Source organism: Janthinobacterium sp. JC611, from assembly GCF_018682595.1.
GTDB lineage: Bacteria > Pseudomonadota > Gammaproteobacteria > Burkholderiales > Burkholderiaceae_D > Janthinobacterium.
In genome coordinates this window covers 1-41,662 of sequence record NZ_JAFLJN010000012.1, presented here as the reverse complement: position 1 = coordinate 41,662, position 41,662 = coordinate 1, and the positions used below count along the sequence as shown (strand labels likewise).

Below are 41,662 nucleotides of genomic sequence, written 5' to 3'. Positions count from 1 at the left end.
GCAAAACCAAAGCGCTATGCCACGCGCATTCTACGAAAACCTGCTTAACTGAACGGCATTACCCGCGCGCGGCGGGTTTTCATGCAGACGCATTCAACTTCTCAAATGCGTCATGGCGTACGTCAGATGCTGCCACCAGTGCTCGCGCGACTGCACGGACGCCAGGCATTTCGCGTCGACCTCGTTCTTGAACGCGGGGTCCGCGCAAGCCTTGCTGGCCAGCGCATTGCGCTGGTTTTCCACGTTGACGAGGGCAAGCGCCAGCCACGCCACGAGAGCGAGGGCCAGTACGCACAAGGTCCAGGGCAGCTGTTTCATGATGATCTCCGCTTACTTCTTCGCTGGCGCGGGAGCGCGCTCTTTCAGGACGCGCGCCACCAGTTCATCCATCACGCGCAGGGTCGCCGCCTGGGTTTGCGGCTCGGACTGGCCGGGGCGCGACAACTGCGCCGGCGACGTGACGAAGCGGCCATCGATGACGATGGTCGGCGCGCTGTCGATCTTGCTGGCGGCGATCAGCTGCTCGTTGCGTTTCAGCTTGGTCTGCACGCCGAAGGAATTGAACATGTCCAGGTATTTCGCCTTGTCGATGCCGTTCTTCACCAGCAGCTCGAGGATGGCGTCATCGCGGTTCAGGCGGTTGCGTTCGACGTGGATGGCGCGGAAGATCTTGTCGTGGAACTGGTCCAGCTGGCCCATCGCTTCCAGTGTGGCATAGGCGTGCGCCTGCGGATCTTTCGGGCCGGAGAAGGCCAGGTGGATGCGGCGGAAGGCGATCTTGTCGCCCTGCTTCTTGACCCAGTCGTGCATCAGCGGATCGAGCGCGTAACAATGCGGGCACGAATACATGAAGTACTCCACCACTTCGACCTTCTTGCCCGTGTCCGTGCGCACTGGCGTCGGGAGCGTGGTAAAGCCGGTATCGGCCGCCATGGCGCCGCCGGTGGCGGCCACCAGGGTGACGGCGGCGAGCAGGGGACGCAAGAAACGCAGAAAACGCATAATAATCCTTCATCATAAAGTGGTCGTGAACGGGGCGAGATTACCACTTTTTGCGCTGTCCATTGAAGCCCGGGCGGAAAAAAGGCACTTTTACCCGCTCCGTTTGCGCCTGATTAAGCCGCTCTTAAGCGCCGCCGCGCCTCTGCCTCAGAAATGGTAGCGCGCCGACACGCGCAGCTGGCGCGCATCATTGAGGTAAATGCTGGAGCGGCAGCCGGGCGCATCGCCGTAATGGCGGCGGTTGGCCAGGTTGCTGCCGGCCAGCTCCAGCTCCCAGGCGCCCAGCTTGCGCGCATAGCGCCCGTCCACGGTGGCGAAGGCGGGCACCTGCGCCAGACAGCTGCCGGCGAAATCGGGGCCATAGCGCAGGGCGCGCAGCCACTGCACGCCCACGTCGGCACTGGCGCCGCCCTGCCCCGTCCAGTACAGGCGCAGGCTGGCCAGGGTTTTCGGCACGAGGGCGATGTCCGGGCCGTCATAGGCGTAATCGTCGTAGCGCGCATGCACCTGGCGCAGCTGAGCGTCGAGGCGCCAGTCGCGCGCCAGCGCCAGGCTGGCCTCGATGGCGATGCCGTCGCGGCGCGAGGGGTCGAGGTTGCCCGCAAAGCCCAGCTGGCCCAGGCTCTGGTCGAAGACGATCTGGTTGCTCAGGCGCTCGCTGAACACGCGCACGGAAGCGCTGCGCGCCGCGTCGCCAACGGTGGCGCCCACCTCCATGTCGCGCCGCAGCTGGCCCGCCAGGGGACGGTAGCCGGCGCGGGTATAGCCATCGTCGTCGATGCGGTAACTGCGCGCGGCCCTGGCGTACACGCTCAGTTGCGGGCGCAGTTGCAGGCTGCCCTGCACGTCCCAGGCATTCTGGTTTTCCCAGTCGCTGCCGCCGGCGGGCATGTCGGCCGGATCGAGCTGGAACTGTTCATGCCGCAGCCCCAGCAGCAGGCGCGGCGCATACGCGCCGCCGAAGGCCAGCTCCTCGCGCAGCAGCAGCGCGCGCGAGTACTGGCGGCGCTGCGCATCGCCATCGCGGCCCGTCATGGCGCGGCCCGAGCTGCGCTGCCACTGCATCAGGTCCAGGCCCACTTCCGTATCCGTGCCCACGCCGCCCACCTTGCCGTAGTGGCGCAGGCGGGGCGCCAGCTGCCGGCGGCGGCTGCTGTACGTCGATTCGCTGCTGCCGTCCTCGCCCGCATAGCGGGCCGTGGCGCGCTTTTCCCGCTGCGACAGTTCCACGCCCAGCTCGAACTTGCCGACGTAGCGCTGCACGAAGGCGCTGGCGCGCCGCACCTCATAGCGGTACAGGTCTTCCGGGCGGGCCGCCAGCAAGGCCAGGAACGGCGCCTCGGGCGCGGGATAGCGGGTGTCCTGGTTCAGCTGGTCGGCGCTGAAGCCGAAGCGGCCCTGGCGCATCGTCCATTCCGCGCCGCCGTTGAAGCCGCGCTGGTGAAACACGCTGCCGTCGCGGTAATTGCCATTGCGCAGCCCGTCCATGGCCACATCGAGCGTCATGCCGTCCTGCTCGCGCGACAGGGCGCCGCGCACGCTGTGCTGGCCGCCCTGCGCCAGCTCGGCGGACAGGTCGCCATGCGTGACGCCGGCCGCGCCATCCGCGCCTTGCTGCTGCGCGCACGCCGGCATGGCCAGGGCGCACAGCAGCAAGGCGCGCGTGGCAATGGTCAGGGCGGGAGGGGCAGGCATCATGGCGGCAGGCTTGAGGCGTCACCGCGGCGCGGAGGCGCGCTGGTGGAACGGCGGCATGGCAAAAGCGAATCATTATACGCAGGGCGCACGGCGCCGCAAGCGCCAGCCCGGCGGTACTTTCCTAATGCCAATATTTTATTGGTGATTTGGCATTTTTGTAGGTATATTAAGTCAGGTGCGAGGTGCGCCCGGCGATCCTGGGCGCAGCCGGCCGCATTTAAAAAAGAAGTCACTGTGGGAGTCGCGCATGGAAAGTCGTAGCACAACGCGCCGGGGGGCGCCTGGTCCCCGCGGCACGCGCCGCAGCATAGGTTTTTTCCCCATCTCGGGCAGGCTCAAAGCCCTTTCCATCGCCGCCCTGCTGCTGGCCGGCCTTGCCCTGCAAGCCGACCTGTTCGCCCAGCCGGGCCAAGGCAAGCCGGCCGGCGCGCCCATGCCGCTGGCGCCACCGGCCGACGGCATCGCCCTGGCGTCGCCGCACGCGGCCGCCGTCAGCACGCCCAGCGCCAGCAACGCCTGGGGCGGCGCGCGCACGAGCGCGCACGCGACCCTGTCGGACCGCGTGGTCGACTACCAGATCGAGGCGACGCTCGATCCCGTCAAGCACACGCTAGACGGCCAGCAGAAACTGCGCTGGCGCAACCGCAGCGCGCAAGCCGTCAGCAGCGTCTACCTGCACCTGTACCTGAATGCATTCGAAGGCGAACATTCGACCTTCTTCACCGAAAAGCGCAAGCTCGATACGGGCTTCCGCTCGGGCGTCGAGACGCGCGACGGCGAGTGGGGCTACATCGAACTGCGCAGCATGACGCAGAACGGCGCCAAGGCGCCCTGGCATTTCGTCCAGCCCGACAACGGCCCGGCCACCGATCGCACGGTCGTGCGCGTCGACCTGCCGCAGGCCGTCGCGCCGGGCGCCGAGACGACGCTCGACATCCGCTTCTTCGATCAGCTGCCGCGCGTCATCGCGCGCACCGGCTATTTCGGCAGCTTCCACCTGGTGGGCCAGTGGTTCCCCAAGATCGCCGTGCTGGAACTGCCCGGTGAACGAGGCGCCACCGCGCCGCGCTGGAACGCGCATGAATTCCACCTCAATTCGGAGTTCTACGCCGACTTCGGCAACTATGACGTGAAGCTGACCGTGCCCAAGGAGTACACGGTGGGCGCCACGGGCGAACTGCAGGGCGCGCCGCAGGAAAAGAACGGCATGCTCACGCACCACTATGTGCAGGGCGACGTGCACGATTTCGCCTGGACGGCCGACAAGCGCAGCGCGACGCCGTTGACGGGCCACTGGAGCGGCCCTGGCAGCCCGCCCGTGAGCATCAAGGTGCTGTACCCGCCCGAGTACGCATCGAACGCGGCGCCCGCGCTGCAGGCGGCCAAGGATGCGCTCACGTATTTCTCGCGCACCCTGGGGCCGTATCCGTACAAGACGCTGACGGTGGTGATTCCGCCGTTTAACGCGGCCGAAGCGGGCGGCATGGAATATCCGACCTTCATCACCGCCTCGAGCTACGCCAACCTGCAGCCGAAGACGATTCCCGAATTCGGCCTCGATTTCGTCACCATCCATGAATTCGGCCATGGTTATTTCTATGGCATCCTGGCCTCGAACGAGTTCGAGGAACCCATCCTCGACGAAGGCTTGAACGAGTACTGGGACCAGCGCATGCTGCGCGCGCGCGGCCAGCATATCCACGCCACCACGCCCCTGCTCAAGCGCCTGGGCTTCGACCCCGTCTTCAAGGTCTTCGAATTCGAGCGCATGGCCGCGCCGCGCCAGGACGCGGCCGACCCGCTGGGGCAGAATGCGTGGAATCGCCTGCAGGGCGTGGGGCCCGTCTACAGCCGCACGGCCACCACCATGCGCGACCTGGAGGCGCGCATCGGCAGCGACGCCATGGAACGGGGCTTCAAGGCCTATTACGAACAGTGGAAATTCCGCCACCCGAGCGTGGCCGACCTGCGCGAAACGCTGGCCGAGGCGACGGGCCAGCGGCGCATCGTGGAACAGGTCTTCGCGCAGCAAGTCTATGCCAGCGCGAATATCGACGACCGCATCGGCACCTTCACCAGCGAAGAGCAGACGCCGCTGGCCGGCATGGCGCTGGTGAACGGCAAGCGCGTGGAGCACACGGCCGAAGCGCTGGAAAAAGAGGAGGAAAAAGTACGCGCGGCGTGGGACAAGGCGCATCTTGACGCCAAGCCCGGCACGGGCCCGTATCCTTATCTCACCAGCGTGGTCTTGCGCCGCCGCGGCGCGCCCGTGCCGCAGGTGCTGCTGGTGAAGTTCGCCGACGGCAGCTCCGAACGCGTGGTGTGGGATAACGAGCAGCTGTGGCAGCGCTACACGTGGAGCAAGCCCGTGAAAGCCGTCTCGGCCGAACTGGACCCCGACCGCGTGCACTACCTCGACGTCAACAAGCTCGATGACAGCCGCACCCTGAAGGCCGATACCTCGGCCGCGCGGCGCTGGAGCGTCGACCTTGCCGCCGCCTTCCAATGCCTCCTTTCCCTGATTGCCATCGTATGAGCGCCACTTCCACGACACGGGCCAGCGGCCTGACCCTGACCACGCGCGCCAGCCGCGCCGCCCTGCAATGGCGCTTGCTGCTGCTGTGGGCGGGCCTGCCGCTGATCCCCACCATCCTCGCCGTCATTCCCCTCTGGCGCACCTTGAGCGCCGGCCTCGATCAAGCCGTGCATGCGGCGGCACTGGCGCACCAGCTCGACCTGATGACCGTGGCCGACCTGGTGGCCAATGCGGGACGCAACGGCGCCGCCGTCAGCCAGGCCGCCGTCATCGGCATCGTCCTGGCCCTGCTGCTGTCGCCGCTGCTGAGCGGCCTGGTGGTGACGGCCGCGCGCGCGCCTGCGCCGCTGGGCTTCGCCCCCCTGCTGACGGGCGCCTTCAGCGAATACGGCCGCATGCTGCGCATGCTGCTGTGGAGCATCGTGCCGCTGGGCCTGGCGCTGGCGATCGGCGCCGGCGCGCTGAAACTGGCCGACAAGCACGCGGCGAAAGCCATCCTGGAAGCCGATGCCGACCTGGCCCGCCACCTGGCCTTGCTGCTTGCGGGCTTGCTGTTCCTGCTGGCCTGCGCCACGCTCGACGCCGGCCGCGCGGCGCTGGCCGTCGACCGTCGCCGCACCTCGGCCGTCAAGGCCTGGTGGCGGGGCCTGGACATGCTGCGCCGGCGTCCGCTGGCCTGCCTGGCCATCTACCTCGTCATCACCTTGCCAGGACTGGCGCTGTATGCCTTGCTGGGCGTGGCGCGCCTGAACCTGGCCGCACCCGGCCCGCTGGCCATCGTGGCCGGCTTGCTGGTGACGCAGCTGGCGGCGCTGGTGCTGGCGTGGATGCGCAGCGCGCGCCTGTTCGCGCTGATCGACGTCAAGCGCTCGCTCGCGTAATCAGGCCCCCAGGCGCCCTTCATCGGCGAGGAAGTCGATGAAGGTGCGCACTTTCGAGGACAGGTAGCGGCGGCTCGTGTAGACGGCGTACACCTTGCCGCCCGCCAGCTTGAAATCGTCGAAGAGGCGCACCAGCCGCCCCGCCGCCAGGTCGGCATCCGTCTGCCACGACGGCAGCAGGGCGATGCCCATGCCGTCGAGCGCGGCCGCGTGCAGCAGGCTTTCGTTATTGCATTGCAGCACGGGCGAGAACTTCACCGTCTCGCGCCCCTGCGCCCCGTCGAAGGCCAGCTCATTACCGTTCGCCAACAAGGAATAGCTGATCATGGCGTGTTGCGCCAGGTCCTGCGGCAGGTGCAGCTGGCCCGCGCGCGCCAGGTAGGCAGGCGACGCCACCAGGTGGAATTCGATGCTGCCGATGGGCCGCGCGATCAGGGCCGGCGATGGCGCCTGGCTCACGCGCAAGGCCAGGTCGAAGCCCTCTTCCACCAGGTTCACCACGCGGCCGCTCAGGTCGATGTCGAAGGTGACTTCGGGAAAGCGTTCACGGTAGGCGGCCAGGGTGCGCGTAAAGATGGCGTTGGCGAACCAGACGGGCGCGCTCAGCCGCAGCATGCCGCGCGGCACCACCGTCGTGCGGCCGACCGTCGCTTCCACCTCGTCGAGATTGTCGAGCATGTCGCGGCACTGTTCAAAATACACCTTGCCGATTTCCGTCAGGCTCAGGTGGCGGCTGCTGCGGTTCAGCAACCGCGCGTCCAGGTGCCGCTCCAGGTGCATCACGTGCTTGCTGACCATGGCAGGCGACAGGTCCAGGCGCTCGCTGGCGCGCACGAAGCTGTCCAGTTCCACCACGGCGCGAAACACGCGCATGCTGCGCAAGGTATCCATGACTGCCCGATCATCAACAAAATGGAAATGATATATCAATAATAGCGATCTTGATCAACTGACCGCGCATAACTATCATTGTTCCATCGTTAGCCATTCCCCCCAGGAGCCGCCATGCAAGAGCACACCTTCCCCACCTACTTCCTGTCGCACGGCGGCGGCCCGTGGCCGTTCATGAAAGACCAGTTCGGCGGCCGCTACGACGTGCTGGAAGCGTCGCTGCAGGATATCCCGCGCCAGATCGGCGCGCGGCCGAACGCCGTGCTGGTCGTCACGGCGCACTGGGAAGGGCCGCAATTTCTCGTCTCGGCCAGCCCCCGGCCTGGCATGATCTACGACTATTCGGGCTTTCCGCCGCACACGTATCAGATCCAGTACCCGGCGCCGGGCGCGCCGGAACTGGCGGCGCAGGTGAAACAGTTGCTCGACGGGGCCGGCCATCCGGCGCGCCTCGACCACGAACGGGGTTTCGACCATGGCACCTTCAGCGCCCTGTTTCCCATCTACCCGCAGGCCGACATGCCGCTGGTGCAATTGTCGCTGAAACACGGCTACGATCCGCTCACGCACGTCGAGGTGGGCCGCGCGCTGGCCAGCCTGCGCCGGCAAGGCGTGCTGATACTGGGCAGCGGCCTCAGTTATCACAACCTGCGCCAGTTCGGCCAGGCCGGTGCCGCCGCGTCGCACCAGTTCGACGCGTGGCTGCGCCATGCCATGGCATTGCCGCCGGCGCAAAGACTGGAACAGTTGCTGGCCTGGGACCAGGCGCCGGGCGCGCGCCAGGCCCATCCGCAGGAAGACCATCTGCTGCCGCTGATGGTGGCGCTCGGCGCGGCCGAGCAGGAAGCGGCGCAGGTCGTGTACCACGAGGAGGATTTTTTTGGGGCGCTGGCGGTGACCAGCTTCAAATTCGGCTAATCGGCTAGCGCATGAAAAAAGCGCCGAGACATTGCTGTCGCGGCGCTTTTTGCATGGTGAAGCCGTAACTTACGTGCCGCGCTTGCCGCGCGCCGCATTCTTCGCCTTTTCGGCGGCGATCTCCGCTGCCTTGGCCGCTTTTTCCGCCATCTCGGCCGCGTGCTGGGCCAGCAGGGCCGCGCGCGTGTCCGGCGTTTCCAGCGAAATGCGTCCCAGGATGCCGCTGCGGTAGTCGAGCAGCAAGGTGTGCGACGCCTTCTCGAAATCGTAGTCGCCGCCCTTGATGCGGAAGCCGCGCTTGGCGGCGATGCCCTCGACCACGCCGATCGCATCGACTTCGCCGACCTTGGTGCCGTAGCGGGCCGCCAGCAAGTCCGGGTAGCGCTTGAGCAATTCCTCGGCCAGGAACACGGCCACTTCCTCTTCGATCAGCGCGTTCGAGCCGATGGCGTGGCTGGCCGCCAGCATCAGGCCGTCGCTGGGGATGGCGATCTTCGGCCACAGCATGCCGGGCGTGTCGACCAGAATCGTATTCTTGTCCAGGTACAGCTTTTGCTGCATTTTGGTGACGGCCGGCTCGTCGCCCACCTTGGCCACGCGCTTTTTCAGCAGCGCGTTCATCAGGGTCGACTTGCCCACGTTGGGGATGCCCATGATCATGATGCGCAGCGGCTTCGTCGGCACGCCGCGGTGCGGCGCCAGCGATTTGGCCAGGTCCGGAATGCGCGCCACGTCGCCCGGCTTCTTGGTCGTCATCGCATACGCGGTCACGCCTTCCTGGGCATTGAAATAGGCGACCCAGGCGGCCGTGGCTGCAGGATCGGCCAGGTCGGTCTTGTTGAGGATTTTCAGGCAAGGACGCTGGCGGAACAGGCGCAGCTCGTCCACCATGGGATTGCAGCTGGCTGCCGGCAGGCGCGCGTCCACCACTTCAATCACCAGATCGGTGTTTTCCATGGTCTCGGCCGCTTTCTTGCGGGCCGCGTTCATGTGTCCTGGGTACCATTGTATCGCCATGCTCTTGCTTTCAAAATCGTTCGGTCAATCCGCTATTTTACGTGGTTGCCGCCACGACGTCGCATTTTCCGCCGCCAGCGCCAGCCGTGCGACACGAACGAGACAATTGGTGATAATTTGACAGTTACTTGAATGATAATATCCGCAATGCGTCCGGCCTGGACGGTTTCCCTATCGCAAGCTCAACCTGGCGCGCATTCCATGCACTTTTCCCGCTTTTGCCTCCTCGCCTTCCTTTACGCCTGCCAGCTGCCCGCCATGGCCCAGGAACAAGCGGCGGCGCCGGGCGACCCGGCAAAGCAGGAAATGCAGCAGATTGTCGACGTGCAAGGCACGCGCGATCCCGACCTGCGTCCCTACCGCACCATGCTCAAGGGACTCGACGCGTATGCCGACCACCAGCGCCTGGCGCCGGGTGCGCCGCTGCGCTTCATGCTGATCCCCGCCACGCCCCAGGCCAGGCTCGATGGCGTGACGCTGCACCTGTCGGCCGACAACCTGTCGATCCCCGTGCCGCTGGCGGCGGACGGCGGCTTCACCTTGTCGCGCGACAAGACCGCCTACGATGCGAATGCCGACCTGGTCAGCAACAAGAAGCGCGACACCTTGCGCTGGCGCGCCGACATCCATACGCCGGGCCTGCCCGCGAACGTGCGCCGCCTGGGCGACTTGCGCCTGGAATGCGAAATCCGCTGGGCCGTCGAACAGGATGACTTGCCGTTTGTCCGACGCAACCTGTTCCGCCTGGCGGGCGGGCCATGCCATTCGTCGCTGGTCCACGTGCCGTTTCCCGTGATGCGCAAGCTGCTTGCCGTGCAGGCGCGCTCGGGCGAGCGCACGCTGGACATCCGCGTCACGCAAGACCGGCAGCGCTACATGCCGCCGCTACATGACGTGAACTGGGACGACAATACCCTGCTGACCCTGACCTATGGCGACGACGGCAACATGGCCGGCGCCGCCCCGGCAGGGCACTTGCAGGCAACGCAGCGCCAATAGGCGGCGCCCGGGAAGCCAGATCAAATATTTCCACAAGGATTTTTATATTTACTGAAAGAAACAAAAAAGTATGCTCTAATATCGCCTCTTAAATGAAAAGCAATTATTTTCCAGGCCGGCTCCCGCCAGGGAGATAGGCGATGGGGGATAGCTCGATATGATGATGGAACACACTGGCAAGGCGCCCAAGCGCATGCCGCGCAATGACTGGAAGAAGGAATGCCGGCAGTTGCGGCAGCAAGTGGCGCAGCTGCAAGAGCGCCTGAAACGCCAGAGCGCGGACAGCTATGGCTTGCAAGTGCTGTATGACCAATTGGTCAATGAAATCAAGCACCACCGTGACATGTTGCAGCTCGACAGTTTTGATGCGGATAAATCATCGCTCGTCTACACGCAAGCCTGGCGCCGCTTCATGGCCGGCGACGCGCTCGACTACCAGACGCACCGCCACACGCATTCCCGCAGCCGCCCCAGCCTGCTGTAGCTAATAAAGCTCCCCTTTACAGCTCCGCCAGCGCCTTCACGTGCGCGGCCACGCTGCGGCCCAGGGACGACAGGTTGTAGCCCCCTTCCAGGCAGCTGACGATGCGGCCCTTGCCATACTGATGGGCCACGGCCATCATCTGCTGCGTCAACCACGTGTAATCGGCCTCCACCAGGCCCATGCCGCCCACGTCGTCTTCGCGGTGCGCGTCGAAGCCAGCGGAAATGAAAATCATCTGCGGCTGCTGCCGGTGCAGCGCGGGCAGCCAGTGGTCGAGCACCAGCTGGCGCACGGCGTCGCCTTTCGAGCGGGCGGGCACGGGCACGTTGACGCGCGTATCCGTGTAGGACTCGACGTCGCTGTATGGATAGAACGGGTGCTGGAAAAAGCTGACCATCAGGATGCGCGGGTCGTGCGCCACGGATTCGGCCGTGCCATTGCCATGATGGACGTCGAAATCGACGATGGCGACGCGCGCGAGCCCCCTCACGTCGAGCGCATGCTTGGCGGCGATGGCGACATTATTGAACAGGCAAAAACCCATGGGTTCGCTGGGCCGCGCATGGTGGCCGGGCGGGCGGATCGCGCAAAAGGCGTTGCTGATCTCGCCATCGATGACGGCGTCCGTGGCCGCCACGGCCGAGCCGGCGGCGGCCAGCGCCGCCTCGTAGCTGTGCGCGTTGAGCAAGGTGTCGCCATCGAGCGGATAGTAATCGCCCTCCGGCGGCACATTGTCGCGCACCAGGCCGATGGCCGTGGCGCTGTGGTTGCGCTCGATATCGGACAATTGCGCGCGCACGCCGTCGCGGTGCTCGACCAGGTCACTGATGTGCGCGAGGATCAATTGATCGTTGATGGCCTGCAAGCGGGCCGGCGATTCGGGATGCCAGTCGCCCATTTCATGGCGCTGGCAATCGGGATGGGTATATATGGCTGTACTCATGCGCTGTACTGGTTACCTCTGTCTCTGCTCTCTATCCATACCGGGAACGCGCGCCGGAACACCGCAGAGCATTCCTGCCTGCCTGGCGCGTTCTCGCATAAAATCACTGGCTGGTCTGTGCCGCCCTTGCCGCCTTCGCTGTCACGCTAATCTACCACGAGCGCGCAGGCGGCGGGCGGCGCCGTTTGACCTGGCCAAAGCGATTGTAAATTAAATAATCCGTCTTACTGTGATAGAAATAGCATGTTTTCGAAAATACACCAGGCCGCACAGCAGATCGGCGAAGTTCTCGTCGGCAAACACGTGCAGATCCGCCAGACCCTCGCCTGCGTGCTGGCCGGCGGCCACCTGCTGATCGAGGACGTGCCCGGCGTGGGCAAGACGACCCTGGCGCACGCGCTGGCCATCTCGCTGGGCCTGCAATGGAAGCGCCAGCAATTCACCAGCGACCTGCTGCCCGCCGACGTGGCCGGCATGAGCGTGTATGACCGGGGCAGCGGCAGCTTCATCTTTCATCCCGGCCCCCTGTTTACGCAGGTGCTGCTGGCCGACGAGATCAACCGCGCCACGCCGAAGACGCAATCGGGCTTGCTCGAAGCGATGGAAGAGCGGCAAGTGAGCCTCGACGGCGTCACGCGCACGCTGCCGCAACCGTTTTTCGTCATCGCCACGCAAAACTGCGCGCACCAGCTGGGTACCTTCCCCCTGCCCGAATCGCAGCTCGACCGTTTTCTCATGAGCGTCACCCTCGGCTATCCCGATGCGGCCGCCGAACGGGCGCTGCTGCTGGGGACCGACCGCCGCGCCATGCTGCACACCTTGCCGGCCGTAATGAACGCGGAAGAATTGCTGCAGGCCCAAGCGGGCTTGCGCGCCATCCACGCCTCGCCGGCCGTCGTCGACTATGTGCTGGCCCTCGTGCATGCCACCCGCGTGCCGGGCGTGTTTGCCGATGGCCTGAGCCCGCGCGCCGCGCTGGCCCTGCTGCAGGCGGCGCGCGCCTGGGCAGCATTGGCCGGACGCGACCACGTCACGCCCGACGACGTGCAAGCCGTATTATTACCCGTCTGCGCCCACCGCCTGCATGCGGCGCAAGGGTCCGCGGACAGCCGCGACCTGCTGCAGCAATTGCTGCTGGCGACCCCCGTCTGACCGCAATGCGCCCGCGCACGATCCGCTGGCTGCCGGCGCGCCCCTGGCTGGGCGCGCAGCGCGTGCACATCCGTCCCTCGCGCGCGGGCCTGGCCTTTGCCGCGCTGCTGCTGGCGCTGTGGATCGCCGCCGTCAATTACCGCCTGGGCCTGGGCTATGCGCTCACGTATTTCGCGGCCGCTTGCGCCATCGCCGACATGCTGTTTACCAGCCGTAACCTGGCTGGCCTGGCGCTGGCCGCCACGCCGGGCCAGCCCGTGTTCGCGGCCAGCCAGGCCACGTTCACCTTGCGCCTGATCAACCGCAGCGCCCGCCCGCGCCACGCGATCCGGCTGGCCATGCACGGCTCGGCGGCAGCGCCCAGCCTGGCCGATATCGCCGCCCACGGGGAGACGGCCGTCAGCATCGTCGTGGCGGCGCGGCAACGCGGCTGGCTCGATGCGCCTTCCGTGCGCCTGTCGGGCAGCTTTCCGCTGGGCCTGTTTATCGCCTGGTGCCATTGGCAACCCGACGCGCGCGTGCTCGTGTATCCGCAATCCGAGCACGACGCCCCGCCGCTGCCCTTGCCCGCCGGGACGGAGCAGCCGGCAAAGCAGACGCCGCAACAGCCGCGTTCCTCCGGCGGCATCCTGGAACTGGCCGGCGTGCGCGCCTACCAGCCAGGCGATTCCTTGCACCGCCTGGCCTGGCGCCAGATCGCCCGCCATGACGGCGAGCATTTATTCAGCAAGCAATTCCAGCCAGCCGCCGACGCGCAAACGGGCGCAGCCCGTGGCGGCATCCTGCTCGATCACGCCGCCCTGCACGCGCTGGCGCCGGAAGCGCGCCTGTCGCGCCTGGCCGCCTGGGTGCTGCAGGCGGAACGCACGGGCCAGCCTTATGGCTTGCGCCTGGGCGCGCTGACCGTGGCGCCGGCCCTGGGCGCCACCCAGCGCGACGCCTGCCTGCGCGCGCTGGCCCTGCATGACTTACCTCCCAGCAAGGAGTCAGCATGATCCGCTGGTTCAACAGCTTGCCGCGCGACAAGGCCGACATTGTGCTGCTGTTGCTGGCCGCCGCCATGGTGCTGGCGCCGCACGCGCTGCACCTGCCCCCGTGGCTGTCGGTGGCGGTCGCCATGCCCCTGCTGTGGCGCGCCGCCATCACCGTGCGGGGCCGGCGCCAGCCGCCGCTGGCCGTGCTCGCGCCGCTGGCCGTGCTCGGCATCGCCGCCGTCTACGCCAGCTACGGCAGCGTGCTGGGGCGCGATGCGGGCGTGGCCATGCTGGCCTTGCTGCTGGCCTTGAAATCGCTGGAAATGCATGGCCGGCGCGACATCTTCGTCTTCGTCTTCCTCAGTTTTTTCCTCCTGCTGGCGAACTTCTTTCATGCGCAAGGCATCCTCAGCGCCGCCTGGATGCTGGCCACCGTCATCGTCCTGCTGGCCGCCCTGCTGTCGGCCCAGTATGGCGCCGTGCAGCCGCGCCTGGCGCAAAGGCTGGGCTTGCTGGGACGCCTGCTGGCGCTGGCCCTTCCCCTGTCGGCCGTGATGTTTCTTGCCGTGCCACGCATCGATGGCCCCTTGTGGGGTGCCGCGCCGGAAGGCGCGCAGGCGCGCACGGGCTTGTCCGACAGCATGCAGCCGGGCGCCATCGCCTCGCTGGCTCTGTCAAGCGAAGCCGTCTTCTCGGCCCGCTTTTCCACGCCGCTCCCGCCGCAAGACCAGCTGTATTGGCGCGGCGTGGTGCTGGGCGACTTCGACGGCAGCACCTGGACGCGCCGGGGCGCGAAGGGGCGCGCGCCTGCCAGCGACAACCGGATCGACATCGCGCTGGAAGGCCAGCCCAGCAATTATGAAGTGAGCTTGCAAGCGAGCGGCCAGCGGCGCATCTTCGCGCTCGACGTGCCGCGCAGCATCGAACGCCTGCCCGGCAATCCCTACGTCGTGTCGTCCGCGCTCGAAGTGCTGACGATACAGCCCATTACTTCGACCGTGCGTTACCGCGTCAGTTCCCAGCCCCGCTACCGGCTGCAGGCTGGCTTGTCGGCCGCGCAGCAGCAGCCATGGCTGGCCTTGCCCGCTGGCAGCAATCCGCGCAGCGTGGCCTGGGCCCGCGCCTTGCGCGGCCATGGCGCGCAGGCGCTGGCGCCGGCCGACGCCATCGCCGCCGTACTTGAGCACTTCCGCCGCGCGCCCTTCCGCTACACGCTGCAGCCGCCGCTGCTGGGTAAGCATGGCGTCGACGACTTCCTGTTTGGCACGCAGGCGGGCTTTTGCGAACATTACGCGGGCAGCTTCGTCGTGCTGATGCGCGCCATGGGCATTCCCGCGCGCGTCGTCACGGGCTACCAGGGCGGCCTGCGCAACGAATCGGACAACAGCTTGAGCGTGCGCCAGTCCGATGCCCACGCCTGGAGCGAAGCGTGGCTGGCCGGCCGGGGCTGGGTGCGCGTCGACCCCACCGGCGCCGTCGCGCCCCTGCGCACGCAGCGCAATCTCGATGCCGCCCTGCCACCGGCCCCGCCGCCGCTGACGGCATGGCGCGCCCTGGCCGGACTTGATGGCGGCGCGCGCGGCGCGGTGGCCGCGTGGCGCCAGCAATGGCAACAGGCCGAGCACGCCTGGAGCAGCTGGGTGCTCGACACGACGCCGCAACGCCGGCGCGCCATGCTCGATGGCTTGCGAAACTTGCCAGCGACCAAGCTGGCACTCGCTTGCGCCGTGCTGGCCCTGCTGTCCGCCATGGCCGGCGCACTGGTCTGGTGGCGCCAGGCCCGGCAAGGCGATCCGCTCGACGCGTTGTACGCGCAGTTTTGCCGCCAGCAGGCGCGGCGCGGCTACAGCCGTGCGCCGCATGAGGGCCCGCACGGTTATGCTGCCCGGCTGGCCGCAGGCAAGGCCACACCCGAGGCGCACGCCGCCATCGCACAGTTTCTGGCAATCTATGCCGCGATGAAGTATGGTAATGCCAACCCAGACGAACAACTCCGCGCGCGGCGCAGCTTGCGCCGCCTGTTAACCCAATGCCGATGAGACGCTCCTTGTTACCGATCAAATACTCCGCCCTGTCCCTGCTCCTTCCCCTGTGCCTGTCCACCGCGCACGCTGGCGAAAACAGCCATATTTCCGCTGCCGACCGCGCCCGTGCCGTGCGCGCAGCCAAGGCGCCGCCCGCCAAGGCGGCTGCCAGGAAAGCACCGGCGAAATTCGACTTCGAAGGCGAGTTTGTCGACTATGCCAACTGGAAAGAAGTCCGCGCCTTCCTCGATGACATGTCCGCCAAACATGGCTTTGACCGCGCCGAGCTCGATACCCTGATCGGCAAGGTGCGCTATGTCGAGTCGACCGTGCAGCTGATGAAGCCGGCTCCGCCGGGCAAGCCGAAGAACTGGCAAGCGTACCGGGCCCGCTTCATCGAGCCGGTGCGCATCAATGCGGGCGTGAAATTCTGGGAAGAGAACGCGGAAGCGCTGGCGCGCGCCGAGCGCGAATATGGCGTGCCGGCCGAAATCATCGTCGGCATCATCGGCGTGGAAACCGTGTACGGACGCAACACGGGCCGCTTCCGCGTGCTCGACGCGCTGACCACCCTGGCGTTTTCCTATCCGGACAGCCCGACCCGGGCCGCGCGCATGGAGTTTTTCAAGGGAGAACTGGAAAACGCGCTGCTGTACGCGCGCAAGGACGGCATCGATCCCTTGACCTTGCTCGGCTCGTATGCGGGCGCCATCGGCCTGCCCCAGTTCATGCCTAGCAGCATCATGAAATATGCGGTGGACTTCGATGGCGATAGTCACATCGACCTGCGCAATTCCACGGCCGACGCCATCGGCAGCGTCGCGCATTTCCTCGTCGAGCACGGCTGGCGGCGCGATGATCCGGCCATCAGCACATATCCCGTCACCGTGTCGGCCAGCCACGCCTGGGAAAAATTCATCGGCCAGGGCTTGCAGGCCAGGTACCGGCTGGGGGAATTGCAGGAAGCCGGCGTAAGCACCGTCTCGGCCACGCCCCAGAACATGTTGTTCGGCCTGATCGATTTGCAAAACGGTTCAGAAGCAACTGAGTATCACTTGGCAACCAATAACTTCTTTGCTATAACTCAGTACAACAGAAGTTATTTTTATGCCATGTCAGTGATCGACTTGGGCAGGGCCATCAGCCAAGTGCGCGCACGCTAACCGAAAGTCAGTGTAAAGTTATAATATTACTTGTAAGAAAGCGTAAGGGATGTTGAAGCGGCCAGAAAACAAGTCTATGGTAGGGCCGATAACATGTGCCAGCCTTGCTCGCCAGCCTTGGTACCGCACGGAATGCAGAAATGGTTTTATACTTAACTTTTGTCAAAGTACAATTTTTGTTCTATCATAGAGCATAATAAAGAATAAATAGGTGTTGCAGCTAGACAACACTGATTTTGTACAAGGCAAGATTTCCAGGCTTTCCCGCCTGAAATTGAATCCTGCTGTACAATTGTGTATATATCATGAAAAACTGTATCCCGGATCGTACCGTGTGTGAATTCGTTCCTTTTAGTAAAGAATGAACATGAACGCAGCAAGAGCGAGCTCCGAGTGTTTTTTACTTTGCAGTGCAACTACAGAAGGAACATTAACATCATGACAAACCAAGTCGGCATTGATATGAACAGCGATTCGGACTCCGACGATCTGCTGCAGTACAACCCAAACAGATTGCTCGATACCCTGATCGAAAACCTGCGCCTGAAAAACGACGCAGCCCTGTCGCGCGCACTGGAAGTCGCGCCACCAGTCATCAGCAAAATCCGCCACCACCGCCTGCCGGTCGGCGCATCGCTGCTGATCCGCATGCACGAAGTCAGCGACCTGAGCATCCGCGACCTGCGTTACCTGATGGGTGACCGCCGCAACAAATTCCGCATCAGCGACAAGCAATTCAAGCCAAAAGAAGGCGAAACGCCACAAGGCTGATCCTGCCAGTTGCGCAGGTTTTCCCTCCCCGCCATGGGGAGGGGGTAGTTTTCTGCAGTTCTCAGGCCGTCCTGGCCAACCTCAGTTTCAGCACTTCAGCCATTACGCGGGGAAGACACCGGTCGACAGATAACGGTCGCCGCGGTCGCAGACGACAAACACGATGGTGGCGTTTTCCACCGTTTGCGAGATGCGCAGCGCGATTTCGCACGCGCCGGCCGCCGAGATGCCGCAAAACAAGCCCTCTTCCGCCGCCAGGCTGCGCGCCATGCGCTCGGCCACGCCCTGGCTCACGTATTCCACCTGGTCCACGCGCGACTTGTCGTAGATTTTCGGCAAGTACGCTTCCGGCCATTTGCGGATGCCGGGAATCTGCGAACCTTCCTCGGGCTGCGCGCCGATGATCTGGATAGCGGGATTCTGCTCTTTCAAGTAGCGCGACACGCCCATGATGGTGCCCGTCGTGCCCATGGCGCTGACGAAATGCGTGACCCGGCCTTCCGTGTCGCGCCAGATTTCCGGTCCCGTGCTTTCATAGTGGGCGCGCGAATTGTCTTCGTTGGCGAACTGGTCGAGGATCACGCCGCGGCCGTCCTTCTGCATCTGCTCGGCCAGGTCGCGCGCATATTCCATGCCGCCCGTCTTCGGCGTCAATAAGATGTCGGCGCCGTAGGCGGCCATGCTCTGGCGGCGCTCGACGCTGAGGTTATCCGGCATCAACAGCAGCATCTTGTAGCCGCGCAAGGCGGCGGCCATGGCCAGCGCGATGCCCGTGTTGCCGCTGGTCGCCTCGATCAGGGTATCGCCCGGCTTGATGACGCCGCGCTCTTCGGCGCGCTTGAGCATGGACATGGCGGCGCGGTCCTTCACGGAGCCGGCCGGATTATTGCCTTCCAGCTTGCCCAGGATGACGTTGTTGCGCGCAAGCGCATCGGCACCCGGCAAGCGCGTCAGCTGCACCAGCGGGGTATTGCCTATCGTATCTTCAAGTGTCTTGTAAGCCATCGTGTCTGTTTGAGTAATTTCAACAAAGACCCATTCTAATATGAGATGCTGGACGGCGTATCGCCCATCGGCGACGGCAGCCGGGCCCGCATGCGCGTCCGGCCGCAGCGCCACATGCCGCACGGCGCCTGCCGCGCCGGCATTTCCTGGCGTGCGCAACGGGTATTGCGGCAGGCGCGCGCCGCATGCGCTAGACTCGTCACTGTTAGTTATTTTTGTTATTTGCTTATTCAGCCTCCGAACGGACCCGCCATGGCCAGCAGCACACCCGAATTCATTCCCGAAACGACGCAGGACGATCCCGTCCAGTTCAGCACGCTCGATTTGCAGGGTCGCAGCCACCAGATCTCGCCCGTCTTCAATGCGCTCGAACTGCAGCGCTTGCAGCGTTACGGCACGTTGCGGCGCTTTGCCGATGGCGCGACGCTGTTCGAGGCGGGCAGCAGCAGCTTCGGCATGCTGGTGATATTGTCCGGGCGCGTCAGCATCACGCGCCACGAAGTGCTGGGCCAGGCGTCGCTGCTGCGCGAAGTGGGCGTCGGCCATTTCATCGCCGAAGTGGCGCAGTTGTCCGGCCGCCCCACCCTCGTCAACGGCCGCGCCGTGGGCGCCGTGGAATTGCTCGACATCAGCTCGGAATCCTTGCGCGCGCTGATCGTGGCCGAGGCGGAGATGGGCGAACGCATCGTGCGCGCCCTGATCCTGCGCCGCGTGGCGCTGATCGAATCGAATTCGGGCGGCCCCGTGCTGGTGGGGCCGCGCGGCAATGGCAATCTGTTCCACCTGCAAAGCTTTTTATCGAGCAACGGCCATCCGCACACGGTGCTCGATCCGTCCACCGATGCGGCCGCCGCCGCGCTGGCCGAACGCCACCGGCCCACGCCGCAGGAGTGGCCGCTGGTGATCTGTCCAGACGGCAAGATCATGAAGAATCCCGGCAATGTCGAACTGGGACGCTGCCTGGGCATGCTGCCCGATTTGTCCGGCGACAAGATCTTCGACGTGCTGGTGGTGGGCGCCGGTCCCGCCGGCCTGGCCACGGCCGTGTATGCGGCCTCGGAAGGCTTGTCCGTGCTGGCGCTGGAACAGCGCGCGTACGGCGGCCAGGCCGGCGCCAGCGCGCGCATCGAAAATTACCTGGGCTTTCCCACCGGCATTTCCGGCCGCGCCCTGGCCGGGCGCGCCTACGTGCAGGCGCAAAAGTTCGGCGTCGAGATCGCCACCCCGGCCAGCGCCGCCAACTTGCTGTGCGACACGTGGCCGCTGCGCGTCAATCTGTGCGACGGCACGCAGGTGCGCGCCCGCACGGTGGTGCTGTCGTGCGGCGCGCGCTACCGCCGCCCCTCGCTGGCGAACCTGAAAACGTATGAGGGACGGGGCGTGTATTACTGGGCCTCGCCCATCGAAGCCAAGCTGTGCCGGCAGGAAGAGATCATCCTCGTTGGCGGCGGCAATTCGGCCGGCCAGGCGGCCGTGTTTCTCTCCGGCCACGCCGCCAAGGTCCACATGGTGATCCGCGGCGCAGGGCTGGCGGCCAGCATGTCGAGCTACCTGATCGAGCGCATCGCCGCCACGCCCAACATCACCCTGCACACGCACACGGAAATCATCGCCCTCGAAGGCGACGACGATGGCTTGACGGAGGTGCGCTGGCGCAATAATCAAACGGGCGAAGAGTGCGACTGCGCCGTGCGCCGCGTGTTTCTCTTCGTCGGCGCCGATCCGAACACGGACTGGCTGCACGACTGCGCCGTCGCCGTCGACGAACAGGGCTTCATCCGCACGGGCTTCGACGTCACGCGCGCCGAATGCCGCGCCCACGGCCACGGGGTATATCCACCCGACCTGCCAGACCGGGCCGCGCTGGAAACGAGCGTGCCGGGCGTGTTCGCCATCGGCGACGTGCGGGCCGGCTCGACCAAGCGCGTGGCCGCCGCCGTCGGCGAAGGCGCGGCGGTCGTTTCCCAGATTCATGGATTTCTGGCGCGGTTGCCAGCCGGTTCGAGCTGAAAATCGTGCATTATAGAAACTGCTACAATCGGCTGTCGCCATCGAGCTGAAAGAGACCGCATGCCCCACACCACCAGGCTTTCCTCGCCCCGCGGCGTGCCTGCGGTCCGCTGACGGTGCGCCGCATGCTCGTCAAACTGTTGCTCCTGTCCACCTTGTTTGCCGTGCTCAGCGTCGCCGCCCTGTACAGCTACGGACGCTTCGCCGAACGGTCGCTGGGAGCGCCAGGCACGGCCCTGCCCGTGGCGATGGATGCCACGCTGCTCGACCGCGTGCTGGCGCCGCAGCTGGCGCAACGCCCGGGCCACAGCGGCACGGCCCTGATCGACGACAACCGGGAAGCGTTCGCCCTGCGCGCCCTGAGCGCGCGCGAAGCGGGCCGCAGCCTCGACCTGCAGTACTACATCTGGCATAACGACGTCACGGGACGGCTGCTGGTGCGCGAACTGCTGCGCGCGGCCGACCGTGGCGTGCGCGTGCGCGTGTTGCTCGACGATATCAACGCGCGCGGCCAGGACGCCGCCATCCTCGCGCTCGACAGCCATCCGCTGATCGACGTGCGCATCTTCAATCCGGGCCGCAACCGCGACGGCGTGTGGTGGCGCGCCGTGGAAATGGCCTTGCGCGCCGTCAGCCTGAACCGGCGCATGCACAACAAGGCCTGGATCGTCGACGGCAGGGTCGCCCTCGTCGGCGGACGCAATATCGGCGACGAATACTTCGATGCCGCCGAACAAGTCAATTTCCAGGATGCCGACTTGCTGCTGGTCGGTCCCGCCGTGCAGCAGACGAGCGACATCTTCGACCGCTTCTGGAACAGCCGCGCCGTCATTCCCATCCATGCCCTGCATGCTGGCAAGCATGCGGGCGCGCCGGCACTGCAGGCGGTACGCACCCGCCTCGACGCGCTGAGCGGAGAACTGGGTGCCTCGCCGTACTTGCGGCAGCTGACCGATACGGGCCAGCTGCAAGCCCACCTCGATGGCCGCCTGCGCCTGCACTGGAGCGGGCAGGTGCAAGTATTGTCGGACCCGCCGGAAAAAGCCGCGCCCGTAGCCAGTTTGCAGCGCAGCGAGCACTGGCTCATGCACAGCTTGCTGCCCCTGCTGACGGACGCGCGCGAAGAAGCCTTGCTCACCTCGCCATACTTCGTGCCCGGCACGGCGCTGACGCAAACCCTGGCCGGCAAGGTCGCCGCCGGCGTCAAGGTGCAGGTGCTGACCAACTCGCTGGCCGCCACCGACGTGGCCCTCGTGCACGCGGGTTATGCGCGCTACCGCCAGATGCTGCTGGGCGGCGGCGTCGACCTGTTTGAATTGAAGACCCTGCACCGCAAGCGCATCAGCCTGATGGGATCGAGCCGCGCCAGCCTGCATACCAAGGCCGTGGTGGTCGATGGCCAGCGAGGCTTCGTCGGCTCCTTCAACCTCGATCCCCGCTCGGCCCAGCTGAACACGGAGATGGGCGTGCTGTTCGACGATGCCGCGCTGGCGGCCGACATGCGCGCGCTGTTCCTGCACTCGACGGCCAGCGACACCAGCTACCGCGTGCTCCTCGACAACGGCGCCCTGCGCTGGTCCGACGCCACCGAAGTGCCCGCCAAGGTGTGGACGCACGATCCCGAAGCGGGCTTCTGGCGCCGCATGCTGGTGTCCGTGATGCGCTGGCTGCCGATCGAGTCGCAGCTGTAGACTGGCCGGCGCATAAAAAAACCCCGCGCGGCCGGTACCGCGCGGGGGTTTCTTTTCGTGCTGCGCGGCACCACCACGCAACACGCCTTACAGCAACACGCTTACTTTTTCTCGGCTTCCGCCTTCTTTGCATCGGCGGCAGCCAGCTTCGCCTCTTTCTTCGCTGCAGCGGCGGCAGCCTTCGCTTCTTTCTTGGCGGCGGCAGCTTCCTTCTTCGCTTCCGCGGCGCTCTTCACGGGCGCGGCGCCATCGGCAGCGGCGGCAGGCGCGGCAGCCTTGGCGGCGGCGGCTTCTTTCTTGGCGGCGGCAGCGGCGGCCTTGGCTTCTTTCTTCGCGGCAGCAGCTTCTTTCTTCGTTTCAGCGGCTGTCTTGGCTGGCGCCGCAGCGGTGTCGGTCGCAGCAGCTGGCTTCGGTGCGGCTTCTTTCGCTGCAACTTCCTTCACAGCAGCTTCCTTTTTTGCCGGCGCGGCTTTCGCCGCCGGAGCGGGCGCCGCTGGCGCGCCGGACTTGGCCTGGCCGTTCACTTGCAAGCCTGCTTCCGACAGCTTCACGGAACTCTTCGGACCGATGCCCTTCACGCGGCTTTCAAAATCGGCCCAATCCTTGAAGGCGCCCCCCTTGGCACGCTCATCGATGATGGCTTTCGACGTGACGGGACCGATGCCCTTGACGCTGTCGAGCGCCGCCTGGTCCGCCTTGTTGACATCGACCTGGGCAAAGGCAAAACCCATCGTCGCGATCAAGGTGGCGATGGCCAGCAGTATTTTTTTGAACATGGATATCTCTCCGTAAGGTGGTTTCAAGATGACTCGAACGCAAAGGAGGAACAGCGCCTTGACGGCTTAACGGCTGTGGCGTGATACGGTTGACAAGACGGGACAGCGAAAGGGTGGGAAAACCTGCGCCAGATCAAACGGGCTGGCGCAGGCGAGACGACAGATTACTGCGGGAACAGTTCGTCGCGGGTCACGGTGGCCGTGCCCAACTTGCCGACGACGATGCCGCCGGCCCGGTTGGCCGTGCGCACGGCCTCGCCGAGGCCCATGCCGGCGCCCAGCATGGCCGCCATGGTGGCGATCACCGTGTCGCCGGCGCCCGAAACGTCGAACACTTCGCGCGCATCGGTGGGCATGTGCACCACCTCGTCGGCCGTGTACAAGCTCATGCCTTCCTCGGAACGGGTCAGCAGCAAGGCGTCCAGGCCCAGCTGCGCACGCATCTGCTGCGCGCGCTGCGTGAGTTGCTCTTCCGTGCTCCAGCTGCCGATCACGCGGCGCAGCTCGGACTTGTTCGGAGTGAGCACTGACGCTCCCGCATAGCGGCTGAAATCATCGCCTTTCGGGTCGACCATGACGATCTTGCCGGCAGCGCGGGCCGCCTTGATCATCTCGGCCACGTTCACCAGGCTGCCCTTGGCGTAGTCGGACAGGATCACCACGTCGTAATGCGGCAAGAGGGCATTGAACTGCGCCAGCTTGTCGCGCAGCACCGTATCGCTGGGCGCATCCTCGAAGTCGATGCGCAGCATCTGCTGCTGGCGGCCGATCACGCGCAGCTTGATGATGGTGGAAATGGCCGCGTCGCGCTGCAGATAGCTGTGGATGCCGCCGCCTTCGAGCAGGCGCTCGACCTGGCTGCCCGCCTCGTCGTCGCCGACCACGCCCAGCAAGCTCGTCTTCGCGCCCAGCGCGGCCGCGTTGCGCGCCACGTTGGCCGCGCCACCGAGGCGCTCTTCGCGCTTCTCGATGCGCACGATGGGCACGGGCGCCTCCGGCGAAATACGGCTGACGTCGCCGAACCAGTAGCGGTCCAGCATCACGTCGCCCACCACCAGCAGGCGTACCTGGGCCAACGCGGCCGGCGCCGTCAAGGCGGCCACCTCGTGGGCGCTCATGCGCGCGTCAGGATCGAGCGACCGATCCCGTGGTATTCGATGCCATTCTCGGCCATGACGGCCGGCTCGAACAGGTTGCGCCCGTCAAAGATCACGGCTTGCTTCAGGCGCGCCTTGACCTGCTCGAAGTCGGGGCTGCGGAAGGCTTTCCATTCGGTCACGATGACCAGCGCATCGGCGTCCTGCAGCGCATCCTTCGGGCTGTCGGCAAAGCGCACCCTCGCCAATTGCTCCGGCGTCAAGTCCAGTTGCAGCACGCGGCGCGCCTCGGCCATGGCGACGGGGTCGTACACGGCCACCGTGGCGCCACGCCCCAGCAAGTCGGCCAGCAGCACGCGGGCCGACGCTTCGCGCATGTCGTCCGTGTTCGGCTTGAACGCCAGGCCCCACACGGCGAAATGCCGGCCCGTCAGATCTTCGCCGAAGCGAGCGACCACTTTGCGTCCCAGCACCTGCTTCTGCTGGTCATTGACGGCTTCGACCGCACGCAGGATCAGCAATTCCTGGCCGTGGCCGCGCGCCGTGCGCTCGAGCGCCTGCACGTCTTTCGGGAAGCACGAACCGCCATAGCCGCAACCGGCGTACAGGAAGCTGTAGCCGATGCGCGGGTCGGAGCCGATGCCATGGCGCACGGCTTCGATGTCGACGCCAACCTTGTCGGCCAGGTTCGCCAGTTCATTCATGAACGAGATGCGCGTGGCCAGCATGGCGTTCGCCGCATACTTGGTGAATTCGGCCGAGCGCACGTCCATCCAGTAGGTGCGTTCGTGGTTGCGGTTGAATGGCGCGTACAGGCTTTTCAGCAATTCGCGCGCGCGCTCGCCGTCCGGCGTGGCGTCGACGCCGATGACGATGCGGTCCGGGCGCATGAAGTCTTCGACGGCCGCGCCTTCCTTGAGAAATTCCGGGTTCGACGCCACCGAGAACGTGGCGGCCACGCCGCGCGCATCGAGTTCGCCCTGGATGGCGGCGCGCACTTTTTCGGCCGTGCCGACGGGCACGGTCGACTTGTCGACGATGACCTTGAAGTCCGTCATGTACTTGCCGATGCCGCGCGCGGCCGCCAGCACGTATTGCAGGTCGGCCGAGCCGTCTTCATCGGGCGGCGTGCCGACGGCGATGAATTGCATCACGCCGTGCGCGGCGGCCGCTTCGACGTCGGTGGAAAAGGTCATGCGGCCGGCGGCGCGGTTGCGCGCCACGACTTCTTCCAGGCCCGGCTCATGGATGGGGATGCCGCCGCTGTTGAGCAAGTCGACCTTCTGGGCGTCCAGGTCGAGGCAAAAGACGTCGTTGCCCAGTTCCGCCAGGCAGGCGCCGGTCACGAGGCCCACATAGCCCGTGCCGATAATGGTGATTTTCATGGTTGTGCCGTATTTCTGAAATATAGGTGTTACATACGAGTACACGCCACGTTGCGCGAGGCAAGGTGGCGTGTACGATTGATCAATTCATGACATTTAATTCTTCAGTGCGTCGCGGCGGATAGGTTTCCCACTTATTGCAGCCCGGGCAATGCCAGTAGAACTGGCGCGCCTTGAAGCCGCAGTGGCTGCACTGGTAGCGGGCCAGCTTCTGCGTGTAGCCGTGCACGAGGTTTTTCACCATCGACAGTTCCGACCAGATGGCGGCCGGCGCATCCATCATGCGCGCTTCCAGCAGTTTATCCAGGCCCAGCAGGGTCGGCGTGCGGCGCAGTTCGGCGCTGACCAGCTGCTTCGCAGCTTCCACGCCGTCGAGCTCGATGACGGCCTTGAAGACGACTTCGATCAAATCGATCGACGACGCCTCTTCCAGGTAGGAGCGCAGCAGGTTGACGCCTTCCTGCGCGCGGCCCACCTTGGTGTAGCCATCCATCAGGCGCTGCGCCACCAGGGCCACGTGCGGCACGCTTTGCTGCTCCACGCGGCGCCAGGTGGTCAGCGCGCCTTCCACGTCGCCGCGCGCCAGCAGCACGTCGCCCGTCAGGATGGTGGCGCGCACGCTCTTGCGGTCCGTCTGCAAGGCTTTTTCCAGCAGCGGCATGGCGTCGTCCGGCTTCATGTGCACGAGGGCGTCATGCGCCAGTTCGCAATAGAACTGGGCGATTTCCTTCTGGCGCGCGCCGGCGCCCGATTCCTGCAAGCCCACGGCCGCTTCGATGGCGCGTGGCCACTCCTTTTCGCGCTGGTAGATTTCCAGTAGCGCGCGGCGCGCCTGGGCCGCATATTGCGTGTCGACCAGGCTGTTGAAGGTTTCTTCGGCACGGTCCAGCAGACCCGCCTTCAGGTAGTCCATGCCCAGCTCGTAGGCGGCATGGCCTTGCTGTTCCAGCGGCAAGTCCGGGCGCGCCAGCAAGTTCTGGTGCACGCGGATGGCGCGCTCCGTTTCGCCGCGGCGGCGGAACAAATTACCCAGCGCAAAGTGCATATCGGCCGATTCCGGGTCCAGCTTGACGACCTCGATGAAGGCGTCGATGGCCTTGTCATGCTGTTCATTGAGCAGGAAATTCAAGCCCTTGAAGTAATTGCGCGGCAGGCTGCGCGATTCGGATACCAGTTGATGAATGTCCACGCGCGCGGCAATCCAGCCCAGCGCGAAAAACACCGGGATACCCAAGAGCCACCAGAGTTCAAAATCCATGCGATTGTTTTTATTCGAGTAAGAGAGATAGGAGCGACGGCGCCGCTTACTGCGCGCTCACGCTGTCCGGTTGCGGCTGGACATTGCTGGCCACGCCCACGGTCTGCAGCGCGGCAATGGTGGTCTTTTGCTTGCTCGCTTCGCGGCGGTGACGGAACACGGTCGGCGTCAGCGCCAGGACGCCCAGGCTGGCGCCGGCGACAAAAAAGCCCAGCAGCATCAGGACCAGGGGGCCGCGAATTTCATAATTGAGGAAAACATGCAGGTCGACAACCTGCGCATTCTTCAGCGCGAAACTGAAGAACAGGACGAAAAGAACACAGCCAACGATGGTGGAGATGATTTTCATCGATACGCCCAGAAAGTACAAAAAATGCCCGTATGGCACAACCTTGGAATGCCTGGCAGAAGCGTAGCGAGCGTCAGTGATTTGTGGCCAAGAAGCGCAACCGTACTGAAGTACGGTGAGCATCGCAGGCCGCAAAGCGCGACGCGCAGTAGCTTATGTCAGGTATTCTCAGCATATTAACAAAAAAAAGCGGCATCCAAGGACGCCGCTCTTTATGTCGCCTTCCAGCAGACGATTAATCCTCGATGATCGGTTGTCCGACCATCGCGTCCACCCGCTCGCGCAACTGTTTGCCCGGTTTGAAGTGCGGCACCCGTTTTTCGGGCACCATCACCTTGTCGCCGGATTTCGGGTTGCGGCCGATGCGCGGGGGCCTGCTGTTCAGGGCAAAACTGCCAAAACCGCGGATCTCGATACGCTGGCCCGTCGCCAGGGCGTTGGTCATCGCATCGAGAATGGTCTTGACGGCATACTCCGCATCTTTCGCCACCAGCTGAGAATAACGCTCAGCGAGGCGGTTGATCAGCTCGGACTTTGTCATCTGCCGTATCCGCAGTCTTAGTTCTTGTTATCGAACTTAGCTTTCAACAAGGCGCCCAGGCTGGTGGTGCCCGAAGCTGCGTTGTTGTCGGTAGCTGCCATCTTCTGCATGGCTTCCTGGGTTTCCACGTTGTCTTTCGCTTTGATCGACAGTTGGATACCACGGGCTTTGCGGTCGATGTTCAACACCATGGCTTCGACGGTGTCGCCGACTTTCAGGTGCGTACCAGCATCTTCAACGCGGTCGCGCGAGATTTCGGAAGCGCGCAGGTAGCCTTCAACTTCTTCGGACAGTTGGATCACGGCGCCTTTAGGCTCAACCGATTTAACGGTACCGGTGACCAGCGAACCTTTGTCGTTCATGGCTGCGAAGTTGTTGAATGGGTCACCTTCCAGTTGCTTGACGCCCAGGGAAACGCGCTCGCGCTCAACGTCGATGGCCAGAACGATGGCTTCCAGTTCGTCACCTTTCTTGAAGCGACGCACGGCTTCTTCGCCGGTTTCGGTCCAGGACAGGTCGGACAGGTGCACCAGACCGTCGATGTTGCCGGCCAGGCCGATGAACACGCCGAAGTCGGTGATCGATTTGATCGCGCCGCGGACTTTGTCACCTTTCTTATGGGTAACACCGAAGTCGTCCCATGGGTTGGCTTTGCACTGTTTCATGCCCAGCGAAATACGACGACGCTCTTCGTCGATTTCCAGAACCATCACTTCTACTTCGTCGCCCAGTTGGACAACTTTGTTAGGAGCAACGTTTTTGTTTGTCCAGTCCATTTCGGAAACGTGTACCAGACCTTCGATACCCTGTTCCACTTCAACGAACGCGCCGTAGTCGGTCAGGTTCGTTACTTTACCGAACAGACGGGTGCTTTGTGGGTAACGACGGGACAGACCGGTCCAAGGATCGTCGCCCAGTTGTTTCACGCCCAGCGAAACACGGTTTTTCTCTTGATCGTATTTCAGGACTTTGGCGGTGATTTCCTGGCCAACCGTCAGTACTTCCGACGGGTGACGTACACGGCGCCATGCCAGGTCGGTGATGTGCAGCAGGCCATCGATACCGCCCAGATCCACGAACGCGCCGTAGTCGGTGATATTTTTGACGACGCCGGTCACGACCGTGCCTTCTTTCAGCGTTTCCATCAGTTTCTGACGCTCTTCGCCCATCGAAGCTTCGATGACGGCGCGGCGGGACAGAACCACGTTGTTACGCTTGCGATCCAGCTTGATCACTTTGAATTCGAGGGTTTTGCCTTCGAATGGGGTGGTGTCTTTGACAGGACGGGTATCAACCAGCGAGCCCGGCAGGAATGCGCGGATGCCGTTGGTCAACACGGTCAGACCGCCTTTGACTTTGCCATTGACGGTACCGACGACGATTTCGCCCGATTCCATCGCTTTTTCCAGAGCCAGCCACGAAGCCAGACGCTTGGCTTTATCGCGCGACAGGATGGTATCGCCGAAACCGTTTTCCAGCGATTCGATCGCCACGGAAACGAAGTCACCAACTTTGACTTCCAGTTCGCCGTGGTCGTTCTTGAATTCTTCGACAGGGATGAATGCTTCGGATTTGAGGCCAGCGTTCACGATCACGAAATTGTGGTCGAGGCGCACGACTTCAGCGGAAATAACTTCGCCGGAGCGCATATCTTGACGCGACAACGATTCCTCGAAGAGCGCAGCAAAACTTTCCATACCGGTAGATTCGTTAGTTGTAACAGTAGACATAGGGTTCACACAGGTTATCCAGCAGAGATCGCACGATGCGACTTAAACTGGGTTAGGTTTTTGACACACCCGGACAGGCCAGGAGCCGTCAACGGGCACCACATAGCATAAAAATCACACTATTTTGCAACTCATTTTGCAGCCGACGCATACCATTTCAACACGGTTTCCACGGCTTCATCCGCCGTCATTGCCGACGTATCGAGGACATGCGCGCCTTCCGCGGGGACCAGCGGCGCAATCGCACGGTGAGTATCACGTTCGTCCCGCGCCTGCAAATCCATCAGAAGGTCTTCCATATTAGCAGAAAAACCCTTGTCTATCAATTGCTTGTAGCGCCGTTGCGCGCGCGCCTCGACGCTGGCCGTGAGGAACACCTTCAGTGGGGCATGCGGGAAGATCACCGTGCCCATGTCGCGCCCGTCGGCCACCAGGCCCGGCGTCTTGCGAAAACCCAGCTGCAAGTTGACCAGGGCATGGCGCACCGTTGGCAAAACGGCAATTTTCGACGCCGTATTGCCCACTTCTTCGGCACGGATCTGCTCGGTGACGTTTTCCTGCGCCAGCAGGATCTCGCCATTAGCAAAGTGGCAAGGCAAGTGTTCGGCCAGCTTGGCCAGCGCGTGCTCGTCGCGCAAATCCGTGCCGCGGCGCAGGGCCGACAGGGCCGTCAGGCGGTACAGCGCGCCCGAATCGAGATAGTGAAAGCCCAATTTGTCGGCCACGCGGTGCGCCACCGTGCCTTTTCCGGAAGCGGTGGGGCCGTCGATGGCGATGACTGGGATGTTGGAGGTCGGCATAGTATTAAACAATCAATTAAATCAAGGTATCTTTGGCTATCCCCGCGAACGCGGCGAAGTACTCGGGGAAGGTCTTGGCCACGCATTTCGGGTCGTTGATGCGCATGGCATTGCCGCGGCGCGCGGCGCCGTCCAGCGACGCCAGCGAAAAGCACATGGCCATGCGGTGGTCGTCATACGTGTCGATGGTCGCTGCCTGGATTTGCGCCGGCGGCGTCACGCGCAGGTAGTCCGCGCCCTCTTCCACTTGCGCGCCCAGCTTGCGCAATTCCGTCGCCATGGCGGCCAGGCGGTCCGTTTCCTTCACCCTCCAGCTGGCGATGTTGCGCAAGGTCGACGTGCCATCCGCGTACAGGGCGGCCACGGCGATCGTCATGGCCGCGTCGGGAATGTGATTGAAGTCCATGTCGACGGCTTTCAGCACGCCGTTCGAGCGGGCCTCGATCCAGTTCTCGCCCATGGTGATGGTCGCGCCCATCCGCTGCAAGGCTTCGACGAAGCGCACGTCGCCCTGGATGCTGTCGCGCCCCACGCCTTCCACGCGCACGGGACCGCCGCCGATGGCGCCGGCCGCCAGGAAGTACGAGGCAGAAGAAGCGTCGCCTTCGACGTGGATGGTGCCCGGACTTTGATACTGCTGCCCCGGCTGCACGGTGAACGACTGCCAGCCGTCATGCTCGACCGTCACGCCGAAGCGGCGCATCAGGTTCAGCGTGATTTCAATATACGGCTTCGAAATCAGCTCGCCCGTGACATCGATGGTGACGGCATGGTCGCGCGCCATCAGCGGCGCCACCATCAGCAAGGCCGTCAAAAACTGGCTCGACACGTTGCCGCGCACGGCGATGCGCTGCGCATGAATGTGGCCACGGCGGATGCGCAGCGGCGGGAAGCCCTGCTCGCCCGTGTATTCGATCTGCGTGCCGACGGCGTTCAGCGCGTCGACCAGATCGCCGATGGGGCGCTCGTGCATGCGCGACACGCCATGCAAGGTGTAGTCGCCGCCGATGACGGCCAGGGCCGCCGTCAGCGGGCGGATGGCCGTGCCGGCGTTCCCCATGAACAGGTCCGCCGCGTGGTGCGGGAACACGCCGCCGCAGCCTTCCACGTGGTGCACCTGGTGCGCCGTGGCCGGGTCGCCCGTCAATTCATCCTGCGTCCATTTCACGCCCAGCGAGGTCAGGGCCGTGAGCATGACGAAGGTGTCGTCGGAGGCGAGCAGGTCGACGATCTTCGTCGTGCCCTTGGCCAGCGCGGCCAGCAGCAGCACGCGGTTGGAAATGCTTTTCGAGCCGGGCAGGCGCACCGTGCCTTCGGCGTGCATCACCGGCTTCAGATCGATATGGTGGGGGTAGTGCTTGGTCTGGGTCATGCTGGAATCCTTGAGTATTTATCGTGTGGGCGCGGCGGGTATTTCCGCCGTTTCGATCGCCTCGATCCATTGCTGCCGCGCGTGCTGGGCGTTCGCATACACGCCCTCGATGGCGGCGCCGTCGTTCGCGGCCAGGTGGGCGCGCAAGGTCGTCAACTGCGCCAGGTAGGCGTCCAGTTCGTGCAACAGCGCCGGCTGGTTGGCCAGGCTGATGTCGCGCCACATTTCCGGCGATGAGCCGGCGATGCGCGTAAAGTCGCGAAAGCCGCTGGCCGCGTACTGGAACAGCAGGCCCGCGTGCGGTTTGTTGGCGATGTCGTCGACCAGCGCAAAGGCCAGCAGATGCGGCAGATGGCTGACGGCGGCAAACACCTTGTCATGTTCTTCCGGGCTCAAGGTGTGCAGGATGGCGCCGCAGGCGCGCCACGCGACCGCCACCCGCTCCACGTCGGCCGCGGCGTTTTCCGCCAGCGGCGTGAGCACCACTTTCTTGCCTTGATACAGATCGATGATGGCCGCGTCGGGGCCATTCGTCTCGCGTCCCGCGATCGGGTGGCCGGGCACGAATTGCCCGACTTTTCCACCGAGCGCCGCGCGCGCGGCCGCCACCACGTCGCTTTTCGTGCTGCCCGCGTCGGTGACGACGGTGCCGGGCTGCAGGTGCGGCGCGATGGACGCCAGGATGGCGCCCGTCTGCGCCACGGGCGCGGCCAGCAGCACCAGGTCGGCGTCACGCAAGGCATCGGCCATGTCGCCACCGATCGCGTCGATGATGCCCAGTTCGAGCGCGCGCGCCATCGAGGCCGGCGAGCGGCCCATGCCGACTACCGTGCCCACCGCGCCCGCGTGTTTCAGGGCGCGCGCGAACGAGCCGCCGATCAGGCCTACGCCGAAGATGACGATTTTTTTCAGTGCAGGCGTCGTCATGTCGTCAGGCCAGCGCCTTCGTCAGCGCGGCGATGAAGATGGCGTTTTCCTGCGGCAGGCCGATGGAAATGCGCAGCCATTGCGGCAAGCCATAGCTGCCGACGGGACGCACGATCACGCCCTGCTTCAGCAGCGCCAGGTTGACACGCGCGCCGGCGCCGTCGTCGTCGCCCACTTTGACCAGCACGAAATTGCCGTGCGATGGCACGTATTCCAGACCCAGTTGCGTGAACGCTTGCGTGAACTGCTGGTAGCCGGCCGCGTTGTTGCGCGCGCTTTGCTCGAGGAATTCCTTGTCGTTCAGGGCGGCGATCGCCGCCGCCTGCGCCAGCGAATTCACGTTGAACGGCTGGCGGATGCGGTTCATCAGGTCCGTCAACGCCGGCTGGGCGATGGCGAAGCCGATGCGCAGGCCGGCCAGGCCATACGCCTTCGACAGGGTGCGCGAGACCACCAGGTTCGGATACTGGCGCACCCACGCCGTCGACTCGTACTGCTCGTCGGCCGACAGGAATTCGTTGTAGGCCTCGTCGAGCACGACGACGACGTGCTGCGGCACCTTCTTGAGGAAGGCCTCCAACTGCGCCGCCGTCAGGAAGGTGCCGGTCGGGTTGTTCGGGTTGGCGATGAAGATCAATCGCGTGTCGTCGGCGATCGCCGCCGCCATCGCATCCAGGTCATGGCCATACGCTTGCGCCGGCACGACGATGTGGCGCGCGCCCAGGCCTTGCGTGGCCAGCGCGTACACGGCGAACGAGTACTGCGAGTAGACGACGGACTGGCCGTGTTCGACAAACGCGTGCGCGGCGATTTCCAGGATGTCGTTGCTGCCGTTGCCCAGGGTGATCCAGTCGGCCGGCACGTCGTAGCGCTTGGACAGCACGGCTTTCAGGTCGAAGCCGTTGGCGTCCGGATAGCGGCCCAGGTCGTCGATGGCGGCGATCATCGCCTGCTTGGCCGATGCCGGCATGCCGTACGGGTTTTCATTCGACGCCAGCTTGACGATGGCTGCCTCGTCGAGGCCGAATTCGCGCGCGACTTCCGCGATCGGTTTGCCGCTCTGATAAGGGGCGATGGCGCGGACGTATTCTGGACCGATATTTTTAGACATGGTGTTCTTTAAAAGTTGGTGAATGATTGGTGAACCCCCAAAGCAATGACTGGGGTCGGACTCTGAGGGTCCGACCCCGGCCTTTACCGGGTTACAGACTGACCGGATACGACCCCAGCACCTTGAAAAACGCCGCGTTGCTCTGCAGCTCGGCCAGCGCCTGGGCGACGGCCGCGTCGTGCACGTGGCCTTCCACGTCGACATAGAAATAATACTCCCAGCTGCCCATGCGCGCCGGGCGCGACTCGAAGCGCGTCATCGACACGCCGTGCCTGGCCAGGGGCGCCAGCAGCTGGTACACGGCGCCCGCCTTGTTCGGCACGGCCAGCACCAGCGACGTCTGATCCTTGCCCGACGGCGCCGTCTGCAAGGTGCCGATGACGGCAAAGCGCGTGCGGTTGTGCGGGTCGTCCTGGATATGGCCCTTGACCACGCCCAGCTTGTACTGCGCGCCCGCCAGTTCGCTGGCGATGGCCGCCACCGTGCCATCTTCGCCGGCCATGCGGGCCGCCTCGGCATTCGAGGCCACGGCGTGGCGCGCGACGTGCGGGTAATTCTGGTTCAGCCACACCTGGCACTGCGCCAGCGCCTGCGAATGGGCGCAAATGGCGGTGACGCCATCCATGTTGCCGCTCTTCGTCATCAGGCTGTGGTGCACGGCGATCGCCACCTCGCCGCTGATGACAAGGCTGGTCTGCAGCATCATGTCGAGGGTGCGGTTGACGGCGCCTTCCGAGGAATTCTCGATCGGCACCACGCCGAAGTCCGCCGTTCCCGCCTCGGCGGAGCGGAACACTTCATCGATGGACGCGCACGGCAAGCCTTCGACGGCGCTGCCGAACTGCTGATACACGGCCTGCTCGCTGAAGGTGCCGGCCGGGCCCAGATACGCCACGGTGACCCTCTTTTCCAGCGAGCGGCAGGACGACATGATTTCGCGGAAGATGGTCTGTACTTCGCGGTCGCCCATGGGGCCGGGATTGCGCTCGGCCACGCCGCGCAGCACCTGCGCTTCGCGCTCGGGGCGGAACACGGGCGCCTGCGTTTCGGCCTTCACGTGGCCCACTTGCTGGGCGATTTGCGCGCGGCGGTTCAGCAGTTCGAGGATTTGCGCGTCGATCGCATCGATCTGTTCGCGCAGCGGTTTCAATTTATCGGTCATGGTTGTTTGTTTCGTCAGCTGTACTTCAATCATGGCCGCGCGGCCTGCGCCGGCGGCGGGCCGGCGCGGTCGTCAATGCGACTCAGCGTCCGGCAAACTCGTTCAAATAATTGACCAGGGCTTGCACGCCCTCGATCGGCATCGCGTTATAGATCGATGCACGCATGCCGCCGACGGACTTGTGGCCCTTCAGTTGCAGCAGGCCGCGCTGCTTGGCGCCGGCCAGGAATGCGTCGTTCAAGCTTTCATCGCGCAGATAGAACGGGATGGTCATGCGCGAGCGGTATGCGGGGTCGACCCGGTTCTGGTAAAAGTCGTCCGCATCGAGCGCCGCGTACAGCAGCGCCGCTTTCTCAATATTACGCTGTTCCATGGCTGCAACGCCACCCTGGCGTTTGAGCCACTGGAAAACCAGGCCGGCGATATAGATGCCGTAGGTGGGCGGCGTGTTGTACATCGATTCATGTTCGGCCACGATGGTCCAGTCAAAGGCCGACGGGCAGATCGGCAGCGCCTTGCCCAGCAAATCTTCGCGCACGATGACCACGGTCAGGCCGGCCGGGCCGATATTTTTCTGCGCGCCGCCAAAGATCACGCCGTATTGCGATACATCAATCACGCGCGACAGGATGTGCGACGACATGTCGGCCACGATGGTGGTCCCTGCCGGCACGTCCGGCGCCTGCTGGAATTCCACGCCATCGATGGTTTCATTGGTGCAGATGTGCAGGTAGGCGGCGCCCGGCGTCAACTTCCATTGGTCAACCGGCGGCACGCCCGTGAAATGGGCGGCCTGGGACGAGGCGGCCACGTTGACGTTGGCGTACTTGGCCGCTTCCTGGATCGACTTGCCCGACCAGGAGCCCGTGTGCACGAAGTCGACGGTGGCCGGCTGCTGCGCGGCCAGGCCCACCAGGTTCATCGGGATGATGGCGTTCTCGCCCAGGCCACCGCCCTGCAGGAACAGAATCCGGTAGTTGTCGGGCACGGCCAGCAGCTCGCGCAGGTCGGCCACCGCCTGCTTGTAGATGGAAATGAATTCGGGACCACGGTGGCTCATTTCCATCACCGACATGCCACTGCCATGCCAGTCCTGCATTTCAGCGGCCGCTTGCGCCAGCACTTCCTTGGGCAGGACGGCGGGGCCGGCGGAGAAGTTGTAGATAGGGGTCACGATACGGTCCTTGGCAAAATGGGAATCTTATTGGGGCGACTGCTGCGTGGCCGCCCGCATGACCTGCTCAAGCACGGCATTCACGCGGGGGATCAGCACGCGCTGGCTGATGGCCATCGATTCGGCCGACAGTTGCGGCATCGTGGCGAGCATCTTGCGGCCCAGCGGCGTCTTGTAGAAGGCCGTCAGCTGCTCGACTTCGGGCACCGTGTAAAAGCGCGCGTACAGGGGCACCATTTCATCGCCCAGTTCATCGATCAGGGTCGGGTCGGCCAGCACCTGCGTCAGGGTGGCGATGGCCAGGGGGATTTCTTCCTCGGCGCTGGCCAGCGCGCGCGCCTTGCGCTGCTCGTCCAGCTTCGGGTTGCCGTTGATTTGCTGCTGCGCCGACTGGCGGATCATGGCCGGCACCGATTGCAGCATCTGGTCGAAGATGCTGCGCGTGAGCTGCGGGAACTGCATCGCGTCGAGCATGCGCCGCACGGCCACTTTCATGGCGGGACTGGGCGCGGCCTGGCGGGCGGGCGTGGCTTGCGTGCTCTGGGCCAGGGCCGGCAGGGTTGCAAGAAAGGCCAGCGAAAACGCGGCGAAGAAGGTGGCGACGATTTTTCTCATGGCATGCGGGACTCTATAAAAGCGGGGAATGGCCTGGGACACGCAGGCTGGCGCCGCAACTGGCGCGCCCATAGCAATTGGGGCTCCCGAAAGAGCCCCAATCATCTTACTCCGGCTGGGCCGGGTCTGCTGGATCGGCGGGTTCAGCCGGCGCCGGCGCGGCATCCGTGCCCGCCTCCGTCGTCAGCTCGACTTCGTCGATATCCGTTTCCACCACGCGCTGCAGGCCGGACAGCTTGGTGCCGTCTTCCACGGCGATCAGGGTCACGCCCTGCGTCGCGCGGCCCATCTCGCGGATTTCCGACACGCGGGTGCGGATCAGCACGCCACCGGTGGTGATCAGCATGATTTCATCGTTGGTATCGACCAGGGTCGCGGCAACCACTTTACCGTTGCGCTCGCTGGTCTGGATGGCGATCATGCCTTTCGTGCCACGGCCATGGCGCGTGTATTCAAGGATCGGCGTACGCTTGCCGTAACCGTTTTCCGTGGCCGTCAGCACCGACTGCTGCTCGTTCTCGGCCACCAGCAGGGCGATCACGTGCTGGCCTTCTTCCAGGTTCATGCCGCGCACGCCGCGCGCCGTGCGGCCCATCGGACGCACGTCGTTCTCGTCGAAGCGCACCGCCTTGCCCGAATCGGAGAACAGCATCACGTCGTGCTGGCCATCGGTCAGCGCCGCGCCGATCAGGAAGTCGCCGTCGTCCAGGTCGACCGCGATGATGCCGGCCTTGCGTGGATTGCTGAAGTCCTTCAGCGGCGTCTTCTTGACGGTGCCAAGGCTGGTCGACATGAAGACGTAATGGTCTTCCGGGAACGTGCGGTTCTCGCCCGACAGCGGCAGGATCACGGTGATCTTTTCGTTGTCCTGCAGCGGGAACATGTTGACGATCGGCTTGCCGCGCGAATTGCGCGAGCCTTGCGGCACTTCCCACACCTTCAGCCAGTACATGCGGCCACGATCCGAGAAGCACAGGATGTAGTCGTGCGTATTGGCGATGAACAGCTGGTCGATCCAGTCTTCCTCTTTCGTCGCCATGGCCTGCTTGCCGCGGCCACCGCGCTTCTGCGCGCGGTATTCGGTGATCGGCTGGGCCTTCATGTAGCCCGTGTGCGACAGGGTCACGACCATGTCCTGCGGCGTGATCAAGTCTTCCGTTTCCAGGTCGGTGGCATTCAATTCGATCTGCGAGCGGCGCACGTCCTTGTTGCCGGCGCCGTATTCGTTCTTCGCCGCCGTCATTTCATCGGTGATGATGACGGTGACGCGTTCCGGCTTGGCCAGGATGTCGAGCAAGTCGGCGATATGTGCCATCACGTCCTTGTACTCGTTGACGATCTTGTCCTGCTCCAGACCGGTCAGGCGCTGCAGGCGCATCTGCAAAATTTCCTGCGCCTGGTCGTCCGACAGCTTGTACAGGCCATCGCCCTGCATGCCGTAGTGCTTCGGCAGGTTTTCCGGACGGTAGGCATCGATGCCGCCTGGCGTCGTGCCGTCGCCCGTGCGGGCCAGCATTTCGCGCACGACGGACGAATCCCAGGCCTTGGCCATCAGCTCGACCTTGGCGATCGGCGGCGTCGGCGCGGCCTTGATGATGGCGATGAAGTCATCGATGTTGGCCAGCGCGACTGCCAGGCCTTCGAGCACGTGGCCGCGTTCGCGCGCCTTGCGCAGTTCGAACACGGTACGGCGCGTGACCACTTCGCGGCGGTGCGACAGGAAGCATTGCAGCATCTGCTTGAGGTTCAGCAGCTTCGGCTGGCCATCGACCAGGGCCACCATGTTCATGCCGAAGGTGTCCTGCAACTGGGTCTGCTTGTACAGATTGTTCAGCACCACTTCCGGCACTTCGCCCCGTTTCAGCTCGATCACCACGCGCATGCCCGACTTGTCGGATTCGTCGCGGATGTCGGAAATGCCGTCGAGCTTCTTGTCGCGCACGTTTTCGGCGATGCGTTCCAGCAAGGATTTCTTGTTGACCTGGAATGGCAGCTCGTCGACGATGATGGCGATGCGGCCGCCATCCTTGCCGTATTCTTCGAAGTGGGTCTTGGCGCGCATCACGACGCGGCCACGGCCCGTGCGATAGCCGTCGCGCACGCCGGACACGCCATAGATGATGCCGGCCGTCGGGAAGTCCGGCGCCGGGATCAGCTCGATCAATTCATCGATCGTGCAGTCGGGATTGCGCAGCACGTGCAGCGCGCCGTCGATGACTTCGGTGATGTTGTGTGGCGGGATGTTCGTCGCCATGCCGACGGCGATACCGGACGAACCATTGATCAGCAGGTTCGGGATACGCGTCGGCAAGACCGTCGGTTCCTTTTCCTTGCCGTCGTAGTTGGGCTGGAAGTCGACGGTATCCTTGTCGATATCGGCCAGCAGCTCGCCGGCGATCTTGTCCAGACGGCACTCGGTGTAACGCATCGCCGCGGCGCCATCGCCGTCGACGGAACCGAAGTTGCCCTGGCCATCGACGAGCATGTAGCGCAGCGAAAAATCTTGCGCCATGCGCACCAGCGTGTCGTAGATCGAGGCATCGCCGTGGGGATGGTATTTACCCATGGTTTCGCCGACCACGCGGGCGCACTTGACGTAAGGGCGGTTCCACACGTTATTCATTTCATGCATCGCGAACAAGACGCGGCGGTGCACTGGCTTCAAGCCGTCACGCGCATCGGGCAAGGCGCGACCGACGATCACGCTCATGGCGTAATCGAGGTAGCTCTTGCGCATCTCTTCTTCGAGGGAAATAGGAATTGTTTCTTTTGCGAATTGATCCATTGGCGGTTCGACTGATCTCAGGCTGTGGTTAACTTATCTGTTACGCAATGTATGACGCAATACTGCATATCCTGGGTGGCTGTCGTCGTGGACGCCGCGTCGCGCGCGCTGCTGGCGCGGCCCGGCTTCCATGTCGCAGAGTGCCGGAACAAATCGGCGGGCTGGCGGTACGGCCAGCACGGGTAGCGCGGGGCTACCTGCTGGCCATACGGTGCTGCCGTGGGCATTTGCCCGACACTCTTAACAGTCAAGCGCACGATTTTAGCATGCGCGCCCAGCTACCTGTACAAATTGGCCATACCGACAAGATTGGCCGTTTGCACCGGAGGCGTGCGGCCGAGTCTGTCGATAATGCACAATGGCAATACCAGTTCAAGCCATCTGCCCTTAAAAGTGGCAAAAAAAACGATCAATTGTTACAGATGCGTTACAAATGGGCATTTTCGTTGCGCAAAAACAACGAGCGGTCTAAAATCGGGCAAGCTTTGATTTAACCACGGTCGTGCGCCCCTGATGCGTGTGGCAAAATGACTAGGAAGTTAATTGCTAGTTTCGCAATCTGAAACGAGCGCATATGGTCTACATGATAAAATCTTGGCACGTAGCACCAGTAGCGCAGTGTTGTTCTGCGGATATCACCCCCCGAAAGGAAAAAAGAATGAATAAATTTGTAACGCTGTTTTTCGCTGCATCCGCAGTGATTGCTGGCTCGGCTTCGGCCCAAACCCCAACCTCCCCACCATTCGCGCCAGTTACCACTGACATCAAAGCACCAAGCCCAAAAAGCGCTTACGTGCAAGATGCCCGCGGCGTGATCGTGCGTGACCCATTCGGCCTGTGCTGGCGTACCGGCTACTGGACACCTGCTGACGCAGTGCCAGGTTGCGACGTGCCACTGTGCGTAGAGCCAGAAACCCTGCAAGACGGCAAATGCGTGGCTCCTCCAGCGCCAGTCGTACCAGCACCGGCACCAGTCGTTGTCGTACCAGTACCAGTCGTCGTTGCTCCTACCTCGGAAAAAGTCAGCTTCGCCGCTGATGCATTCTTCGATTTCGACAAAGCTACGCTGAAGCCAGAAGGCAAAGCCAAGCTGGACGAGCTGTCCGCACAACTGGGCGGCATCAACCTGGAAGTCATCATCGCCGTGGGTCACACCGACTCCGTCGGCACCGATGCTTACAACCAAAAACTGTCGGTACGTCGTGCTGATGCTGTCAAAGCCTACCTGGTCTCCAAAGGCGTTGAAAGCAACCGCGTGTACACCGAAGGCAAAGGCGAGAAACAACCTGTTGCTGATAACAAAACTGCCGAAGGCCGTGCGAAAAACCGTCGCGTGGAAATCGAAGTTGTTGGTACCCGCAACAAGTAATAGCTGAACCCTGGACTTGCCGCAAGTCATCGCGCAAGTCAAGAACAGCATGAAAAACCCCGCCACGGCGGGGTTTTTTTTCGTCCGTGGCTGCCCGATTGTAAAATTGCCGCTATTATTCGACCTATGAACGCCGACCCTCTCGAAATCCAAAAATTCAGTGAGCTGGCCCACCGCTGGTGGGACCCCACTTCCGAGTTTCGTCCCCTGCACGAAATTAATCCCCTGCGCCTGGAATGGATCAACGCGAAAGTGCCGCTGGCCGGCAAGCGCGTGATCGACATCGGCTGCGGCGGCGGCATCCTGGCCGAATCGATGGCCCGCAAGGGCGCCGACGTGACGGGCATCGACCTGTCCGACAAAGCCTTGAAAGTGGCCGACCTGCACAGCCTGGAATCGGGCGCCAAGGTCCGCTACAAGCTGATCGCCGCCGAAGCCATGGCCGAGGAAGAAGCGGGCCAGTACGACGTCGTCACGTGCATGGAAATGCTCGAGCACGTGCCGGACCCGGCCGCCATCGTCAAGGCTTGCGCCACCCTGGTCAAGCCGGGCGGCCACATCTTCCTGTCGACCCTGAACCGCAACCCGAAAGCGTACCTGTTCGCCATCCTGGGCGCCGAATACCTGCTGCGCCTGTTGCCGAAAGGCACGCACGACTATGACAAATTCATCACCCCGGCCGAGCTGTCGCAATACGTGCGCAGCGCCGGCCTGGACGTCAACAGCATGCGCGGCATGGGCTACAATCCGCTGACCAAGATTTACTCACTTAATAGCGATACCAGCGTCAATTATCTGGTGGCCTGCACCCGGCCGCTGTAACCATCACGCACAATACAAGGCGGCTGCGGCCGCCATTTTTCATTCCTACTTGACACATTTTGCCCGCCATGATCACAGACCATCTGCCAGCCCCGCGCGCCATCCTGTTCGACCTCGACGGCACCCTGGCCGACACCGCGCCCGACCTGGCGGCGGCCATCAACCTGCTGCGCGCGCGCGCCGGCCTGGCGCCGACCCCGTATGACGTCCTGCGCCCCACGGCCTCGGCC

General features: G+C 64.1%; 37 protein-coding genes and 1 pseudogene. 16 read left to right on the top strand and 22 right to left on the bottom strand.

Annotated features, from left to right (window positions below):
• Nucleotides 1-93: 93 nt before the first annotated feature.
• The 3 genes from J0O65_RS09255 to J0O65_RS09245 form a co-directional block, all read right to left on the bottom strand.
• Nucleotides 94-318: a hypothetical protein gene (locus J0O65_RS09255; RefSeq protein WP_215406155.1), complete on the bottom strand. Its 225-nt coding sequence runs from the start codon at nucleotides 316-318 to the stop codon at nucleotides 94-96.
• Nucleotides 319-330: 12 nt separating this feature from the next.
• Nucleotides 331-1,002 (bottom strand): thiol:disulfide interchange protein DsbA/DsbL, encoded by a 672-nt coding sequence (locus tag J0O65_RS09250; protein WP_215406152.1) that lies wholly within the window; start codon nucleotides 1,000-1,002, stop codon nucleotides 331-333.
• A gap of 147 nt (nucleotides 1,003-1,149) precedes the next feature.
• Nucleotides 1,150-2,700 carry a TonB-dependent receptor gene (locus tag J0O65_RS09245; protein WP_215406150.1) on the bottom strand — a complete coding sequence of 517 codons (1,551 nt, stop codon included), beginning with the start codon at nucleotides 2,698-2,700 and terminating at the stop codon, nucleotides 1,150-1,152.
• Nucleotides 2,701-2,947: 247 nt separating this feature from the next.
• Here J0O65_RS09245 and J0O65_RS09240 point away from each other — a divergent pair, with 247 nt between their 5' ends.
• Together J0O65_RS09240 and J0O65_RS09235 are read left to right on the top strand one after the other, a co-directional pair.
• The gene (locus J0O65_RS09240) at nucleotides 2,948-5,236 is read left to right on the top strand and encodes a M1 family metallopeptidase (RefSeq protein WP_215406148.1); all 2,289 of its coding nucleotides are present in this window, start codon (nucleotides 2,948-2,950) and stop codon (nucleotides 5,234-5,236) included.
• On the top strand, nucleotides 5,233-6,117 hold the full coding sequence (locus J0O65_RS09235) for a hypothetical protein (protein ID WP_215406146.1): 885 nt from the start codon (nucleotides 5,233-5,235) through the stop codon (nucleotides 6,115-6,117). Before J0O65_RS09240 ends, J0O65_RS09235 begins: the two co-directional genes overlap by 4 nt.
• Here the strand turns inward: J0O65_RS09235 and J0O65_RS09230 are convergent, their stop codons facing one another.
• Nucleotides 6,118-7,008, bottom strand: coding sequence for a LysR family transcriptional regulator (locus tag J0O65_RS09230; protein ID WP_215406144.1), 891 nt, complete (start codon nucleotides 7,006-7,008; stop codon nucleotides 6,118-6,120).
• Nucleotides 7,009-7,122: 114 nt separating this feature from the next.
• Between J0O65_RS09230 and J0O65_RS09225 the strand changes: the two genes are divergently transcribed.
• Nucleotides 7,123-7,926 (top strand): DODA-type extradiol aromatic ring-opening family dioxygenase, encoded by an 804-nt coding sequence (locus tag J0O65_RS09225; RefSeq protein ID WP_215406142.1) that lies wholly within the window; start codon nucleotides 7,123-7,125, stop codon nucleotides 7,924-7,926.
• Between the two features lie 69 nt (nucleotides 7,927-7,995).
• Here J0O65_RS09225 and ylqF read toward each other — a convergent pair whose 3' ends face one another.
• Entirely contained in the window at nucleotides 7,996-8,916 is a 921-nt protein-coding gene (ylqF, locus tag J0O65_RS09220; RefSeq protein ID WP_251373615.1) for a ribosome biogenesis GTPase YlqF, read from the bottom strand.
• 228 nt (nucleotides 8,917-9,144) lie between these two features.
• Between ylqF and J0O65_RS09215 the strand changes: the two genes are divergently transcribed.
• Nucleotides 9,145-9,942 carry a hypothetical protein gene (locus J0O65_RS09215; protein WP_215406138.1) on the top strand — a complete coding sequence of 266 codons (798 nt, stop codon included), beginning with the start codon at nucleotides 9,145-9,147 and terminating at the stop codon, nucleotides 9,940-9,942.
• 160 nt (nucleotides 9,943-10,102) lie between these two features.
• Nucleotides 10,103-10,426 (top strand): hypothetical protein, encoded by a 324-nt coding sequence (locus J0O65_RS09210; protein ID WP_215406136.1) that lies wholly within the window; start codon nucleotides 10,103-10,105, stop codon nucleotides 10,424-10,426.
• A gap of 16 nt (nucleotides 10,427-10,442) precedes the next feature.
• Here J0O65_RS09210 and J0O65_RS09205 read toward each other — a convergent pair whose 3' ends face one another.
• Nucleotides 10,443-11,369, bottom strand: coding sequence for a histone deacetylase family protein (locus tag J0O65_RS09205; protein ID WP_215406134.1), 927 nt, complete (start codon nucleotides 11,367-11,369; stop codon nucleotides 10,443-10,445).
• 243 nt (nucleotides 11,370-11,612) lie between these two features.
• Between J0O65_RS09205 and J0O65_RS09200 the strand changes: the two genes are divergently transcribed.
• From J0O65_RS09200 to J0O65_RS09180, 5 genes are all read left to right on the top strand, one after another.
• On the top strand, nucleotides 11,613-12,521 hold the full coding sequence (locus tag J0O65_RS09200; protein ID WP_215406133.1) for an AAA family ATPase: 909 nt from the start codon (nucleotides 11,613-11,615) through the stop codon (nucleotides 12,519-12,521).
• 5 nt (nucleotides 12,522-12,526) lie between these two features.
• A complete protein-coding gene (locus tag J0O65_RS09195) occupies nucleotides 12,527-13,516 on the top strand; it encodes a DUF58 domain-containing protein (RefSeq protein WP_215406132.1) in 990 nt (329 codons plus the stop codon).
• Complete coding sequence (locus J0O65_RS09190; protein ID WP_215406131.1) at nucleotides 13,513-15,534, top strand: transglutaminase TgpA family protein; 2,022 nt, start codon at nucleotides 13,513-13,515, stop codon at nucleotides 15,532-15,534. The genes J0O65_RS09195 and J0O65_RS09190 overlap by 4 nt, the downstream gene beginning before the upstream one ends.
• A gap of 8 nt (nucleotides 15,535-15,542) precedes the next feature.
• A complete protein-coding gene (gene mltB, locus J0O65_RS09185) occupies nucleotides 15,543-16,682 on the top strand; it encodes a lytic murein transglycosylase B (protein WP_251373613.1) in 1,140 nt (379 codons plus the stop codon).
• A 438-nt stretch (nucleotides 16,683-17,120) separates the two neighbouring features.
• On the top strand, nucleotides 17,121-17,453 hold the full coding sequence (locus J0O65_RS09180; RefSeq protein WP_034751784.1) for a hypothetical protein: 333 nt from the start codon (nucleotides 17,121-17,123) through the stop codon (nucleotides 17,451-17,453).
• A 102-nt stretch (nucleotides 17,454-17,555) separates the two neighbouring features.
• Here J0O65_RS09180 and cysM read toward each other — a convergent pair whose 3' ends face one another.
• A complete protein-coding gene (gene cysM / locus J0O65_RS09175) occupies nucleotides 17,556-18,458 on the bottom strand; it encodes a cysteine synthase CysM (protein ID WP_034751785.1) in 903 nt (300 codons plus the stop codon).
• A 252-nt stretch (nucleotides 18,459-18,710) separates the two neighbouring features.
• Here cysM and J0O65_RS09170 point away from each other — a divergent pair, with 252 nt between their 5' ends.
• Entirely contained in the window at nucleotides 18,711-20,468 is a 1,758-nt protein-coding gene (locus J0O65_RS09170) for an FAD-dependent oxidoreductase (protein WP_215406129.1), read from the top strand.
• Nucleotides 20,469-20,593: 125 nt separating this feature from the next.
• Nucleotides 20,594-22,159: a phospholipase D family protein gene (locus J0O65_RS09165; protein ID WP_215406127.1), complete on the top strand. Its 1,566-nt coding sequence runs from the start codon at nucleotides 20,594-20,596 to the stop codon at nucleotides 22,157-22,159.
• A 101-nt stretch (nucleotides 22,160-22,260) separates the two neighbouring features.
• Here the strand turns inward: J0O65_RS09165 and J0O65_RS09160 are convergent, their stop codons facing one another.
• The 15 genes from J0O65_RS09160 to gyrA form a co-directional block, all read right to left on the bottom strand.
• On the bottom strand, nucleotides 22,261-22,935 hold the full coding sequence (locus J0O65_RS09160; protein WP_152251787.1) for a ComEA family DNA-binding protein: 675 nt from the start codon (nucleotides 22,933-22,935) through the stop codon (nucleotides 22,261-22,263).
• Nucleotides 22,936-23,099: 164 nt separating this feature from the next.
• Complete coding sequence (rfaE1, locus tag J0O65_RS09155; protein WP_215406125.1) at nucleotides 23,100-24,053, bottom strand: D-glycero-beta-D-manno-heptose-7-phosphate kinase; 954 nt, start codon at nucleotides 24,051-24,053, stop codon at nucleotides 23,100-23,102.
• Nucleotides 24,050-25,417 (bottom strand): UDP-glucose dehydrogenase family protein, encoded by a 1,368-nt coding sequence (locus J0O65_RS09150; RefSeq protein WP_215406123.1) that lies wholly within the window; start codon nucleotides 25,415-25,417, stop codon nucleotides 24,050-24,052. The genes rfaE1 and J0O65_RS09150 overlap by 4 nt, the downstream gene beginning before the upstream one ends.
• Before the next feature lie 82 nt (nucleotides 25,418-25,499).
• A complete protein-coding gene (gene lapB, locus J0O65_RS09145; protein ID WP_034782020.1) occupies nucleotides 25,500-26,675 on the bottom strand; it encodes a lipopolysaccharide assembly protein LapB in 1,176 nt (391 codons plus the stop codon).
• Nucleotides 26,676-26,721: 46 nt separating this feature from the next.
• Complete coding sequence (locus J0O65_RS09140) at nucleotides 26,722-27,024, bottom strand: LapA family protein (RefSeq protein WP_077400759.1); 303 nt, start codon at nucleotides 27,022-27,024, stop codon at nucleotides 26,722-26,724.
• Nucleotides 27,025-27,259: 235 nt separating this feature from the next.
• Nucleotides 27,260-27,565 carry an integration host factor subunit beta gene (locus J0O65_RS09135; RefSeq protein ID WP_008446215.1) on the bottom strand — a complete coding sequence of 102 codons (306 nt, stop codon included), beginning with the start codon at nucleotides 27,563-27,565 and terminating at the stop codon, nucleotides 27,260-27,262.
• 17 nt (nucleotides 27,566-27,582) lie between these two features.
• Nucleotides 27,583-29,295, bottom strand: coding sequence for a 30S ribosomal protein S1 (gene rpsA, locus J0O65_RS09130; protein ID WP_071650172.1), 1,713 nt, complete (start codon nucleotides 29,293-29,295; stop codon nucleotides 27,583-27,585).
• Between the two features lie 131 nt (nucleotides 29,296-29,426).
• Complete coding sequence (cmk, locus tag J0O65_RS09125; protein ID WP_215406121.1) at nucleotides 29,427-30,095, bottom strand: (d)CMP kinase; 669 nt, start codon at nucleotides 30,093-30,095, stop codon at nucleotides 29,427-29,429.
• Between the two features lie 16 nt (nucleotides 30,096-30,111).
• Nucleotides 30,112-31,467: a 3-phosphoshikimate 1-carboxyvinyltransferase gene (gene aroA, locus J0O65_RS09120; protein WP_215406119.1), complete on the bottom strand. Its 1,356-nt coding sequence runs from the start codon at nucleotides 31,465-31,467 to the stop codon at nucleotides 30,112-30,114.
• Between the two features lie 18 nt (nucleotides 31,468-31,485).
• A complete protein-coding gene (locus tag J0O65_RS09115; RefSeq protein ID WP_215406117.1) occupies nucleotides 31,486-32,394 on the bottom strand; it encodes a prephenate dehydrogenase in 909 nt (302 codons plus the stop codon).
• 4 nt (nucleotides 32,395-32,398) lie between these two features.
• The gene (gene hisC, locus J0O65_RS09110; protein WP_215406116.1) at nucleotides 32,399-33,505 is read right to left on the bottom strand and encodes a histidinol-phosphate transaminase; all 1,107 of its coding nucleotides are present in this window, start codon (nucleotides 33,503-33,505) and stop codon (nucleotides 32,399-32,401) included.
• 91 nt (nucleotides 33,506-33,596) lie between these two features.
• Entirely contained in the window at nucleotides 33,597-34,667 is a 1,071-nt protein-coding gene (gene pheA, locus J0O65_RS09105; protein ID WP_215406115.1) for a prephenate dehydratase, read from the bottom strand.
• Between the two features lie 82 nt (nucleotides 34,668-34,749).
• Nucleotides 34,750-35,841 carry a 3-phosphoserine/phosphohydroxythreonine transaminase gene (serC, locus tag J0O65_RS09100; RefSeq protein WP_215406114.1) on the bottom strand — a complete coding sequence of 364 codons (1,092 nt, stop codon included), beginning with the start codon at nucleotides 35,839-35,841 and terminating at the stop codon, nucleotides 34,750-34,752.
• 27 nt (nucleotides 35,842-35,868) lie between these two features.
• Complete coding sequence (locus J0O65_RS09095; RefSeq protein ID WP_215406113.1) at nucleotides 35,869-36,456, bottom strand: DUF2059 domain-containing protein; 588 nt, start codon at nucleotides 36,454-36,456, stop codon at nucleotides 35,869-35,871.
• A gap of 106 nt (nucleotides 36,457-36,562) precedes the next feature.
• Nucleotides 36,563-39,241 carry a DNA gyrase subunit A gene (gene gyrA / locus J0O65_RS09090; protein WP_215406112.1) on the bottom strand — a complete coding sequence of 893 codons (2,679 nt, stop codon included), beginning with the start codon at nucleotides 39,239-39,241 and terminating at the stop codon, nucleotides 36,563-36,565.
• A 266-nt stretch (nucleotides 39,242-39,507) separates the two neighbouring features.
• On the opposite strand from gyrA, the gene J0O65_RS09085 reads away from it, so the two are divergent.
• The 4 genes and pseudogenes from J0O65_RS09085 to J0O65_RS27855 form a co-directional block, all read left to right on the top strand.
• Nucleotides 39,508-39,735 (top strand): hypothetical protein, encoded by a 228-nt coding sequence (locus J0O65_RS09085; protein WP_215406111.1) that lies wholly within the window; start codon nucleotides 39,508-39,510, stop codon nucleotides 39,733-39,735.
• A 164-nt stretch (nucleotides 39,736-39,899) separates the two neighbouring features.
• Complete coding sequence (ompA, locus tag J0O65_RS09080) at nucleotides 39,900-40,610, top strand: outer membrane protein OmpA (RefSeq protein ID WP_071078971.1); 711 nt, start codon at nucleotides 39,900-39,902, stop codon at nucleotides 40,608-40,610.
• Nucleotides 40,611-40,736: 126 nt separating this feature from the next.
• Nucleotides 40,737-41,432 carry a bifunctional 2-polyprenyl-6-hydroxyphenol methylase/3-demethylubiquinol 3-O-methyltransferase UbiG gene (gene ubiG, locus J0O65_RS09075; protein ID WP_215406110.1) on the top strand — a complete coding sequence of 232 codons (696 nt, stop codon included), beginning with the start codon at nucleotides 40,737-40,739 and terminating at the stop codon, nucleotides 41,430-41,432.
• A gap of 68 nt (nucleotides 41,433-41,500) precedes the next feature.
• Nucleotides 41,501-41,662, top strand: a pseudogene (locus J0O65_RS27855) (phosphoglycolate phosphatase); the annotation flags it as partial.

What these genes read in the sequence shown, in the direction of transcription:
- J0O65_RS09165 (WP_215406127.1), top strand. Translation starts at nt 20,594, where the DNA reads ATGCTCGTCAAACTGTTGCTCCTGTCCACCTTGTTTGCCGTGCTCAGC.
- J0O65_RS09150 (WP_215406123.1), bottom strand. Translation starts at nt 25,417, where the DNA reads ATGAAAATCACCATTATCGGCACGGGCTATGTGGGCCTCGTGACCGGC.
- J0O65_RS09190 (WP_215406131.1), top strand. Translation starts at nt 13,513, where the DNA reads ATGATCCGCTGGTTCAACAGCTTGCCGCGCGACAAGGCCGACATTGTG.
- J0O65_RS09215 (WP_215406138.1), top strand. Translation starts at nt 9,145, where the DNA reads ATGCACTTTTCCCGCTTTTGCCTCCTCGCCTTCCTTTACGCCTGCCAG.
- J0O65_RS09255 (WP_215406155.1), bottom strand. Translation starts at nt 318, where the DNA reads ATGAAACAGCTGCCCTGGACCTTGTGCGTACTGGCCCTCGCTCTCGTG.
- cysM (WP_034751785.1), bottom strand. Translation starts at nt 18,458, where the DNA reads ATGGCTTACAAGACACTTGAAGATACGATAGGCAATACCCCGCTGGTG.
- ubiG (WP_215406110.1), top strand. Translation starts at nt 40,737, where the DNA reads ATGAACGCCGACCCTCTCGAAATCCAAAAATTCAGTGAGCTGGCCCAC.
- J0O65_RS09225 (WP_215406142.1), top strand. Translation starts at nt 7,123, where the DNA reads ATGCAAGAGCACACCTTCCCCACCTACTTCCTGTCGCACGGCGGCGGC.
- J0O65_RS09160 (WP_152251787.1), bottom strand. Translation starts at nt 22,935, where the DNA reads ATGTTCAAAAAAATACTGCTGGCCATCGCCACCTTGATCGCGACGATG.
- J0O65_RS09240 (WP_215406148.1), top strand. Translation starts at nt 2,948, where the DNA reads ATGGAAAGTCGTAGCACAACGCGCCGGGGGGCGCCTGGTCCCCGCGGC.
- J0O65_RS09235 (WP_215406146.1), top strand. Translation starts at nt 5,233, where the DNA reads ATGAGCGCCACTTCCACGACACGGGCCAGCGGCCTGACCCTGACCACG.
- ompA (WP_071078971.1), top strand. Translation starts at nt 39,900, where the DNA reads ATGAATAAATTTGTAACGCTGTTTTTCGCTGCATCCGCAGTGATTGCT.
- J0O65_RS09135 (WP_008446215.1), bottom strand. Translation starts at nt 27,565, where the DNA reads ATGACAAAGTCCGAGCTGATCAACCGCCTCGCTGAGCGTTATTCTCAG.
- J0O65_RS09170 (WP_215406129.1), top strand. Translation starts at nt 18,711, where the DNA reads ATGGCCAGCAGCACACCCGAATTCATTCCCGAAACGACGCAGGACGAT.
- J0O65_RS09245 (WP_215406150.1), bottom strand. Translation starts at nt 2,700, where the DNA reads ATGATGCCTGCCCCTCCCGCCCTGACCATTGCCACGCGCGCCTTGCTG.
- J0O65_RS09095 (WP_215406113.1), bottom strand. Translation starts at nt 36,456, where the DNA reads ATGAGAAAAATCGTCGCCACCTTCTTCGCCGCGTTTTCGCTGGCCTTT.
- J0O65_RS09230 (WP_215406144.1), bottom strand. Translation starts at nt 7,008, where the DNA reads ATGGATACCTTGCGCAGCATGCGCGTGTTTCGCGCCGTGGTGGAACTG.
- J0O65_RS09115 (WP_215406117.1), bottom strand. Translation starts at nt 32,394, where the DNA reads ATGACGACGCCTGCACTGAAAAAAATCGTCATCTTCGGCGTAGGCCTG.
- rpsA (WP_071650172.1), bottom strand. Translation starts at nt 29,295, where the DNA reads ATGTCTACTGTTACAACTAACGAATCTACCGGTATGGAAAGTTTTGCT.
- hisC (WP_215406116.1), bottom strand. Translation starts at nt 33,505, where the DNA reads ATGTCTAAAAATATCGGTCCAGAATACGTCCGCGCCATCGCCCCTTAT.
- J0O65_RS09250 (WP_215406152.1), bottom strand. Translation starts at nt 1,002, where the DNA reads ATGCGTTTTCTGCGTTTCTTGCGTCCCCTGCTCGCCGCCGTCACCCTG.
- J0O65_RS09195 (WP_215406132.1), top strand. Translation starts at nt 12,527, where the DNA reads ATGCGCCCGCGCACGATCCGCTGGCTGCCGGCGCGCCCCTGGCTGGGC.
- aroA (WP_215406119.1), bottom strand. Translation starts at nt 31,467, where the DNA reads ATGACCCAGACCAAGCACTACCCCCACCATATCGATCTGAAGCCGGTG.
- J0O65_RS09205 (WP_215406134.1), bottom strand. Translation starts at nt 11,369, where the DNA reads ATGAGTACAGCCATATATACCCATCCCGATTGCCAGCGCCATGAAATG.
- ylqF (WP_251373615.1), bottom strand. Translation starts at nt 8,916, where the DNA reads ATGAACGCGGCCCGCAAGAAAGCGGCCGAGACCATGGAAAACACCGAT.
- pheA (WP_215406115.1), bottom strand. Translation starts at nt 34,667, where the DNA reads ATGACCGATAAATTGAAACCGCTGCGCGAACAGATCGATGCGATCGAC.
- cmk (WP_215406121.1), bottom strand. Translation starts at nt 30,095, where the DNA reads ATGCCGACCTCCAACATCCCAGTCATCGCCATCGACGGCCCCACCGCT.
- J0O65_RS09200 (WP_215406133.1), top strand. Translation starts at nt 11,613, where the DNA reads ATGTTTTCGAAAATACACCAGGCCGCACAGCAGATCGGCGAAGTTCTC.
- J0O65_RS09180 (WP_034751784.1), top strand. Translation starts at nt 17,121, where the DNA reads ATGACAAACCAAGTCGGCATTGATATGAACAGCGATTCGGACTCCGAC.
- rfaE1 (WP_215406125.1), bottom strand. Translation starts at nt 24,053, where the DNA reads ATGAGCGCCCACGAGGTGGCCGCCTTGACGGCGCCGGCCGCGTTGGCC.
- J0O65_RS09085 (WP_215406111.1), top strand. Translation starts at nt 39,508, where the DNA reads ATGCGCGCCCAGCTACCTGTACAAATTGGCCATACCGACAAGATTGGC.
- J0O65_RS09210 (WP_215406136.1), top strand. Translation starts at nt 10,103, where the DNA reads ATGATGGAACACACTGGCAAGGCGCCCAAGCGCATGCCGCGCAATGAC.
- J0O65_RS09140 (WP_077400759.1), bottom strand. Translation starts at nt 27,024, where the DNA reads ATGAAAATCATCTCCACCATCGTTGGCTGTGTTCTTTTCGTCCTGTTC.
- gyrA (WP_215406112.1), bottom strand. Translation starts at nt 39,241, where the DNA reads ATGGATCAATTCGCAAAAGAAACAATTCCTATTTCCCTCGAAGAAGAG.
- lapB (WP_034782020.1), bottom strand. Translation starts at nt 26,675, where the DNA reads ATGGATTTTGAACTCTGGTGGCTCTTGGGTATCCCGGTGTTTTTCGCG.